Annotated in this window: 53 protein-coding genes and 2 tRNA genes (2 of these 55 running past the window's edge); 19 read left to right on the top strand and 36 right to left on the bottom strand. The window is 71.4% G+C overall.

Annotated elements, in window-relative coordinates; translation table 11 throughout:
- Positions 1-517, top strand: partial view of a S8 family serine peptidase gene (locus ACLJQE_RS27550; RefSeq protein ID WP_410642287.1) — the final stretch only. Its footprint begins 2,717 nt before the window's first position; 517 of the gene's 3,234 nt are visible here — the last part of the coding sequence; its start codon lies off the left edge, out of view; its stop codon occupies positions 515-517.
- Between the two features lie 54 nt (positions 518-571).
- On the opposite strand, the gene ACLJQE_RS27545 is transcribed toward ACLJQE_RS27550, so the two are convergent.
- The gene (locus tag ACLJQE_RS27545; RefSeq protein WP_410642286.1) at positions 572-1,735 is read right to left on the bottom strand and encodes an ROK family protein; all 1,164 of its coding nucleotides are present in this window, start codon (positions 1,733-1,735) and stop codon (positions 572-574) included.
- A 98-nt stretch (positions 1,736-1,833) separates the two neighbouring features.
- Between ACLJQE_RS27545 and xylA the strand changes: the two genes are divergently transcribed.
- Positions 1,834-2,982, top strand: coding sequence for a xylose isomerase (gene xylA, locus ACLJQE_RS27540; protein WP_410642285.1), 1,149 nt, complete (start codon positions 1,834-1,836; stop codon positions 2,980-2,982).
- A 10-nt stretch (positions 2,983-2,992) separates the two neighbouring features.
- On the opposite strand, the gene ACLJQE_RS27535 is transcribed toward xylA, so the two are convergent.
- The 9 genes from ACLJQE_RS27535 to ACLJQE_RS27495 form a co-directional block, all read right to left on the bottom strand.
- Positions 2,993-3,643, bottom strand: coding sequence for a ThuA domain-containing protein (locus tag ACLJQE_RS27535; protein WP_410642284.1), 651 nt, complete (start codon positions 3,641-3,643; stop codon positions 2,993-2,995).
- Positions 3,644-3,654: 11 nt separating this feature from the next.
- A complete protein-coding gene (locus tag ACLJQE_RS27530; RefSeq protein ID WP_410642283.1) occupies positions 3,655-5,025 on the bottom strand; it encodes an alkaline phosphatase family protein in 1,371 nt (456 codons plus the stop codon).
- A gap of 150 nt (positions 5,026-5,175) precedes the next feature.
- Positions 5,176-6,303, bottom strand: coding sequence for a metabolite traffic protein EboE (gene eboE, locus ACLJQE_RS27525; RefSeq protein ID WP_410642282.1), 1,128 nt, complete (start codon positions 6,301-6,303; stop codon positions 5,176-5,178).
- Positions 6,300-7,151 carry a TatD family hydrolase gene (locus tag ACLJQE_RS27520; RefSeq protein WP_410642281.1) on the bottom strand — a complete coding sequence of 284 codons (852 nt, stop codon included), beginning with the start codon at positions 7,149-7,151 and terminating at the stop codon, positions 6,300-6,302. Before ACLJQE_RS27520 ends, eboE begins: the two co-directional genes overlap by 4 nt.
- Positions 7,151-7,696, bottom strand: a complete 546-nt coding sequence (locus tag ACLJQE_RS27515) for an EboA domain-containing protein (RefSeq protein ID WP_410642280.1) — start codon at positions 7,694-7,696, stop codon at positions 7,151-7,153. Before ACLJQE_RS27515 ends, ACLJQE_RS27520 begins: the two co-directional genes overlap by 1 nt.
- Positions 7,693-8,514, bottom strand: a complete 822-nt coding sequence (locus ACLJQE_RS27510; RefSeq protein ID WP_410642279.1) for a sugar phosphate isomerase/epimerase family protein — start codon at positions 8,512-8,514, stop codon at positions 7,693-7,695. Before ACLJQE_RS27510 ends, ACLJQE_RS27515 begins: the two co-directional genes overlap by 4 nt.
- The gene (locus ACLJQE_RS27505; RefSeq protein WP_410642482.1) at positions 8,511-9,338 is read right to left on the bottom strand and encodes an SCO3242 family prenyltransferase; all 828 of its coding nucleotides are present in this window, start codon (positions 9,336-9,338) and stop codon (positions 8,511-8,513) included. The genes ACLJQE_RS27510 and ACLJQE_RS27505 overlap by 4 nt, the downstream gene beginning before the upstream one ends.
- On the bottom strand, positions 9,335-10,456 hold the full coding sequence (locus ACLJQE_RS27500; RefSeq protein ID WP_410642278.1) for an inositol-3-phosphate synthase: 1,122 nt from the start codon (positions 10,454-10,456) through the stop codon (positions 9,335-9,337). Before ACLJQE_RS27500 ends, ACLJQE_RS27505 begins: the two co-directional genes overlap by 4 nt.
- 276 nt (positions 10,457-10,732) lie before the next feature.
- Positions 10,733-11,194, bottom strand: coding sequence for a MarR family winged helix-turn-helix transcriptional regulator (locus ACLJQE_RS27495; RefSeq protein WP_410642277.1), 462 nt, complete (start codon positions 11,192-11,194; stop codon positions 10,733-10,735).
- A 130-nt stretch (positions 11,195-11,324) separates the two neighbouring features.
- Here ACLJQE_RS27495 and ACLJQE_RS27490 point away from each other — a divergent pair, with 130 nt between their 5' ends.
- The gene (locus ACLJQE_RS27490) at positions 11,325-12,509 is read left to right on the top strand and encodes an MFS transporter (RefSeq protein ID WP_410642276.1); all 1,185 of its coding nucleotides are present in this window, start codon (positions 11,325-11,327) and stop codon (positions 12,507-12,509) included.
- A gap of 23 nt (positions 12,510-12,532) precedes the next feature.
- Positions 12,533-13,366 carry an aldo/keto reductase gene (locus tag ACLJQE_RS27485; protein ID WP_410642275.1) on the top strand — a complete coding sequence of 278 codons (834 nt, stop codon included), beginning with the start codon at positions 12,533-12,535 and terminating at the stop codon, positions 13,364-13,366.
- 59 nt (positions 13,367-13,425) lie between these two features.
- Here ACLJQE_RS27485 and ACLJQE_RS27480 read toward each other — a convergent pair whose 3' ends face one another.
- From ACLJQE_RS27480 to ACLJQE_RS27455, 6 genes are all read right to left on the bottom strand, one after another.
- Positions 13,426-13,662, bottom strand: a complete 237-nt coding sequence (locus ACLJQE_RS27480) for a hypothetical protein (RefSeq protein ID WP_410642274.1) — start codon at positions 13,660-13,662, stop codon at positions 13,426-13,428.
- 112 nt (positions 13,663-13,774) lie between these two features.
- A complete protein-coding gene (locus ACLJQE_RS27475; protein ID WP_410642273.1) occupies positions 13,775-14,614 on the bottom strand; it encodes an SAM-dependent methyltransferase in 840 nt (279 codons plus the stop codon).
- A gap of 139 nt (positions 14,615-14,753) precedes the next feature.
- On the bottom strand, positions 14,754-15,857 hold the full coding sequence (locus ACLJQE_RS27470; RefSeq protein ID WP_410642272.1) for a hypothetical protein: 1,104 nt from the start codon (positions 15,855-15,857) through the stop codon (positions 14,754-14,756).
- 63 nt (positions 15,858-15,920) lie between these two features.
- Positions 15,921-16,283, bottom strand: a complete 363-nt coding sequence (locus ACLJQE_RS27465; RefSeq protein ID WP_410642271.1) for a DUF4180 domain-containing protein — start codon at positions 16,281-16,283, stop codon at positions 15,921-15,923.
- Complete coding sequence (locus ACLJQE_RS27460) at positions 16,280-17,134, bottom strand: alpha/beta fold hydrolase (RefSeq protein WP_410642270.1); 855 nt, start codon at positions 17,132-17,134, stop codon at positions 16,280-16,282. The genes ACLJQE_RS27465 and ACLJQE_RS27460 overlap by 4 nt, the downstream gene beginning before the upstream one ends.
- Positions 17,131-17,556, bottom strand: a complete 426-nt coding sequence (locus ACLJQE_RS27455; RefSeq protein WP_410642269.1) for a helix-turn-helix domain-containing protein — start codon at positions 17,554-17,556, stop codon at positions 17,131-17,133. Before ACLJQE_RS27455 ends, ACLJQE_RS27460 begins: the two co-directional genes overlap by 4 nt.
- A gap of 156 nt (positions 17,557-17,712) precedes the next feature.
- Between ACLJQE_RS27455 and ACLJQE_RS27450 the strand changes: the two genes are divergently transcribed.
- Positions 17,713-18,123 carry a hypothetical protein gene (locus ACLJQE_RS27450; protein WP_410642268.1) on the top strand — a complete coding sequence of 137 codons (411 nt, stop codon included), beginning with the start codon at positions 17,713-17,715 and terminating at the stop codon, positions 18,121-18,123.
- Positions 18,124-18,193: 70 nt separating this feature from the next.
- Here the strand turns inward: ACLJQE_RS27450 and ACLJQE_RS27445 are convergent, their stop codons facing one another.
- From ACLJQE_RS27445 to ACLJQE_RS27435, 3 genes are all read right to left on the bottom strand, one after another.
- Positions 18,194-18,358, bottom strand: coding sequence for a hypothetical protein (locus ACLJQE_RS27445; protein WP_410642267.1), 165 nt, complete (start codon positions 18,356-18,358; stop codon positions 18,194-18,196).
- A gap of 128 nt (positions 18,359-18,486) precedes the next feature.
- The gene (locus ACLJQE_RS27440; RefSeq protein WP_410642265.1) at positions 18,487-19,029 is read right to left on the bottom strand and encodes a type 1 glutamine amidotransferase domain-containing protein; all 543 of its coding nucleotides are present in this window, start codon (positions 19,027-19,029) and stop codon (positions 18,487-18,489) included.
- Between the two features lie 89 nt (positions 19,030-19,118).
- Complete coding sequence (locus ACLJQE_RS27435) at positions 19,119-20,729, bottom strand: SpoIIE family protein phosphatase (protein ID WP_410642264.1); 1,611 nt, start codon at positions 20,727-20,729, stop codon at positions 19,119-19,121.
- A 139-nt stretch (positions 20,730-20,868) separates the two neighbouring features.
- Here ACLJQE_RS27435 and ACLJQE_RS27430 point away from each other — a divergent pair, with 139 nt between their 5' ends.
- Complete coding sequence (locus ACLJQE_RS27430; protein WP_410642481.1) at positions 20,869-25,563, top strand: HAMP domain-containing protein; 4,695 nt, start codon at positions 20,869-20,871, stop codon at positions 25,561-25,563.
- On the opposite strand, the gene ACLJQE_RS27425 is transcribed toward ACLJQE_RS27430, so the two are convergent.
- Positions 25,515-25,588, bottom strand: a tRNA-Gly gene (locus ACLJQE_RS27425). The two genes, ACLJQE_RS27430 and ACLJQE_RS27425, sit on opposite strands and share 49 nt — an antisense overlap.
- A gap of 80 nt (positions 25,589-25,668) precedes the next feature.
- On the opposite strand from ACLJQE_RS27425, the gene ACLJQE_RS27420 reads away from it, so the two are divergent.
- Positions 25,669-25,742, top strand: a tRNA-Pro gene (locus tag ACLJQE_RS27420).
- A gap of 290 nt (positions 25,743-26,032) precedes the next feature.
- On the opposite strand, the gene yicI is transcribed toward ACLJQE_RS27420, so the two are convergent.
- Positions 26,033-28,324: an alpha-xylosidase gene (yicI, locus tag ACLJQE_RS27415; RefSeq protein WP_410642263.1), complete on the bottom strand. Its 2,292-nt coding sequence runs from the start codon at positions 28,322-28,324 to the stop codon at positions 26,033-26,035.
- A 208-nt stretch (positions 28,325-28,532) separates the two neighbouring features.
- Here yicI and ACLJQE_RS27410 point away from each other — a divergent pair, with 208 nt between their 5' ends.
- Positions 28,533-29,696: an ROK family protein gene (locus ACLJQE_RS27410; protein WP_410642262.1), complete on the top strand. Its 1,164-nt coding sequence runs from the start codon at positions 28,533-28,535 to the stop codon at positions 29,694-29,696.
- On the opposite strand, the gene ACLJQE_RS27405 is transcribed toward ACLJQE_RS27410, so the two are convergent.
- Positions 29,693-30,592: a nuclear transport factor 2 family protein gene (locus ACLJQE_RS27405; RefSeq protein WP_410642261.1), complete on the bottom strand. Its 900-nt coding sequence runs from the start codon at positions 30,590-30,592 to the stop codon at positions 29,693-29,695. The genes ACLJQE_RS27410 and ACLJQE_RS27405 overlap by 4 nt on opposite strands.
- Positions 30,593-30,816: 224 nt before the next feature.
- Here ACLJQE_RS27405 and ACLJQE_RS27400 point away from each other — a divergent pair, with 224 nt between their 5' ends.
- Both ACLJQE_RS27400 and ACLJQE_RS27395 read left to right on the top strand, forming a co-directional pair.
- Positions 30,817-32,325: an ABC transporter substrate-binding protein gene (locus ACLJQE_RS27400; RefSeq protein WP_410642260.1), complete on the top strand. Its 1,509-nt coding sequence runs from the start codon at positions 30,817-30,819 to the stop codon at positions 32,323-32,325.
- Positions 32,325-34,103 carry an ABC transporter permease subunit gene (locus ACLJQE_RS27395; RefSeq protein WP_410642259.1) on the top strand — a complete coding sequence of 593 codons (1,779 nt, stop codon included), beginning with the start codon at positions 32,325-32,327 and terminating at the stop codon, positions 34,101-34,103. The genes ACLJQE_RS27400 and ACLJQE_RS27395 overlap by 1 nt, the downstream gene beginning before the upstream one ends.
- 9 nt (positions 34,104-34,112) lie before the next feature.
- On the opposite strand, the gene ACLJQE_RS27390 is transcribed toward ACLJQE_RS27395, so the two are convergent.
- Both ACLJQE_RS27390 and ACLJQE_RS27385 read right to left on the bottom strand, forming a co-directional pair.
- Positions 34,113-34,871, bottom strand: a complete 759-nt coding sequence (locus ACLJQE_RS27390; RefSeq protein WP_410642258.1) for an alpha/beta fold hydrolase — start codon at positions 34,869-34,871, stop codon at positions 34,113-34,115.
- On the bottom strand, positions 34,868-35,662 hold the full coding sequence (locus ACLJQE_RS27385) for an NAD(P)H-binding protein (protein ID WP_410642257.1): 795 nt from the start codon (positions 35,660-35,662) through the stop codon (positions 34,868-34,870). The genes ACLJQE_RS27390 and ACLJQE_RS27385 overlap by 4 nt, the downstream gene beginning before the upstream one ends.
- 66 nt (positions 35,663-35,728) lie before the next feature.
- On the opposite strand from ACLJQE_RS27385, the gene ACLJQE_RS27380 reads away from it, so the two are divergent.
- Positions 35,729-36,094, top strand: a complete 366-nt coding sequence (locus ACLJQE_RS27380) for a winged helix-turn-helix transcriptional regulator (RefSeq protein WP_410642256.1) — start codon at positions 35,729-35,731, stop codon at positions 36,092-36,094.
- A gap of 48 nt (positions 36,095-36,142) precedes the next feature.
- Here the strand turns inward: ACLJQE_RS27380 and ACLJQE_RS27375 are convergent, their stop codons facing one another.
- Positions 36,143-36,589: a nuclear transport factor 2 family protein gene (locus ACLJQE_RS27375; protein ID WP_410642255.1), complete on the bottom strand. Its 447-nt coding sequence runs from the start codon at positions 36,587-36,589 to the stop codon at positions 36,143-36,145.
- 5 nt (positions 36,590-36,594) lie between these two features.
- A complete protein-coding gene (locus ACLJQE_RS27370) occupies positions 36,595-37,470 on the bottom strand; it encodes a TIGR03619 family F420-dependent LLM class oxidoreductase (RefSeq protein WP_410642254.1) in 876 nt (291 codons plus the stop codon).
- Between the two features lie 144 nt (positions 37,471-37,614).
- Between ACLJQE_RS27370 and ACLJQE_RS27365 the strand changes: the two genes are divergently transcribed.
- Complete coding sequence (locus ACLJQE_RS27365) at positions 37,615-38,394, top strand: hypothetical protein (RefSeq protein WP_410642253.1); 780 nt, start codon at positions 37,615-37,617, stop codon at positions 38,392-38,394.
- Positions 38,395-38,499: 105 nt separating this feature from the next.
- On the opposite strand, the gene ACLJQE_RS27360 is transcribed toward ACLJQE_RS27365, so the two are convergent.
- A complete protein-coding gene (locus ACLJQE_RS27360; protein ID WP_410642252.1) occupies positions 38,500-39,309 on the bottom strand; it encodes an Fpg/Nei family DNA glycosylase in 810 nt (269 codons plus the stop codon).
- Positions 39,309-39,782, bottom strand: coding sequence for a ribose-5-phosphate isomerase (locus tag ACLJQE_RS27355; RefSeq protein ID WP_410642251.1), 474 nt, complete (start codon positions 39,780-39,782; stop codon positions 39,309-39,311). The genes ACLJQE_RS27360 and ACLJQE_RS27355 overlap by 1 nt, the downstream gene beginning before the upstream one ends.
- A gap of 45 nt (positions 39,783-39,827) precedes the next feature.
- Here ACLJQE_RS27355 and ACLJQE_RS27350 point away from each other — a divergent pair, with 45 nt between their 5' ends.
- Together ACLJQE_RS27350 and ACLJQE_RS27345 are read left to right on the top strand one after the other, a co-directional pair.
- Positions 39,828-40,550 carry a 2-phosphosulfolactate phosphatase gene (locus ACLJQE_RS27350; RefSeq protein ID WP_410642249.1) on the top strand — a complete coding sequence of 241 codons (723 nt, stop codon included), beginning with the start codon at positions 39,828-39,830 and terminating at the stop codon, positions 40,548-40,550.
- Positions 40,547-41,356, top strand: a complete 810-nt coding sequence (locus tag ACLJQE_RS27345; RefSeq protein WP_410642248.1) for an MBL fold metallo-hydrolase — start codon at positions 40,547-40,549, stop codon at positions 41,354-41,356. Before ACLJQE_RS27350 ends, ACLJQE_RS27345 begins: the two co-directional genes overlap by 4 nt.
- A 44-nt stretch (positions 41,357-41,400) precedes the next feature.
- On the opposite strand, the gene ACLJQE_RS27340 is transcribed toward ACLJQE_RS27345, so the two are convergent.
- The gene (locus tag ACLJQE_RS27340; RefSeq protein WP_410642247.1) at positions 41,401-42,021 is read right to left on the bottom strand and encodes a DsbA family protein; all 621 of its coding nucleotides are present in this window, start codon (positions 42,019-42,021) and stop codon (positions 41,401-41,403) included.
- A gap of 153 nt (positions 42,022-42,174) precedes the next feature.
- On the opposite strand from ACLJQE_RS27340, the gene pepN reads away from it, so the two are divergent.
- Entirely contained in the window at positions 42,175-44,742 is a 2,568-nt protein-coding gene (gene pepN / locus ACLJQE_RS27335) for an aminopeptidase N (RefSeq protein ID WP_410642480.1), read from the top strand.
- Between the two features lie 100 nt (positions 44,743-44,842).
- Here pepN and ACLJQE_RS27330 read toward each other — a convergent pair whose 3' ends face one another.
- From ACLJQE_RS27330 to ACLJQE_RS27320, 3 genes are all read right to left on the bottom strand, one after another.
- Positions 44,843-45,628, bottom strand: coding sequence for a hypothetical protein (locus tag ACLJQE_RS27330; RefSeq protein WP_410642479.1), 786 nt, complete (start codon positions 45,626-45,628; stop codon positions 44,843-44,845).
- A gap of 430 nt (positions 45,629-46,058) precedes the next feature.
- On the bottom strand, positions 46,059-46,547 hold the full coding sequence (locus ACLJQE_RS27325) for a DUF5130 family protein (RefSeq protein WP_410642246.1): 489 nt from the start codon (positions 46,545-46,547) through the stop codon (positions 46,059-46,061).
- Positions 46,534-46,788, bottom strand: a complete 255-nt coding sequence (locus tag ACLJQE_RS27320) for a hypothetical protein (protein WP_410642245.1) — start codon at positions 46,786-46,788, stop codon at positions 46,534-46,536. Before ACLJQE_RS27320 ends, ACLJQE_RS27325 begins: the two co-directional genes overlap by 14 nt.
- A 278-nt stretch (positions 46,789-47,066) precedes the next feature.
- Here ACLJQE_RS27320 and ACLJQE_RS27315 point away from each other — a divergent pair, with 278 nt between their 5' ends.
- The gene (locus tag ACLJQE_RS27315; RefSeq protein ID WP_410642243.1) at positions 47,067-47,438 is read left to right on the top strand and encodes a hypothetical protein; all 372 of its coding nucleotides are present in this window, start codon (positions 47,067-47,069) and stop codon (positions 47,436-47,438) included.
- A 128-nt stretch (positions 47,439-47,566) separates the two neighbouring features.
- On the opposite strand, the gene ACLJQE_RS27310 is transcribed toward ACLJQE_RS27315, so the two are convergent.
- Positions 47,567-48,064, bottom strand: a complete 498-nt coding sequence (locus ACLJQE_RS27310) for an HNH endonuclease (RefSeq protein ID WP_410615091.1) — start codon at positions 48,062-48,064, stop codon at positions 47,567-47,569.
- Positions 48,065-48,422: 358 nt separating this feature from the next.
- Here ACLJQE_RS27310 and ACLJQE_RS27305 point away from each other — a divergent pair, with 358 nt between their 5' ends.
- From ACLJQE_RS27305 to ACLJQE_RS27295, 3 genes are all read left to right on the top strand, one after another.
- Complete coding sequence (locus ACLJQE_RS27305) at positions 48,423-49,409, top strand: mechanosensitive ion channel family protein (RefSeq protein ID WP_410642242.1); 987 nt, start codon at positions 48,423-48,425, stop codon at positions 49,407-49,409.
- Positions 49,410-49,518: 109 nt separating this feature from the next.
- On the top strand, positions 49,519-49,902 hold the full coding sequence (locus ACLJQE_RS27300) for a globin (protein WP_410642478.1): 384 nt from the start codon (positions 49,519-49,521) through the stop codon (positions 49,900-49,902).
- Complete coding sequence (locus ACLJQE_RS27295) at positions 49,902-51,449, top strand: glycoside hydrolase family 13 protein (protein ID WP_410642241.1); 1,548 nt, start codon at positions 49,902-49,904, stop codon at positions 51,447-51,449. Before ACLJQE_RS27300 ends, ACLJQE_RS27295 begins: the two co-directional genes overlap by 1 nt.
- 106 nt (positions 51,450-51,555) lie before the next feature.
- Here the strand turns inward: ACLJQE_RS27295 and ACLJQE_RS27290 are convergent, their stop codons facing one another.
- The 3 genes in view from ACLJQE_RS27290 to ACLJQE_RS27280 are tightly spaced (each overlapping or abutting the next) and all read right to left on the bottom strand, a layout consistent with a single transcriptional unit that may run on beyond the window.
- Complete coding sequence (locus ACLJQE_RS27290; protein ID WP_410642240.1) at positions 51,556-52,191, bottom strand: hypothetical protein; 636 nt, start codon at positions 52,189-52,191, stop codon at positions 51,556-51,558.
- A complete protein-coding gene (locus ACLJQE_RS27285) occupies positions 52,184-52,603 on the bottom strand; it encodes an acyl-CoA thioesterase (protein ID WP_410642239.1) in 420 nt (139 codons plus the stop codon). The genes ACLJQE_RS27290 and ACLJQE_RS27285 overlap by 8 nt, the downstream gene beginning before the upstream one ends.
- Positions 52,600-56,084: the 3' portion of an NAD-glutamate dehydrogenase gene (locus tag ACLJQE_RS27280; RefSeq protein WP_410642238.1), read on the bottom strand. Its footprint extends 1,519 nt past the window's final position; 3,485 of the gene's 5,004 nt are visible here — the last part of the coding sequence; its start codon lies off the right edge, out of view; the stop codon is at positions 52,600-52,602. Before ACLJQE_RS27280 ends, ACLJQE_RS27285 begins: the two co-directional genes overlap by 4 nt.

Raw genomic sequence — 56,084 nt, 5'->3', positions numbered from 1 at the left:
GGCCACGCTGGGCAGCGCCAAGACGCAGCGGCCGTCGATCGCCGAGGGTGCGCAGCAGCAGTACCAGATCCCGGTGACGGCGGGCTCGCAGTCGCTGACCGTCACGATCGGCAAGACGTCCGACGTCGGCGCCGACCTGGACCTGGTGCTCTACAACTGCACCACCGGGTCCTGCGTGCAGGCGGCGGTCAGCGCGGACGGTGACTCCGAGGAGTCGGTGACCGTGCCCAACCCGGCCGCGGGCACGTGGGTCGCGCTGGTCGACGGCTACGCGGTGCCGGCGGGCACCACGGAGTTCGACTACCTCGACGTGTTCACCAACCCGGCGTTCGGTTCGGTCACGGTGACCGACGCCAACGCCCTGCGCGCGTCGGGCAGCTCGTGGACGGTGCCGGCGACGGTGACGGCCACCGCCGTCCCGGCCGCGAGCCGGACCCTGCGCGGTCAGCTGACCGTGCAGACCGACACCGGTGTCACGGTCGGCTCCTCGCTGGTGCAGATCAACGCGGTGAGTTAGTTCTCCCATCCGTGAAGGCCGTCCCGAGAGCTTTCGGGGCGGCCTTCACGGCGTTCAGGCCTCTTGGGCCCGGGTCACGAAGGGGGCCGGGTCCGCCAGGACGCGGTGGATGACCCGGCCGGCGGCGCCGAGCGTGGCCGCGTCGCCGCCGAGTCGGGAGGCCGACAGCACCGGGGGCGTGCCGCGCAGCCCGCCGAGGCGGGTCGCCAGCACCTCCGACACCGGCCCGGACAACCACGGGTACAGCTGGGTGAACACCCCGCCGAGCACGATGCGGTCGAGGTCCAGGAGGTTCACCGCCGACGTACACGCGATGCCGAGGGCACGCCCGGCCGCCGCGCACGCCGCCAGCGCCGTGCGGTCGCCGCGCTCCAGTGCTTCCAGCAAGGCCGGCACCGAAGCGGCGTTTCCCGCCGCCAGCAACGCTTCCTGGCCGGCGTAGGTTTCCAGGCACCCGCTGCCGCCGCAGCGGCACCGCGCGCCGTCCGGGGCCACGACCACGTGCCCCAGCTCGCCGGCCAGGCCCGTGGCGCCGGAGTACAGCACGCCGTTGACGACCACGCCGGCGCCGATGCCGATCTCGCCGGAGACGTAGAGGAAGTCGCGTTCGCCGTCGCCGTACCAGAACTCGCCGAGGGCCGCGAGGTTCGCCTCGTTGTCCAGTTCGACCGGGACCGGCAGCCGCAGCAGGTCGGCCGGGCGGACGTCCTGCCAGCCGAGGTTGGGGGCGCTGAACAGCACGCCGTCCCCGACCGGGCCGGACACCGCCAGCACCGCGCCCGCCGCCTCCAGCCCCAGCCGGTGCGCCTCGGCGAGCGCGTCGGTGGCCAGGTCCTGCAGCTCCCCCAGCACCTTCTTCGGCCGCGAGCCGCGGTTGTCGCGTTCGCGGCGGGCGGCGACCCGGACCTCGCCGGTGAGGTCGAGCACGCGCACCGCGAGGTAGTCGACGTTGACCTCCAGGCCCAGCGACGCCACCCGGGCCCCGCTCAGCACGACCGCCACTCCGGGCCGGCCGCGTTCGCCCACCCGTGCCGGGCCGGTTTCCGCGAGCAGGCCCGCCTCCACGAGGTCGCCGACGAGCTTCGAGATCGTGGACTTGGTGAGCCCGGTGACTTCGGCGAGCGCGGCCCGGGTGAGCGGGCCGCCGCGGCTGACCGCGCCCAGCACGACCTCGAGGTTGCGGGCGCGCATCTCTTCGTGCCGCACGGCCTGCGTCATCGTGTCCTCCCGCGAAGCACTGTAACCCGGCCTCTTGACGCCGGGGACCCCCGCAGCGCATATTTAGTCTACAACGTGAACTAAATGAAGGGACAGTCATGAGCGACTACGCTCCCCAGCCGGCCGACAAGTTCACCTTCGGCCTCTGGACCGTCGGCTGGCCCGCGAACGACCCGTTCGGGGTGGCGACGCGGGCGGCGCTGGACCCGGTCGAGAGCGTGCACCGCCTCGCGGAGCTGGGCGCCTACGGCGTGACCTTCCACGACGACGACCTCCTGGCCACCGAGCCGGACCGCGACAAGGCGATCGAGCGCTTCCGCAAGGCACTGGCCGAGACGGGCCTGAAGGTGCCGATGGCGACGACCAACCTGTTCACCCACCCGGTGTTCAAGGACGGCGGCCTGACCAGCAACGACCGCGACGTCCGCCGGTACGCGCTGCGGAAGGTCCGCCGGAACGTCGACCTCGCGGCCGAGCTCGGCGCCGAGACCTACGTCGTCTGGGGCGGCCGCGAAGGCGCCGAGTCCGACGCCGCGAAGGACGTCCGCGCGGCGCTGGACCGCTACAAGGAGGGCCTGGACCTGCTCGCGGACTACGTCGTCGAGAAGGGCTACTCGCTGCGGTTCGCGCTGGAGCCCAAGCCGAACGAGCCGCGCGGCGACATCCTGCTGCCGACGATCGGGCACGCGCTGGGCTTCATCTCGCAGCTCGCGCGGCCGGAGCTGTTCGGGCTCAACCCGGAGGTCGGGCACGAGCAGATGGCCGGGCTGAACTTCGTGCACGGCATCTCGCAGGCGCTGTGGCAGGGCAAGCTGTTCCACATCGACCTCAACGGCCAGCACGGCCCGAAGTACGACCAGGACCTGATCTTCGGCCACGGCGACCTGAAGAGCGCGTTCTTCCTGGTCGACCTGCTGGAGAACGGCGGCTACGACGGCCCGCGGCACTTCGACTACAAGCCGCTGCGCACCGAGGACGCCGCGGACGTGTGGGTCTCGGCGGCGGCGAACATGCGGACGTACCTGATCCTCAAGGAGAAGTCGGCGGCGTTCCGGGCCGACCCGGAGGTCGCCGAGGCACTGGCGGCGTCGCGGGTCCCGGACCTCTCGACGCCGACGCTGGCCCCGGGCGAGACGTTCGACGACGTCCTGAACGACGAGTTCGACCTCGACGCGGCGGCTGCGCGCGGGTACCACTTCACCCGGCTCAACCAGCTCGCCCTGGAGCACCTGCTCGGCGTGCGCTGACCACCGTCCGCTACGCCGCGGGAGTGCTTCCCGCGGCGTAGCGGATCGCGCCCAGGATGAGCGCGCGGAACGCCGGGTCGGCGTACGACTCGCTCGTGTGACCGAGTCCGGTGTAGAACGCCCGGCCGCGACCCTGCGGGTGACACCACGTGATCGGGTGGTCCGCCCCCATCCCGCCTCCGGTGTAGCTGGACTCGTCCAGGGACTGCAGCACGTGCACGCGGCCACGCGGGTTGGCGCGGAAGTCGTACAGCTCGTCGGTGCGGGTCCACACCGGCGGCAGGTGGGCGGTCGCCGGGTGGGTGGCGTCTTCGGTGACGAAGCGGGCCTGCTGGATCGCCGGGTGGGTCTTGAACCAGGCGCCCACCAGCTGCCCGTACCACGGCCAGTCGTACTCCGTGTCGGCTGCCGCGTGGATGCCGACGTAACCGCCACCACCCTCTACATAGGACTCGAACGCCGCCCGCTGCGCCGCGTCCAGTACCGCACCGCTGGTCGACAGGAACACCACCGCGGCACAACCGGCCGTGAAGACCGGCGCCTCCTCGGTGGCCGTGACGTCGAAACCGTGCACCGACCCCAGTTCCCGGATCGCCTCGATCCCCGCCGGGATCGAGTCGTGCCGGTATCCGGCCGTCTTGGAGAACACCAGTACCTGCACGGGGAACCTCTTCACTCGGTGGGAACGGCGGCCGCCAGCAGGAGGTCCTTGACCTCCGTGGCGTGGATCTTCTCGCGCGCGAACGCGGGGTCCGAGCACAGCAGCACGGGGCCGTCCCCGGGCGAGTCCGGGAGCCGGCCGTGGCTGCCGCGCACCGGCGCCGGGTCCAGCGGGACGACCTGCATCGAATAGCGCAGGCCGAGCTTCTTGCGGGCCAGTGCGGCCGCCGCCTTCAGCTTGACCTTCGGATCCTTCGGGTCGAAGAACAGCTCGGCCGGGTCGTACCCCGGCTTGCGGTGGATCTCCACGGTCTTCGCGAAGTCCGGCGCGCGGTCGTCACTCAGCCAGTAGTAGTAGGTGAACCACGCGTCCGGCTCGGCGATCGCGACCAGCTCGCCCGCCCGCTCGTGGTCGACGCCGAGCCCGGCCTGTCCCGCGCGGTCCAGGACGACGTCCACTCCGGACAGCCCGGCGACGAGGTCCCGCACCCGCGGGACGTCGGCCGGATCGGCGACGTAGACGTGCGCGACCTGGTGGTCGGCCACCGCGAACGCCCGGGACGTCCACGGGTCCAGGTACTCCATGCCCGCCTGGACGTACACGTTGAGCAGGCCTTCGCGGCGCAGCGCCCGGTTGACGTCGACCGGACGGCTCGCGTTCGTGATGCCGTACTCCGACAGCGCGACGACGGTGTGCCCGCCCGCGGCCGCGAAGTCCAGCAGGGGGCGCAACGCCGTGTCGATCGCCCGTGCGGCCGCCGCGGCCTGAGGCGCGTCCGGGCCGAAGCGCTGCAGGTCGTAGTCCAGGTGCGGGAGGTAGACCAGCGTGGTGTCCGGGCGGTCCTCGGCCAGCACCTGCCGCGCGGCCGCGATGATCCACTTCGACGACGTGATCGACGCCGTCGGGCCCCAGTAGGTGAACAGCGGGAACTCGCCGAGGGTGCCGACGAGCCGGTCGTGCAGCTGCGGCGGGTGGGTGTAGCAGTCCGGGGACTTCTTGCCGTCGGCGTGGTAGATCGGCCGCGGGGTCACCGTGAGGTCGGTGTCCGCACCCATCGCGTACCACCAGCAGAGGTTCGCGACCCGGTGGCCGGGCTGCGCGCGGCGGGCCGCGTCCCAGAACTTGTCCCCCTGCACGAGCCGGTTGTGCTGGCGCCACAGGAACACTTCGCCGAGTTCGCGGAAGTACCAGCCGTTGCCGACGATCCCGTGCCGCGCCGGGGTGAGCCCGGTGAGGAACGTCGACTGCACCGGGCACGTGACGGCCGGGAACACCGTGTCGAGCTGCGCGGTGAAGCCGGGTTCGGCCATCTTGCGCAGGTTCGGCATGTGCGGGAGCAGCCGCGGCGTGAGCCCGACGACGTCGAGGACGAGCAAGCTCATGCGCACACCTCGCTGACGCTCGGTGCGGCCTGAGCCGAAGGCGCAGTGTTGAATGATTCGTTCGCAGGCTCACTCATGCGCACACCTCGCTGACACTCGGTGCGGCCTGAGCCGAAGGCGCAGTGTTGAATGATTCGTTCGCAGGCTCACTCATGCGCACACCTCTTCCAGGCCGAGCGCGGTCAGTTGTCGCCGGGTCCAGTCCAGCTCGGCCGCGATGCCCGCGACCAGCCCGGCGTCGTCGGCGGGTGCGTCCGGGAGCACCTGCCAGGTGTAGGTCTCGACCTCGACGTGGTCGGTGCGCGCGGCCTCGCCGCCGAAGAGCTCGGCCAGCGTGCCCGCCAGCACCGGCCGGGTCGACGTCAGCGGCGGCGCCGGGTCGGCGTGCAGCGGCACGTGGAAGTGCACCCGCCACGGCGCTTTCCCCGGCAGGCCACCGGCCAGCGCCAGATCGAGGTCGTCGGCGCCGGGCGGGGCGCTTTCGGTGCTCTGGTGCAGGAACCGCGGCTCCACGAAGGACTCCAAAGCGGCCCGCGTCGCCGGATCGGCCGGATCCGCGGCCTCGAGGGCGGCCGACGCCTGGAGCTTGACGACCGCCAGCCCGGCGGCGTCCAGCCGGCCCAGCGCGGCGGCCGGGTCCTCGAAGCCCACCGCGAGGTGGCACGCGTCCAGGCAGACGCCCAGCCATTCATTGTCCACTTCGGACAGCAAGGCCGCGGCCTGCGCGGTGGTCTCGACGACGCAGCCGGGCTCCGGCTCGAACGCCACGCGCACCGGGCGGTCCTGCCCGGCCAGCCCCTTGGCGAGCACGTCGAGCTGCCCGCCGTCGCCCCGCCAGTCCGTGCGCCAGCCGAGCGGCAGTGTCGACACGCTGCCGCGCACCGCGTCGGCCGGCATCAGCTCGGCGAGCAGCCGCGCGAGGTCCAGGGTGTACCGCGTCCGTTCGGGTGTCGCCCAGTCCGGCCGGTAGACCCGGTGCTTGACCACCGGGTCGTGGAAGCCCTGGTACGGGAAGCCGTTGAAGGTGACGACCTCCAGCCCGCGCGCCGCCAGCTCGGCGCGCAGCCTGGCCACCGCGGCGGGGTCGCCGGCCAGCTCGGAAGCCACCGGCCGGGCCAGCCAGAGCCCCAGCCCGAGCCGGTCCACGCCGAGGCGCTCGCGGACCGGCTCGCCGAAGCGGGCCAGCTGGGCCAGCACGCCGTCGAGGTCTTCGGCCTGGTGCACGTTGGTGCAGTAGGCGAGGTGGACGAGGGTGCCGTCGCGGTGCCGGAACCTCACTTGCGTGCTCCCCGCAGGATCGAGTTGCCCGCGAACTCGGCGGCCGCGGTCTCCGATTCCAGCGAAAGCCGCCCGCTCCGGCCGTAGAACTCGACGGGGTTGCGCCACAACACCCGGTCGACGTCGTCCTCGGTGAACCCCGCGGCCAGCATCGCTTCGCCGGTCCGGCGCGTCTTGAGCGGGTCGCTCTTGCCCCAGTCGGCGGCGGAGTTCACCAGCACGCGCTCGGTGCCGTACTCCCGCAGGATCGCGACCATCCGGTCCTCGTCCATCTTCGTGTCCGGGTAGATGGAGAAACCCAGCCAGCAGCCCGATTCCTTCGCCATCGCGACGGTCAGCTCGTTGAGGTGGTCGAGCACGACGCGGTCCGGCGCGATCTCCGACTCCCGGACGACGGCGATGCTCCGCTCGGTCCCGGCCGCCTTGTCGCGGTGCGGGGTGTGGACCAGTGCCGGCAGGTCGTGGGCGATCGCCAGCGCGAGCTGCGCGGCGAACGCCTTGTCCTCGTCGGCGGTCATCGAGTCGTAGCCGATCTCGCCGACCGCGACCACCCCGTCCTTCTCCAGGTACCGCGGCAGCACCTCCAGCACCGGGACGCAGCGCGGGTCGTTGGCCTCCTTCGGGTTGAGCGCGATCGTGCAGTGGTGGGCGATGCCGAACTGGCTCGCGCGGAACGGCTCCCAGCCGACGAGGGAGTCGAAGTAGTCGGTGAAGCTGCCGACGTTCGTGCGCGGCTGGCCCAGCCAGAACGCCGGCTCGACGAGCGCCCGCACCCCGGCGGCGTGCATGGCCGCGTAGTCGTCGGTGGTCCGGGAGCTCATGTGGATGTGGGGATCGAAGATGCGCATCAGCCGTCCTGTTCGTTCAGCAGGGTGCGGAGATCGGCGGGGACTTCGCGGCCCGCCGCGGTGCGTTCGGCGGCGAAGGACCGCAGCATGCGCAGCAGTTCTTCGTCGGTCCGGCGGTCCAGGCCGGCCACGTTCGCCAGCGGAACACCCATGAAGACGCACTTGAGGACGCCGTGGCGGTACGCGGCGTCGTCGAGGTGCGTGGCGGCGTACTCACCCATCGCCGCGGCGACCAGGCGGGTGTCGTTGGTGCGCAGGGCGTCCGCGACCAGCTCGACCCCGGCGTCTCCGATGTCCACGACAGACAGTGCGTGCAGGACGGCGCGTTTCTCCGCGGCGTCGCCGTGGCGGTAGAGCCCCGGCAGTTCCGCCGCGGCGCCGGGGGCCGCTTGCAGGAGCCGGACGCGGGCCACGTCGTCGACCGTCCGGCCGGGGACGTCCGACGGCCCCCGGCCGCAGTGCCGGCCGACGGCGGGGAAGACCGTGCGCAACGCCGTCGCGTCGGCAGCCACCTTGGCCAGTGCGCCTTCCAGCCAGCCGGTCACGCCGCCACCGCCTTCCGCAGGAACTCCAGGGATTCCCGGGCGATCAGCGGGGCCGCGTGGCTGTCCCGCGGCAGTTCGACGGCGACGAGCCCGGCGTACTGCGCCAGTGCGGCCAGCACCGGCGGGAAGTCGATCTCGCCCTTCCCGAACTCCAGGTGCTCGTGCGTGCCGCGGCGCATGTCGTCGATCTGGACGTTGACCAGCCGTGGCAGTGCGCGGCGCACGCAGTCCGGCACGGACGCCGTCTCATTGCACCGGCAGTGCCCGATGTCCAGCGTCAGCCCGAACCGCGCCGGATCGCCGAGCCGGCGCGCCAGCTCGAAGTAGCCGTCGAGGTCCTCGACGAGCATCCCGGGCTCCGGTTCGAACCCGAGCGTGACGTCGTGCTCGTCGGCGGCCTCGAGCACCTCGGCGCAGCCGTCGACCAGGTGCGCCCAGGCGTCCTCGGGAGCGAGGTCCGCGGGCCGGTTGCCGCTCCAGAAGGAGACGGCCTCCGCGCCGAGGTCGGCCCCGATCGCCACCGCCCGGGTCAGGAACTCGACGCGGCGCGCGCGGCCGGGGTCCAGGAACGTCGGCGCGTGCTTGTGCCAGGGGTCCAGCAGGAACCGGGCGCCCGTCTCGATCACCACGGCCAGCCGGAGCCGGTCCAGCTCCGCGGCCAGGGCAGCGACCCGGCGGGCGAGGCCGGGTCCGAAGGGGTCGAGGTGCTGGTGGTCGAGGGTGAGCGCGACGCCGTCGTACCCGAGGTCGGCGAGCACGCGTAGGGCGTCGCCGAGCCGGTGGTTGGCGAAGCCGTTGGTGCCGTACCCGAACCTCATGTCGGCGACACCTTCCGGCTCAGCAACCGCGCGAGCGGGAACGCGGCGGCCACGGCCAGCGCCGGGCGCCACGCGCCGGTCCGCGCGATCAGCCCGGCCTGCAGCGGGATCATGCCGTGGATCCCGGCCCCGACCGCCCGCCGGATCTTACGGGGGGCCGGGTCGCGGACGGCGTCGTACTGCGCTCCGCCGGTGGTCACCGCATACGTCCCGAGCAACGCCGAGGACAGCAGGCCGCCGCGGCCGGCGGCGATCCCCACGACGGCGGTCGCGGCCAGCGCGGCCGCGGGCAGCGCGGGCTTCGCACCGTCCACTTCGGACCTTGACAGCGTTGTTACGGCGTACGTGTGCGCCCCGACGGTCAGCGCCGCGGGCAGCGCGGCTTTCGCCCCGGCCGCTCCGAGCAGGACGTCGAGGGTGCGGGCCGCGGCCATCGCGGCCGGGCCGAGCACGGTGTTCTTGAGCGCGAAGTCGTAGGCCCAGACGGTCGCGGCCAGCGGACCGGCGACGCGCAGCGCCCGCCGTCCCCCGGCAGCCGCGGCGATGCCCAGCCCACCCGCGGTCAGCGCGGTGGCGACGCCGAGCGCGGTCTTCGGGGCGACCCGGCCCGACGGGATCGGCCGTTCGGGCCGTTCGACCGCGTCGAGGCGGCGGTCGGCGTAGTCGTTGAGCGCCATGCCCGCCCAGTAGAGGCAGACCGAAGCACCGGTCAAGGCGAGCGTGCGGCGGCCGAACGGCCAGCCCGCGGCCGCGGCACCGGCGACGGCGTCCCCGGGCACGGTCAGCGCGGCGGGCGCGCGGACGAGTTCGGCGAGCGCCTTCACCGGTGCGCCCACTCACGCAGCGCCGCGTACTGCGACGCCAGGTCGTGCGGGCCGTCGCCGACGGGGTCCTTGAAGAAGAACCCGAACTCGGCGACCGGCCCGGCAACGCCCTCGCGGCAGGCCTTGCCGGTCAGCCGGGCGAGGTCGAGCACCAGCGGCGCGGCGAGCGCCGAGTCGCAGCCCTGCCAGGTGAGCTGCAGCGTCATCCGCGCGCCGAGGAACCCTTCGAACAGCACGTGGTCCCATGCGGTCTTCCAGTCGCCGAGCGCCGGCACGTGGTCGATGTGCACCTCGCCGTCGACCGGGTGGCCCAGGTTCCGGGCCAGTACCTGCTGCTTGGACGCGTTCTTGCTGGCCGCGGCCCCGGGGTCGGCCAGCGTGGCGCCGTCACCACCGCCGAGCAGGTTCGTGCCCGACCAGGCCAGGACGTCCAGCCCGCGCTGGGCGAACATCGGCGCGAGCACCGACCGCAGCAACGTCTCGCCGGTCTTGCCGTCCCGGCCCGCGTACGGCTGCCCGGTGGCGTGGGCCAGTTCGCCGAGCGCGGGCAGGCGCGCCCCGGTGGACGGGGTGAAGTCGACAAAGCCACAACCGGCGCGGAATGCGGCGTAGGCGTAGCGCGCGCTCGCGGGCAGCACGTCTTCGCCCGCGTCCAGCGCGGCTTCGAGAGCGGCCAGGGAAGCGTGGGCCGGGTGCGGGTCGCACGGCGGCTCGGTGGAGGCGACGTTGAGGACGACGACGTGGTCCAGTCCCGTCCGGAACTCGGCCAGGTCCGCGACCACCTGGTCGATGGCCGCGCGACCGGCGCCGGCGGGGGCGGGGCGCAGCCGGGCCTCGGCCGCCACCAGCTCGGCCGCGACCGCGCCGGGCAGCGCCGTCGGCAGCACTCCGGCGGCCACCAGGTGTTCGGCCCGTTTGACCAGCGGCGTGTCCACCAGGTCGTGCCCCCCGAAGACCAGGTCCCCCAGGCCGGGCAGCGCCGCCCCGGCGAAGTCCGGCAGTTCGGTCACGCAGCCGGTGCGCCCGGCGAGTCCCGCCCGCAGGGCGGCCGCCCCGGCGACGGCCGTGGTGGCCACCGATCCGCGGGCGCCGATCAGCCAGACCCCGATCTTCCCCATGGTTCCTCCAGTTCCCCGGTCCAGCCCACGCCGGCCCGACGCGGGTCCACACAGCGAGAGATCACGCGCCGTCCAGAGCTCCGGACGGCGCGGCGGTACTGGGTTTTGGTGCCTGGTAAGAACTTCACGGCCGACGGCATCGGCCCCCCACTTGCACGATACCGGCAGGAGCGCCCAAACCGGTCCGTCCGTGCAGACAACATGGCGGACAGGGCGGCGTTGTCCGGCGGAATCGCCGCGGAAAAGCCGTCAGGCGGAGGAAAGTCCCGGGACCCGTCAGGCCGAAGCGGCCCCGGGGAAGCTGAGCGCGCCGAGCGCCCCGACCAGCGGGGCCAGCTCCGGCCGCGTCTCCGCCTCCGCCAGCGCCTCCGCCAGCGCCGTGTCGTGCGTCGGACGCGCCGCCGTCAGCAACGCCTGCCCCGCCGGCGTCACCTCCGTGTAAATTCCGCGGCGGTCGTCCGCGCACAGGTAGCGGGCCAGCAGCCCGCGGCCCTCGAGCCGCGCCACCAGGCGCGTCGTGGCGGACTGGCTGAGCACCACCGCGTTCGCGAGCTGGTTCATCCGGAGGTGGAAGCCGTCCTGGCGGGCCAGGACGTCCAGGACCGTGTACTCGCTCACCGACAGCTCGTGGTCGCGCTCGAGCGCTCGCTGCAGCCGGTCCTCGATCCGCGCGTGGAGCGCGGCCAGCGTGCGCCAGCCCTGCGCGCGGGCTTCGACGGCGTCGTCGTCCAGTGACACGGTTCACCTCTCCCCGGCTTGCGCACGCAGCCCGCCAAGTCGCAAGCTTGTGCAATATACGGCGTCTGCAACTATCTCGGACGCTTGTAGTTGCCAACGCCACCACTCTACTCCGGGAAGAAGGAAGTCCATGCCCGCCGCTCTGCTCGCACTGGCGATCAGCGCTTTCGGGATCGGCACCACCGAGTTCGTGATCATGGGCCTGCTGCCCGAGGTCGCGGCCGATTTCGGCGTTTCGATCCCGTCCGCAGGCCTGCTCATCTCCGGCTACGCGCTCGGCGTCGTCGTCGGCGCTCCCCTGCTCACCGCGCTCGCCTCACGCGTGCCGCGCAAGACCGTGCTGGTCGCCCTGATGGGCCTGTTCATCGCGGGCAACGTGCTCTCGGCGCTCGCGGGCAGCTACGGCCTGCTGATGACCGGGCGGGTCGTCGCGGCGCTGAGCCACGGCGCGTTCTTCGGCGTCGGCTCGGTCGTCGCCGCGTCGCTGGTCGCCCCGGCCAAGCAGGCCGGCGCCATCGCGCTGATGTTCAGCGGGCTGACCGTGGCGAACGTGCTCGGCGTGCCCGCCGGCACCGCGCTCGGACAGGCTTTCGGCTGGCGCTCGACGTTCTGGGTGGTCAGCGCCCTCGGCGTCGCCGGCGCCATCGGCATCCTCGCCCTCGTGCCGCACCGGGAACCGGCGCCGGGTGCGGGCCTGCGCGGTGAACTGGCCGTGTTCCGCCGCCCGCAGGTGTGGCTCGCGCTGGCGACGACCGCACTCGGCTTCGCCGGGGTGTTCGCGTCCTTCACCTACATCGCCCCGATGATGACCGAGGTCGCGGGCTTCTCCAGCGGCGCCGTCACTTGGCTGCTCGTGCTCTTCGGCGCCGGCCTGTTCGCCGGCAACCTGCTCGGCGGCAAGGCGGCCGACCGCAAGCTGATGCCCAGCCTCTACGTCATCCTCGCCGCACTGGCGCTCGTGCTGGTGGCGTTCGTCTTCACCGCGCACGCGAAGGTGCCCGCGGCGATCACGATCGTGCTGTTCGGTGCGGCCGGCTTCGCCACCGTGCCGCCGCTGCAGGCCCGCGTGATGGCCAAGGCCGAGGGCGCGCCGGCGCTGGCGTCGGCGGCGAACATCGCCGCGTTCAACCTCGGCAACGCCGGCGGTGCGTGGCTCGGCGGCCAGGCCGTCGACGCCGGCCTCGGCTACACCGCCCCCAGCTGGATCGGCGCCGTGCTCGCCGCGGCGGGCCTCGCCGTGGCGCTCGTCTCCGGACTGCTCGACCGCCGGGCCCCGGCTAGTTTCGAAGCCGGGGAACGGGTACTCGCCCGATGAACCACCCACCGAAAGGACCACTCGTGACCAGCGTGCCCGTCATCGAACTCAACAACGGCGTGCGGATGCCGCAGCTCGGCTACGGCGTGTTCCAGGTCCCGGACGACGAGACCGCGACCGCCGTGAAGGCCGCCATCGAAGCGGGCTACCGCAGCATCGACACCGCCGCCGTGTACGGCAACGAAAAGGGCGTCGGCCAGGCGATCGCCGAGTCCGGCATCGCCCGCGACGAACTGTTCGTCACCACCAAGCTGTGGAACGCGGCCCAGGGCTACGACTCGACGCTCGAGGCGTTCGACGAGAGCATGCGCAAGCTCGGCCTGGAGCAGCTGGACCTCTACCTGATCCACTGGCCGACCCCGGCGCGCGACAAGTACCTGGACACCTGGAGGGCGTTCGAGAAGCTCTACACCGACGGCCGGGTCCGCGCGATCGGCGTCTCCAACTTCCAGCCCACGCACCTCGAGCGCCTGCTCGACGTCGCCGAGATCGCCCCCGCCGTCAACCAGGTCGAGCTGCACCCGTACCTGCAGCAGCGCGAACTCCGCGAGTTCGACGCGAAGCAGGGCATCGCGACCGAGGCGTGGAGCCCGCTCGCCAAGGGCGGCAGCCTGCTCGGCGACCCGGTGGTGGCCGAACTGGCGGTGAAGCACAGCCGCACGCCCGCGCAGATCGTGCTGCGCTGGCACCTGCAGCTCGGCAACGTCGTGATCCCCAAGTCGGTCACGCCGTCCCGGATCGCGGAGAACTTTGACCTGTTCGGGTTCACCCTCACGGAGGAGGAAATGGAGTCGCTGACCCCGCTGGACCGCGGCGAGCGCACCGGCCCGGACCCGGACAGCTTCAACGCCGCCTGACCCGGCAAGGCCACCTTGAGGGACGCGGAGCCCTCAAGGTGGCCATCATGGCGCCGTGGTCACCGCGTGACGGCCCACAGCTCCCACGACCAGGTCGTGGGACGGCACTCGAACCGCACGAACCCGCCGGTCTGCACGTACCACTGACCGTCGGCGTAGCACTCGTACTCGTAGCCGGCCCCGTAGCTCCACTGGTACTTCAGGATTTGGCTGTCCCCCGCGCTCGCCGGCTGCGCGAACACGACCGTGGACGCCAGCGCGCCCATGACGGCAGCAGCCGCCGCGATCTTCTTCACCTGTCTGGCCCCCGTTTTCTCTTGGAACACGTGCGGGGACAAACAATCATGAAACGGGCCCGCCTGTCAGCCGAACGAGTGAATTCGACAGGGTGCCGACGGCCCACGCGCCTCACGGCTTGCGGGCGACTCCGCCCAGCGTGAGGAAGTTCAGCTCCCCGAGCGGGTGCAGCCGCGGGCCGTCCGGCCACCATTCGTGCAGGTAGACCAGTCCCGGCCGGAGCAGCTCGGTGCCCTCGAAGAACCCCGCGATCTGCTCGCGGGTGCGGTGGACGCTGCCCAGGCCGGTGCCCTGGAAGCTGGTCTCCAGCAGCCGCGCCAGCTCCTGGCGCGGGGAATCCTCGTCCGGGTCGAAGTGGTGCGTGAGCAGCAGGAACGACCCGGGCGCGAGCGCGTCGACGTACTGGGAAACGATCGACTTCGCGCGGTCGTAGTCGTCGATGTGGTGCACGATCGAGGTGAGGATCAGCGCCACCGGCCGCGTGAAGTCGAGGTACTCCTTGACGACCTCGTCGGCGAGGGTTTCGGCAGGCCGCGTCAGGTCGGCGCCGGTCACGTGGGTCAGGTAGTTCTCCTCGAGCAGCGCCCGGCCGTGCACCTGCACGACCGGGTCGTTGTCGACGTACACCACCTGCGCGTCCGGGTTGTACCGCTGGGCCACCTCGTGGGTGTTTTCCGCCGTCGGCATGCCGGAACCCAGGTCGAGGAACTGGTCGATGCCGCGTTTGCCGGCCAGGAACCGCACCGCGCGCACCAGCCAGTCGCGGTGCTCCTTCGCCATCGCCTGCGCGCCGGGCGCGATGGCCAGCAGCCGCCGCATCGCTTCGCGGTCCACCTCGTAGTGGTCGTGCCCGCCGAGGAGGGCGTCGGACAGCCGGGCCAGGCTCGCCTTGCTGAAATCGAGGGCGGCCGCACCGCCCTCGGTTCCGGACCGCAGGTCGCCAGGCGTCATCGGCTGCTCTCCCACTCTGCGCGTGGTGACGACCCCCTGCCCGGGTTCGCTCACCGTGTCCGGCAACGGACAGTGCTCAGGTTACGACATGGGGTTCACCAAGTGAACCGGACACAAGGGCCTTACCTGCCAGGGAGAACTACCCGAACCGCAGTTCTCGCCAGCTGCGTCCCCCATCCGTGGTCCGGTACACGGCGGAACCGCCTTCGGCGTCCGGCTGCCCGTCGACCACGACGCCGGTGCCGCGGCCGGGGAAGTCGAGATCGGTCAGCGCGAAGCCGCGGTCGGGCAGCTCGAACGTCGTCCAGGTGCGGCCGCCGTCGGCCGTGGTGTGCAGGAACCCGACGCCGCCGCCCACGGCCGCGACCGCCGCGGACGTCGGCGAGGCGGCGGCGAAGCCCTGGTTGATGCCGGCGAACGGCGCCGCGCCGTCGTCGTCGAACCGCGCGCCGAGCTGCGGCGCGTGCCGCAGCAGCCGCTCGGTCGAGCCCGGCCGCGGCGACCCGGGACCGCTGCTGCACAACGCCACGACCTGCCGTTCGCGGACCCCGGCGAGCGAGGCGACCGCTCCCTCCGGGCACGGCGGATCGGCCGGGGTGAACCGGGCGCCGTCGCGGGAGGTCCAGTACTGCTCGGTGCCGTAGTCCGCGCCGAGCGCGATCTGCAGGCCGCCGCCGACGGCCAGGTCGCCGTAGGTGAGGCTGCCGGTGACCGCGAACCCGGGCACCGGCACCAGCACCAGCACCGGCGAGCCGGCGGTCGCCGAGTACAGCCGCGTCGAGCCACGGCCCTCGCCGTAGGTGGTCAGCAGCGCGAAAACGCGGCCGCCGGTTTCGGCGATCTTCGAGAGGTAGTACGGCTCCCGCGCCCCGGCCAGGACGACCGGCTGCCAGGTCTTGCCGCCGTCGCGGGTCGTGCGCACGTGGACGCCGTCGCTGACGTACGCGACCCGGTCGCCGAAGGCCCTCAGCGCGACGTGGTTGTGGTTGTCCGGCAGCGGGACCGGCGGCGCGCCCAGCCGCCGCCAGTGCCGTCCGGCGTCGGTGGTGCCCAGCAGCGCCGGGCACCACGACTTCGCGCACGGCCAGTACCCCAGGACGTAGCCGGTGTCCGGACCGGTCCAGCTGGTCGACGCGGGTTGGAAACCCGGCGGGACCACCGTTCCTGCCGTTGCGGGCGAGGCGAAAGCGGCCAAGAGAGCGAAGACGGACACCAGCAGCGCACAGCGCCGGGGAGTTCTCATGATCACCTGACGCCCCGTGCGGGTCGGGGGTTGCCCACCCGCGCGCCGGTTGCGCCGCCCGGCTCAGCGCCGTGCGGCCAGCCGGGCGTCGAGCTCGGCGAGGTCGGCCACGAACCAGACGTCCTTGCCACGGTTCGATTCCCGCACGACGTCGCGGAACGCGGTGCTCGCTTCGATGTGCCCGCGGACGTCACCCAACAGGACCAGCCGGTAGCCGTACTGGACGACCTTCGAGAAGAAGTGCCCGATGAGCTTCTCGTGCATGTCGAAGAACCGGGCGGGGAACCGTCCGACCGGCACGACGATGACGTCGGCGCCGTGGCCGTAGGTGGCGCCGATCAGGTCGACGGCGTCCTGTTCGGTGTGCAGCTCGGGGCCTTCGGCGGGCTCGAACCACACCCCGGTGCCGTGGCGCCGGTCGATCACGATCGCTTCCCTGCCAGGAATCCGGCGGCGGCGCCGGCCCAGCCGGGCAGGAAGTGCCCGGCGTCTTCGGCCAGCCGGACGTCGGCGTCCGGGAGGGCTTCCCGCAGTTTCGCCGCCGCGTCCCGCTGGTCGAGGAGGACGTCACGGGCCCCGAAGTGCGCCTGCACCGGCATCACCAGTTCACGCAGGCGCTCGACCGGGAACACCGGGATCGCCTCCAGGCGCGGCTTGAAGTGCTCGAACGTGGCGAGGGTGAATTCGCCGACCGCGCGCCACCCCGGGTCGGCGGGGCTGCCCGCGGCGACCATGGCCAGCGACCGGCGCCGACCCCAGCCGCCGAGGAGGCCGTAGAACGCGAACTTGAGCAGCGGCGCGGTCCGGCGCCGTCCGATCCCCGACGGGTTGACCAACGCCAGCGCACCGGCCCGCTCGGGACGGCGGAGCGCGTAGTCCAGGGCCCACCAGCCGCCCAGCGAGGTGCCGAGGAAGGCCGCGCGCGGCAGTTCGAGCTCGTCGAGGACGTCGTCGAGCCACTCGGCGTAGGCCGGCGACCCGAGCGGGGGCCGCGCCCCGACGGTGCGGCCCGGCTCGCCGGGCGCGTCGACGGCGTACACCCGCAGCCGCCCGGCCAGCGTGGCGATGTCGGGCAGCCAGTGCGCGGCCGTGCCGCCGGAACCCTGCAGCGCGACGACCGGTGGCGCGTCCACCGGGCCGGACACCACGGCGAACGTGGCACCGAGCCGGGTGCCCAGCGTGCGCCGCGCGGACGGCACGGGCCAGCGGTCCAAGAGCGTGTCATAGCGTTCGCGGACCGCGCTCGCCCCGGCCGCCGAACGGTAGCCGGCGGTCACGTCAGGTTCTCCGTGATCGAGGCGACCCAGCGCAGCAGGTCGGCCCCCGCGGCCAGGTCGCCGAGCACGATGATCTTCATGGTGGCGCGCTCCCCGTCGTAGATGGTTTCGACGCGCAGGGGCCGCTCACCACCGTCCCGCGGCCCGTTCACCGAGGCCACGACCATGGTCGCGATCCGGTCGGCCGCCGCCCGGTCGACGCCGTCGATCTCGACGACGCCGGACAGCTCCGCGGCCGGGACCGCGGCCCGCTCGGCGACCGGCAGCCCGGTGAAGGCCGCCAGGTCCTCGGCCGTGATCCGGTACTGCTTGCCGATCCGGACCGCCTTCAGCCGCCCGTCCCGCACGTAGTTCCGGACCGTCCGGACGTGCAGGCCGAGCTTCGCGGCCACCTGTTCGACAGAGAAGACGTCCTGCGCCATAACCCTCCTTGCGTTCCTCAAACTACCCTATCACGGGCTTGTTAGGGAACTTTGAGGAGTAAAGGGTTCGCTCACCCGGGTGACGGGTATTTCCGAGTGTTGTTCCTGTTCGCCCAGATACGTCCACATCGGACAGTCGAAAGGACGGCGCCGACGATGCCGTATCCCCCGCCTCCGGAGCCGTACGGATCGCCGTACGAGCCCGCACCCACCGAAGAGATCGTGGAGCGCACCCACCCGCGCATCCGGGCCGTGCGCACGATCAACGCCCTCATCCACCTCGTCTGCGCGGTGTTCGCGCTGGTCCTGGCCGTGCACATCGTGCTGGTGCTGGGCGGGGCGAACTCGGCGAACGGCTTCGCGCACCTGATCTCGGAATGGTCGTCGGGCGTGTCACTCGGCCTGCGAAACCTCTTCACGCCGGACTCGGAGGGGCTGCGGACGTTCCTCAACGACGGCCTCGCCGCCGTCCTCTGGCTCATCATCGGCGCCATCCTGACCGACGCCATCACGCGGATCGGCGTACCCGGCCCGCGGCGCGTCTGGTACCGGCGCAGCTACCGCTGACGCACGAAAGGGCCTCCCCGAACCGGCCGGTTCGGGGAGGCCTTCGTTCGTGTCGGTCAGCTGTGGCCGGTCAGCGTTGCGGCCGTTCGGCACCCGGCTGAACCGGCTCCGGCTCGGACTGGGGCACGGCCTGGTCGGCGGGCTCGCCGCCGCGGGGTGCGGGAACGCCCTCGGCGGCGATCGCGTCGAAGTGTTCACGGCACCAGCGGCCGTGGCGCCTTGCGTGCACAGTCATCGCGTCCACCTCCTCTCCACGGGCGATCCTCGACACACCCCAGCGTGCTCCGCCGAGGTGCCGAAAGCCAACAGATTTAAGCGGGACTTAACACACGATCGGGTGACGGTCCAACGTGGACGGTGGGATCACGCCGCGAACTCCCGCACGACCGCCTGGCAGAAGGCCGGCAGGTCGTCCGGGTTCCGGCTGGAAACCAGTCCGTTGTCCACTACGACCTCTTCGTCGACGACCGTGCCGCCGGCGTTACGGATGTCCGTCCGGATGCTCGGGTACGACGTCAGCGTGCGGCCACGCACGACATCCGCTTCGACGAGCGTCCACGGACCGTGGCAGATGACCCCCACCGGCTTGCCGGCCCGCACGAAGTCGCCGACGAACTTGACCGCGGCGGGGTCCGTGCGCAGGTTGTCGGGGTTCATGGTGCCGCCGGGCAGCAGCAGCGCGTCGAAGTCGCCGATTTCGACGTCGGCGACCTTCCGGTCCACCGAGAACCGGTCACCCTTGTCGATGTCGCCGTTCATCGCCTGGATTTCGCCGGTGTCCAGGGACACCAGCTCAACCGTCGCGCCCTCGTCGAGGACGGCCTGGCGCGGCTTCTCCAGCTCGATCTGTTCGACGCCGTCCGCGGCCAGGATCGCGACCCGGCGTCCTTGCAATGCGTTCGCCATGGGGCTCCTCCGTCGGTCGGAAACTGAGTGCACCGGGGTAATTACCCCCTCTTCACGGCATCAAACAAAGTCCACAAAGGACAGTAGGATCAGTCTCCACATTCGATGGCGAGCACAGCGATATCGTCGTGTGCGGAGCTGCCGAGCCAGTCGCGGACGGCCTGACGCAGCTGTCGCACGACCTCGCGGGCCGGCTCGCCCGCCGCCGCGGCGAGCACGGCGCGCAACCGGTCGTCTCCGAAGAGTTCCGTCTGCTCGTGACGGTTGCGGGCTTCGGTGATGCCGTCGGTGTAGAGGAGGCACACGTCGCCGCGCTCCAGCCGGACCTCGGCCTCGGCGAACCGGGCCTGCGGCGAGATGCCGACCAGCGTGCCCGGCACGGTGACCTCCTCGACCACCCCCGACCGGCGGACGATCAGCGGCGCCGGGTGGCCGCCGGAGGCCAGCGTCAGGCCGACGCCGCCGTCGGACGGCTTGGCCGTGCCGAGCACGAGGGTGGCGAACCGGCTGCTGCCCCCGGCGATGAGCAGCTCGTTGAGCAGCCGCAGCAGCGTGCGGCCGTCGCGTTCGACCATGGCGAGCGCGGTCAGTGCGTGCCGGACCCGGCCGGTCAATGCCGCGGCCTCCGGCCCCTTGCCGCAGACGTCGCCGAGCACCAGGAAGGCGCTGCCGTCGTCGTGGGGCAGGACGTCGAAGAAGTCGCCGCCGACGGCGAGGACCCCGCCCGCCGGCTCGTACCAGGTCTCGAACCGGGCGCCGTCGAGCGCCGGCGGATCGATCGGGCGCAGCGTCGTCTCCAGGCCGCGGGTGGCCTCTTCCTGCCGGGTGTAGCGCTGGACGTTGGCCAGCGCCGTCCCGGCCGCCGCGGCGAACCCGGCCACCGCGCGGGACTGCTCCGCGCCGAACTCGGCGTCGCCGCGCCGGCCCAGCAGCAGGGCGCCGGTGACCTCGGCGCTCACGCTCGGCCCGAGCGAGACGACCGAGACGTCGGTGTGCCCGGCGAACCGGTCGGCGACGACCGAAGGCAGCGTGGCGACCTCGGACACCGGCACGGGCGCCTGCTGCGGCGGCCCGGTGGCGCCGAACGTCGCCGCCAGCACCGGGGCGACCTGGGCCGGCACCCGCCGGATCCGGCCGTGGCCCTGCGCGGCCGGACGCTCGCAGCTCCACCACTCCCACCGGCCGCGGGTGGTCGGCAGCAGCACGAAGACGGTTTCGGCCAGCGCGGACGCGGCCAGCTCGGCAATCACCCTGGCGGTGCCGTGGCGCCCGCGCGCGGCGGCCAGCCGGGGACCGGTCTCGGCCAGGAAGTCGGCCACGCGCCGCGGCGGGACGTCGTCGGCGGGGACGGTCCAGGCGTGCCAGCCGCCGGGCAGGGCGCGGATCCGGGCGGAGCGGCGGTGGCCTGCCACTTCGAGGTGGCCGGCCACCGGTTCTGCGGGGGTCCGGGTGGCGGAGCCCCCGGCCCGGGGCGAAGCCCCGGAAGCCTCGGTGACGGCGCGCAGGTGTGGCTCGGCGTCGCCGGTCATCGCCCGCGCCGCGGGGTTCGCCCAGCGGACCACGCCCGCGGCGTCCTGCAGGAACACCGCGTCGCGGACGTCTTCGAGGACGGCCCGCCCGAAGGCGTCGAAACCCGGCGGCCCGCCGTCACCGGTCATCGGCGGCGGGGCCGCCGAAGCCGGGGCCGGACGTGACACCATGCACGGACCTCCTGCCTCCGGACTGCTGTCGCACGGCTACCGCGTGAGCGGGCGGGCTGGCTCGAAGTGTAGGGCGAAGCATGGCACGCTGGGTCGACGACCATGGCTGGCGCATGCGTGGTGGAGAGGGTCGGCACACATGACAACGGAATCCCAGAGCGAAGCGGCCGCGCTGGAGCGGGTGCTCGTGGCGGTGCGGGATCTCGGGGACGGCAACTTCCGCCGGCGGCTCGTGCCGCACGGCGACGGCATCTCGGCGCAGCTCGCCGTCGCGTTCAACGACATCGCCGAGCGCAACCAGCGGCTGGTCAGCGAGCTGCTGCGGGTCCGCGCGGCCGTCGGGCAGGAAGGCAGGCTCGGCGAGCGGCTCGAAGGCCAGGTCGGCCCCGGCGGCTGGACCACCGCCGTCGACGCCGTGAACGGCCTGGTCGAGGACCTCACCCGGCCGGCGATCGAGCTGGAGCGCGTGCTCGGCGGCGTCGCCGACGGCGACCTGTCCCAGCCGATGACGCTGACCCTCGACGGACGCCCGCTGCGGGGTGCGTACGCCACGCTGGCGAAGACGGTCAACGGCCTCATCGCGCAGCTGTCGCGCTTCGCCGCCGAAGTGACGAGGCTCTCCCGCGAGATCGCGGGTGAGGGACGTCTCGGCGGCCAGGCGGTCGTCCCGGGCGTGTCGGGCACCTGGCGCGACCTGACCGACTCGGTCAACTTCATGGCCGACAACCTCACCGAGCAGGTCCGCAACATCGCCCAGGTCACCACCGCCGTCGCGCGCGGCGACCTGACCCAGAAGATCAACGTCGACGCCCGCGGCGAGATCCTCGAGCTCAAGAACACCATCAACACGATGGTCGACCAGCTCTCGGCGTTCGCCGACGAGGTCACCCGCGTCTCCCGCGAGGTCGGTTCGGACGGCAAGCTCGGCGGCCAGGCCCAGGTGCCGGGCGTCGCCGGCACGTGGCGCGACCTCACCGACTCGGTCAACCTGATGGCCGACAACCTCACCGACCAGGTCCGCGGGATCTCCCAGGTGGCGACCGCGGTGGCCAGCGGCGACCTGACGAAGAAGATCGACGTCGACGCCCGCGGCGAGATCCTGCAGCTGAAGAACACGCTGAACACGATGGTCGACCAGCTCTCGGCGTTCGCCGGCGAAGTCACCCGCGTGGCGCGCGAGGTCGGCAGCGAGGGCAAGCTCGGCGGGCAGGCCGAGGTGCCCGGCGCGGCCGGGACGTGGCGCAGCCTCACCGACTCGGTCAACCAGATGGCCGACAACCTCACCGACCAGGTCCGCAACATTTCGCACGTCACCACGGCCGTGGCGAAGGGCGACCTGACGCAGAAGATCACCGTCGACGCCCGCGGCGAGTTCTTCGAACTCAAGACGACCATGAACACGATGGTCGACCAGCTGTCCGCGTTCGCGGACGAAGTCACCCGAGTGGCGCGCGAGGTCGGCACCGAGGGTCAGCTGGGCGGCCAGGCGCAGGTCCCCGGCGTCGCGGGCACCTGGCGCGACCTCACCGGGTCCGTGAACTTCATGGCGAACAACCTGACCACCCAGGTGCGCAACATCGCCCAGGTCGCCACGGCCGTCGCGCGCGGCGACCTGACCCAGAAGATCGCGGTGGACGCCCGCGGCGAGATCCTGGAACTCAAGAACACGCTGAACACGATGGTCGACCAGCTGTCCGCGTTCGCGGACGAAGTCACCCGAGTGGCGCGCGAAGTCGGCACCGAAGGCAAGCTCGGCGGCCAGGCCGCCGTGCCCGGCGTCGCCGGCACCTGGAAGGACCTGACCGACAACGTCAACTCGATGGCGAACAACCTGACCGACCAGGTCCGGAACATCGCCCAGGTGACGGCGGCGGTGGCGAAGGGCGACCTGACGCAGAAGATCACCGTCGACGCCCGCGGCGAGATCCTCGAGCTCAAGACGACGCTGAACACGATGGTGGACCAGCTGTCCGCGTTCGCGGACGAAGTCACCCGCGTGGCGCGCGAAGTCGGCACCGAAGGCATCCTCGGCGGCCAGGCCCGCGTCCGCGGCGTCGCGGGCACGTGGAAGGACCTCACCGACAACGTCAACGTCATGGCCGACAACCTGACCGACCAGGTGCGCAACATCGCCACGGTGGCGAGCGCGGTGGCCAACGGCGACCTGTCGAAGAAGATCCGCATCGAGGCCCAGGGCGAGGTCGCGGCGCTGGCCGAGACGCTGAACGGCATGGTGGAGACGCTGCGCGCGTTCGCCGACGAGGTCACCCGCGTCGCCCGCGAGGTCGGCACCGAAGGCATCCTCGGTGGTCAGGCCCGCGTCCCGGGTGTCGCCGGGACCTGGAAGGACCTGACGGAGAACGTCAACTTCATGGCGCACAACCTGACCAGCCAGGTGCGCAACATCTCCCAGGTGACCACGGCGGTCGCCAAGGGCGACCTGACCAAGAAGATCGACGTCGACGCCCGCGGCGAGATCCTGGAGCTCAAGACCACGATGAACACGATGGTCGACCAGCTCTCGGCGTTCGCCTCCGAGGTCACGCGCGTGGCGCGCGAGGTCGGCACCGAGGGCAAGCTGGGCGGCCAGGCCGAGGTCGACGGCGTGTCCGGCACCTGGCAGCGGCTCACCGAGAGCGTGAACCAGCTGGCCGGGAACCTGACCACCCAGGTCCGCGCGATCGCCCAGGTGGCCACCGCGGTGACCGCGGGCGACCTGACCCGGCACATCACGGTCGACGCGTCCGGCGAGGTCGCCGACCTCAAGGACAACATCAACCAGATGATCGCGAACCTCAAGCAGACGACGAGGACCAACCGCGAGCAGGACTGGCTGAAGACGAACCTCGCCCAGCTGTCGGGCCGGATGCAGGGGCACCGCGACCTGGTGTCGGTCGCGGCGCTGATCCTGTCCGAGCTGGCCCCCCTGGTCCGGGCCCAGCAAGGTGCGTTCTTCCTGGCCCGCGACGACGACCGCGACGGGACGGTGCTCGAGTGCATCGCCGCGTACGGGCTCGCGCAGTCCCGCGCGGGGCTGCGGTTCGCGATGGGCGAGTCGCTGATCGGCCAGGCCGCCGTCGACCAGCGGACGGTCCTCGTCCACAACGCGCCGCCGGAGTACGCGCTCATCTCGTCCGGGCTCGGCTCGGCCGCGCCGGTGAACCTGATCGTGCTGCCGGTGCTGTTCCAGGGCGAGGTCCTCGGGGTGCTGGAGCTGGCGTCGGTGAACGAGTTCAGCACCGTCCACCAGGACCTGCTGGAGCAGCTCCGGCACACGATCGGCGTCAACGTGAACACGATCCTGTCGAACTCGCGGACCGAGGCGCTGCTCACCGAGTCCCAGCGGCTGGCGCAGGAGCTGCGGGCACGGTCCGAGCAGCTGCAGGCCCAGCAGGGCGAGCTGCGGCGGTCCAACACCGAGCTGGCCGAGAAGGCCGCGCTGCTGGCCCAGCAGAACCGCGACATCGAGGTCAAGAACAGCGAGATCGAGCAGGCGCGTCAGGAGCTCGAGGAGCGCGCCGGGCAGCTGACGGTGGCGTCGCAGTACAAGACCGAGTTCATGGCGAACATGTCGCACGAGCTGCGGACGCCGCTGAACAGCGCGTTGATCCTGGCGAAGCTGCTGTCGGAGAACCCGGAAGGGAACCTGACGGAGAAGCAGATCCAGTTCGGGAAGACCATCTACGCGGCCTGCTCGGACCTGCAGCAGCTGATCAACGACATACTGGACCTGGCGAAGGTCGAGGCGGGCCGGCTGGACATGCAGATGTCCGACATCACGCTGCCGGAGCTGGTGGACTACGTCGAGTCGCTGTGCCGCCCGCTGACCGCGGACAAGGGCCTCGAGTTCGCCGTCCACATCGACCCGCCGGTGCCGGGCAGCGTCCACACCGACGAGCACCGGCTCCAGCAGATCCTGCGCAACCTGCTGTCGAACGCGGCGAAGTTCACCGACGAGGGCAGCGTCCGGCTGCACATCCGGGCGGCGGACCCGGCGGAGGTGGAGCAGGAGGCGCTGCGGAACGCACCGGGCATCATCGCGTTCGCGGTCGAGGACACCGGGATAGGGATCCCGGAGGAGAAGCTGGCGGTCATCTTCGAGGCGTTCCGCCAGGCGGACGGCACGACGAGCCGCAAGTACGGCGGCACGGGTCTCGGGTTGAACATCAGCCAGCAGCTGACGGAGCTGCTGGGCGGCGAGCTGCGCGTGATGAGCGAACCGGGCGTCGGCTCGACGTTCACCCTGTACCTCCCGGTGGCGGCGGCCAACCTGGTGGACCCGGCGGTGACGGCGTTGTCTTCGCCCCGCCTCCCCCCGGTCCCGAGCACGGTCCTGGTGGCGGCCCCGGACGTCACGCCCAAGCGCTTCCACGGCGAGAAGGTCCTCATCGTCGACGACGACCTGCGGAACGTGTTCGCCCTGGCCGCGGTCCTGGAGCAGGCCGGCCTGGACGTGATCTACGCGGAGACGGGCGTGGACGGCATCCGGGCCCTGGAGCGCAACGAGGACACGGCGCTGGTCCTGATGGACGTGATGATGCCGGAGCTCGACGGCAACGCCACGATCGCGGCGATCCGCGCCGAGGCGGCCAACGCGGACCTGCCGGTGATCGCGGTAACGGCCAAGGCCACGGCCGAGGACCGGGCGAGGACGTTGGCCAGCGGCGCGGACGACTACATCACGAAGCCGGTGGACACGGACAAGCTGCTGGACGTGATCGCGGCATCCCTGGAGGCGGACGCCGCATCGACCCGCGACGCCGCCTCTTCGGCCGGCTGGCCTGCTGGAGCGGGTGACGGGAATCGAACCCGCGTAGCTAGTTTGGAAGACTAGGGCTCTACCATTGAGCTACACCCGCGTGCCCCCGGAAGTACCCGGGTGCATCGCTAGCTTAGCGTGACCCGCTAGGCTGATCGCACACCCCCCTGGGGGTGGACCCGGGATGTGGCGCAGCTTGGTAGCGCATCCGCTTTGGGAGCGGAGGGTCGCAGGTTCAAATCCTGTCATCCCGACTCGAAAGGGCTGGGCCTGCGGGTCCAGCCCTTTTCGCGTCGGGCGATCGGGATCGGGAGCCGGCGCAGCGCTACGTGACACTCCCACTCGCGCCTCCGCACGGTCCGCAGCCACGCCGGCGCCGTCCACCCTCTGGCCAGCCGCCCCTCACACCTCCATGCGTCCACGGCCTCGCTGCGTTGCTCGCCCCGCCCCCTTCTCTTTCTCGCCCCCCAAATTGCACTGGACTGCCCACCGGATCGGCGAACTTGACCGCCCTGTTCGGTCCCCGGTCGTCCGGCCTTCGGAATCAGCTCGTGGCGATGGTGAGCCTGACCACGCCTGCTCCGTCCCCCCGCGCCTTGCGTTCACCCGCTTCGAAGCTCCACCGACCTGGAGCGTTCTCGGTGCTCGCCACGAGAGTGCCGCCGTCACGCCGAACGCGGAATGTCGCGCCGGCTCCCGTTCCGCCCGGCACCGTCACCTCACGGTCGTAACCGTCGGGCAGCTCGAAGCAGCGCAGAACGACACCTTCGGACCAGGCGTACTCGGGCCGGTCGGTTCGGGACCCGACCGGGAGGACGGTCCCTGGGCGAACGAGCAGCGGCAGTGAATCGAACGGGTGCGTCTCCCGGACCCAGCGCGGGCCCCGGACGGTGCGCCCGTCCAGGAAAGAAGTCCACGTGCCTTCCGGGACGTAGTACTCGACGGAGCCATCGGCGCTGAACACGGGGGCCACCAGGAGCGCGTCGCCGAGCATGTACTGGGTGTCGGCTTCGTGGCCGCCGCGGTCTTCCGGCAACTCGAGCACCAGCGGCCGCATCACCGGCACGCCGGTGGTGTGCGCTTCCTCGGCGACGCGTCCCAGGTACGGCATGAGCGACATCTTGAGGTGCGCGAACCTGCGCGTGATGTCCACGGCCTCGTCGTCGAAGGCCCAGGGAACCCGGACCGACGTCGAACCGTGCAGGCGCGAATGGCTGGACAGGAGGCCGAACGCGAGCCAGCGCTTGAACACGCCGAGTTCGGGAGTGCCTTCGAAGCCGCCGATGTCGTGCGACCAGTACCCGAAACCGCTCATCGCCAACGACAGCCCACCGCGCAGCGACTCCGCCATGGAGGCGTACGTCGACTCGCTGTCGCCGCCCCAGTGCACGGGCAGCTGCTGGCCGCCGGCCGTCGCCGAACGGGCGAAAACCACGGCTTCGCCGGCGCCGCGGTGCCGCTCCAGCAGGCGGAACACAGCTTCGTTGTAGAGCTGCGTGTAGTAGTTGTGCATCTTCTGGGGATCGGAGCCGTCGTGCCAGACGACATCGGTCGGGATGCGCTCGCCGAAGTCGGTCTTGAAGCAATCCACCCCCTGGCCGAGGAGACGCTCGAGGTGGCTCAGGTACCAGGCGGTGGCGTCCGGGTTGGTGAAGTCGACCAGTCCCATGCCGGCCTGCCACTGGTCCCACTGCCAGGTTCCGCCGTCCGGAGTGCGCACCAGGTAGCCGTTTGCGGCGCCCTCCTCGAACAGGGGTGAACGCTGGCCGACGTACGGGTTGATCCACACGCACACCTTGAGGCCTCGCTCGTGAAGCCGGGCGAGCATGCCCTTCGGATCCGGGAACGTGCGCGGGTCCCATTCGAAGTCGCACCACTGGTACTCGCGCATCCAGAACGAGTCGAAGTGGAACACGCTCACGGGCAGGTCGCGCTCGGCCATCCCGTCGATGAATCCGCCGACGGTGCGCTCGTCGTAGTCCGTGGTGAACGAGGTCGACAACCACAGTCCGAACGACCACGCGGGCACCCGTGCCGGCCGGCCGGTCAGTGCGGTGTAGCGGGTCAGCACCTGCTTGGGCGACGGCCCGGCGATCACGTAGTACTCCAGTGCCTGTCCGGCGACGGAGAACTGCACCCGCGAGTTCACCTCCGAGCCCACCTCGAACGACACGTTCTCCGGGTGCGCCACGAACACGCCGTAGCCCCGGCTCGACAGGTAGAACGGGACGTTCTTGTACGCCTGCTGGCTCGCGGTCCCGCCGTCCTCGTTCCACGTGTCGATCACCTGGCCGTTCTTCACGAAAGCCCCGAAGCGCTCGCCCAACCCGTAGATGCGCTCGCCGGGCCGGATGCTCAGCTGCTCGTGCACCCAGGCACCGGCGGGTACTTCGCCGACGCCTTCGGACGACATGACCCCCACCGCCTTCCGCAGCGACGAGGTCGCGACCTGTCCGTCCTGTTCGAAGTCGACCTGCCAGCTCTTCCCCCGGCGCACCCGGACCACGAGGCCCTGAGCGTCGAGGACGCCGGTGTCCTCGCCGGCGGTGAGGAGAGGGCGGAACCCGTCGGCGCCGGTCAGGTGGAACTGCGGTCCACGGCGGAGCGCCCCGGCGTGGTGCTCCACGCGGACCTTGACCACTCCGGGAGCCGGTGCGGAGTACGTCAGCGTGACCATGGGCCGGCCGATCGTGTTACCCCGATGCTCGACGTGTGCCGTGGGCGCGTAGACCGTCATGGTGCCCGCCTGTTCGTCGACGCGGATGTCGTCGACCTCGGCCGCGTACAGCGCGTCGATGCCCTTGCGGATCAGCCAGTGACCGTCGGTGAACTTCATGCGTGGTCTGCTTCCTCGAAGAAGGCGGAGGGCCGCGACCGAGCCGGAGCACCGATCCCCCTCTCATCGTGGAGTCGCCCGACAATTTAGTCAAGTAGGGAAATTAAATCGCCCCAACAGCATTTCTGCTGCTCAGCGCCCGGGCGAACGCGATACGAGCGCACCCGTCGCCGACGCGCGGCAGCCACGAGGCATCTAGGCTCCCGATGTGGCATCCCAGGCGAGCAGCACTCCCACCGGCACGCGGGCCGGCTGGCCCAGGCTCTACGACGGGCAGCGGCGCGTACTGCTGGCGCTCCTCCTGCACGGCGAGGACTCCCGAAGCAGCCTCGCGGAGTACGTGGGCCTCTCGCGAACGAGCCTGACCCGGATCGCGCGCGAACTCGTGCGCATGGGACTCGTCGTCGAGGGCGAATCGCTCGAGCCGAGTGGCCGGGGAAGACCCGCGGAAATGTTGCACCTCAACGGAAACGCCGCGCACTTCCTCGGCATCAAGCTCACCGGAGACGCGCTGTTCGCCGTCGTGACCGATCTTTCCGGCGCTGTCGTGGACCGCAGGTCAGAGCAGCTGACCGGACGGGGAGTGCACGAGGTCGTGCAGCAGGTCGGCCGGGTTGCGGCCGGCCTGCTGGCCATGACGACGCTTCCGGTCGCCGTCGGCGTGGGCATAGCCGGCGACATCCAATACCGCTCCGGACAAAGCATCCTGCGTGACTCGGGCCACCTGGGCTGGGACGAAGTACCCCTGGCGGAACTCGTCACGGAGGCCACGGGCCTGCCCACGACGGTCAAGAACGACGTGCACGCCCTGACCGCCGCCCACCACTGGTTCGGCGGCGGCATCGCCCGTGACCCCCTGGTGGTGTACGCGATCGGCGCCGGCATCGGTAGCGGCGTCGTGGTCAAGGGGGCACTGGTGGAGGGCCGGCACGGCAGAAGTGGCCGCGTGGGGCACCTGCGCCTGGGCGGAGAGGGACGACCGTGCCTCAACGGCCACGTCGACTGCGTCCACGCCTTCGTCACCATTCCGTCCATCGAGTACAACTCCGGCGTCGAGCGAGGCGAGTACGCCATCGCCCTCGACCGCGCCCGGACCGGGGAAATGCGGTCCCTGCGCGCCTTTCGCGCCGCCGCCTACTCGCTGGGAGCCGCGGTTGCCGAGTCGGTCAACACCGTCGATCCGGAACTCTTGTCCCTGATGGGGGAAGGCCTCGCCATGCTCGACCTGGCCCCCGAAGAGTTCGACCGCGGGCTCGCCGAGTTCCTCGAACGGGTGACTCCCGCGGAGGTCGCCATCGAACGACCCCCGTTCGACTTCAGCCTGTACGCCCGAGGAGCAGCCGTCGCCGCGGAGCGCAAACTGCTCAGTTAGCCGGATGAGGCCAGGCGCGTCACCGACGGCCCCGTGAGCAGCTTGGTGAACAAGGCGGTCATCTCCGCGTCGTCGTAACTCAACGGGAGCGTGTCGAAGTAGTAGCGGACCGTGCCGGGCCCGGTGCCCACGATCACCCCGAAGTCGATCGTCCGTCCTTTCGCCCGCACGGTCCCGCGATACTCCTGGAACTTCGTACGCGGGCCCGACGCCGCCTGATCCGCCGCCAGCCGGACGTCGGTCATCGCGCCCGAAAGCCTGCCGAGATAGGCGAGGTGACACCCCGGGTCCGTCACCGGTGCCGCCAGCCCGGGCCCGGTGAAGGCCGGCCCTGGCCGAGGGCAGTTGTCGGCGACACCGGCGAACAGCTGCCGAAGCGCGTCGTTTTCGATGCGGCGGAACCATTCCGTCCGGTCGTGGTAGCGACGGCCCTCGGTGACCTCGCCGTCCTTGAGCACCACCCGGTAGACGGCCGGGTACCGCACCATCCGGCCGTTGATCACCGCTTCGTTGGCCGCCTCGTAGAAGACGGCGTCGCCGTTCACCACGATCTTCACCGGGGTGAACCGGAAGGTCGGAAAGGCTGCCAGCAGGGTCCGCAGGTTGTTCTCGATGCCGGCCCTGCCGCGCACCGGCGGAGCGCTGCCCGATTCGGCGAGCGTCCCGTCCGCGGCGAAAACGGTGCCGTACAGCCGAACGCGGGCTTCCCGCGCTTCGGGCGTGTCCGAGCGCATCGCCCCGAACTCCGTCTGTTTCGCGAGGAAAGCGCAGGCACTCGGGGACACGTCGCCTTCGACCCGGTCACCCAGCTGCGCCAGGACCGAGCAACCCTCGTTCGTCTCCGCCACCGCCGGTCCGCTTCCCAGCACCGTCACACCGGCCAGAACTGCCGCCACACCAAGGAATCTCTTGACTTTTCGCACCCGCTCACCCTGACAAGGGAAACCGGGCGAAGTCGATTACCCGCCGGGTAATGCCGGCGTGCTCGCCTGCCGTCCTGATTGAGATCTCAATCACCTTGGCTGAGTATGGCAAGCCTTACTTCATATGCTGGCCCGGCCCTGCCCGCGATCTCGAGCCGGACGGGGCTGACCTTTTCTTCCGCAGGACAGGACTGATCGTGCGTTCAACCCCCGGACTCGTCACCGCGCTTGCTCTCGTGCCGTTGCTGGGAGGTTGTTTCGCCACGGGCGGCGCCTCGGACACGAGTCCGGCGGCGGGCCGGCTGCGGGTGGCGCTGGCGGTGCCGCCGGTGCAGGCTCTGTCCCCTTACAGCAACGACGCCACCGCGCTGGGCAAGCTGTCCGTGGCCGAAGGACTCACGGCGCTGGATCGCGACGGTGCCGCGGCGCCCGCGTTGGCGACGTCCTGGTCCCGCCAGGACGCCACGACCTGGGTCTTCCGGTTGCGCAAGGCGAAGTTCCAGGACGGCACCGAATTCACCGCCGCGTCCGTGGTCAACGCGCTCGAGCACGCCGGTGCGGCCAAGAGCAGGCCCCGCGTGCTCAGCGACGTGACGTTGACCGCGAAGGCCGACGACGCCGGCACCGTCACGATCAAGACGAAGACGGCCGACCCGGTGCTCCCGCTCCGGCTCGCCAGCCCCGCGCTGGGCATCTTCTCCCCGAAGGCGTACGCCGCGGACGGCACCGTCAGCCCGGTCGGCACCGGAACCGGCGCCTTCGTGATCACCAAGCTCACCGGGAAGACCCAGGCGACACTCGACCGCTTCGACGGCTACTGGGGCGGCAAGGCGAAGGCCGCCGGCATCGACGTGACCTGGATCGCCGACGGCGCCGCGCGCACCAACGCCCTGCGCGCCCGCGAAGCCGACATCGCCGAATGGATCCCGACCGCCCAGGCACCCCTGCTGGCCCCGGACACCCGGCACGAGGTGTCCTCCGTCCGGGCCGACAGCTTGATCCTCAACACCTCGTCCGGGATCTTCGCCGACCCGGCGCTGCGGGCGGGCGCCCGCAGCGCGGTGGACGCCTCCGCCCTCGTCAGCTCCGTCTTCAGCGGCTATGCCGATCCCGCGAAGGGCCTGTTCGGGCCGGCCATCCCCTGGGCGGCCGGGCGGCGGGTCGAGGTGACCGGCCGGGCGCCGGCCGCCACCAGCGCGGAGATCCGGGCGAAGACGCAGGGCAGGGCGTTGCGCCTGGCCACCTACACCAACCGCGCCGAACTGCCCGAGGCCGCGACCGTCGTGCAGCAGCAGTGGGAACGGGCCGGCTTCACGGTGCAGCAGGACGTGCGCGAGTACACGCAGATGGAGGCCGACCTCCTCGCGGGCAAGTACGACGCGCTGATCCTGTCGCGGGTGACCCTGCTCGACACCGGTGACGCCGTCGCGTACCTCGCGAGCGACTACGTGAGCAACGGCGTCTACAACATCGCCGGCCTCAAGGACCCCGGGGTCGACCGAGCCGTCGCGGCGGCCGCCGCGGAAAGCGACACCGCGCTGCGGCAGCAGGCGGTCATGCAGGCCGAGGCGGCGATCTTGCGCACCGACGCCGTGGTTCCGCTGGTCTTCGAGAAGGTCGTGCAGGGCATCGGCACCAACGTCGAAGGGGTGGCCCTCGACCCGCGCGAGCGCTCGCTGATCACCCTCGACACCCACCTCGGGTAGTGGCGGGCGCAGAGCGGTCCGCCCGGTGGCGCGCGGCCGCGGGCCGGCTCGCCGCCGGAAGCGCCCTGCTGACGGCGGTGGCCTTCCTGCCGTGGCTGTCCGGTACCGACCCCGCACTGACCGTCCTGCGGGCCCGGTCCGCGGACCAGGCCCCGACCGCCGACCAGCTGGCCGCCGTGCGCGCGCAGCTGGGCTTGGACCAGGGCCCGCTCCCCCACCTCGTGCACTGGCTCGGCGGGCTGCCGCGCGGGGACGCGGGCACATCCTGGGTGTCGGGCGCACCCGTCCTGCCCCAGGTCGTGAACGCCTTGGGTGTTTCGGTCACGCTGATGCTCGCCACGCTCGTCGTCACGATCGCGGTGGCCGCGCTGATCAGCGCCCGCACGCTGTACCTCGGGTCGCGGCGGCGGCTTCGCGACCACGGCAGCGGCACGGCGGCCGCCTCGCTCGCCGCGCTGCCGAAGTTCCTGCTCGCTTCGCTGCTCGCCACCGTGTTCGGCGTGTGGCTGGGCTGGTTCCCGCCCGGCGGCTGGACCGGGCCGGCGTCCATGGTGCTGCCCGCCCTCGCTCTCGGCGTGCCCTCGGGAGCGGTGATCGGCGGCCTGCTCGACCACGCCCTGCCCGCCACTTTCGGCGAACCGTGGGTCCGGACGTGGCAGGCCGCCGGGTATCCGCCGGGGCGGCTGGTCCGGCCCGCTCTGCGCCGCGCGCTGGCCGGGGTGCTCCCGCAACTGGTGCCCAGCGTGGTCAGCCTGGTCGGCGGCGCGGTCGCGGTGGAGAAGGTCTTCAACATTCCCGGCCTCGGCCGCCTTGCCCTGGATGCCGCCCTGGCCCAGGACCTCCCGCCGTTGCAGACCGCGACCCTGCTGCTGGCCCTGCTCGGCATCGCCGCCGGCCTGCTCGTCAAGGCCCTGCGCGGTCTGCTGATCGGCCCGGCCCTGCGCGATGGCGGACTGGCCGCCCCGCCCCCACCCGCTCTCGGACGCCGTCGCTCCACCGGCTGGGTGCTCGGCGGCTGTGCGGTCGTCCTGCTCACCGTCGGCGTCGCCGGCCTGCTCCGCGATCCGTCGCAAGTGGACACCGCGGCCCGCCTGCTGCCGCCGTCGGCAGCGCATCCGCTGGGCACGGACGCACTCGGCCGCGACATGCTGGCCCGGCTGGGACACGGCGCACTGCGCACGGCGGGCGTGGCGCTCGCCGTGACGGCGGCGAGCACCGTCATCGGGGTGCTGCTCGGCATGGCCGGTCCGGCGGGCGAGGGGCTGACCGAGGTGCTGTCGACCCTGCCTGCCGTGCTGGCCGGGCTGCTGACGACCGCCGTGACCGGACCGTCGGCGTGGGGCGCGGCGTGCGCGGTGTGCCTGGTCGGCTGGACTCCCTACGCCGCCCAGACCGCGGCTCTGCTCGAACAGGAGCGGGCCACCGGGTACCTGCACGCGTCGATTTCCTTCGGCGCGGGTCCGGTCCACCTGCTGCGCCACCACCTGCTGCCCGCGGTGCTGCCCGCCGTCGTCCGCAACGCGGTCCTGCGCCTGCCGACCACGATCCTGGTCTTGGCCTCCCTCGGGTTCCTCGGCCTTGGCGACCCACCGCCGACCCCGGAGTGGGGCCGTCTCCTCGCGGAGAACCAGCCGTACCTGGAGCTGGCACCGTGGACCACCCTCGGCCCGGCCTGCGCACTCGTCCTGCTGTCCGTGCTCGCCGCGGCCGGTTCGCCCGCGCACTGGACCGCGCGGCGCCAAGCACGCTTCCCTGCCGGTGTCCGGCGCGCCACTTAGCCGTGACGGTTACGTGGTCGAGAGCCAGCTCGACAGCGTCTCCGCCAGGGCCTCCGGCTGGTCCTCCGGAGTGTGGTGCCCCGCCTTTTCCGGGCGCCGCACCACCTCCAGCGCCGCGAACGTCGAAGCGCACCACTCCACCATCGACGGCGTCAGCATCGTGTCGAAGCCCGGCTCGAACGTCACCAGCAGCTTCGGCACCGAAGGCGACGACGCCAGCCAACGGCCGAACGCCTCGATGCGGGCCACCACCTCGGCAGGCTCGCCGCCCAACGGCAACGAACGGGCCCACTGCAGCAGGGGGCGGTGGTGCGTTGTCGCGTACTCCGGCGGGAGGCCCGAAAGGAAGCCTTCGACGGGGAACGCATCCGACGTCTTGATCGCGCGGAACACCTCCGCGCCCGCCGGTGGGAACTCCTCCCACGTCATCGGCTTCACGACCGCTTCGGTGAACGCCAGGCCCCGGACCCGCGCCGGGTGCCGGGATGCCCAGTCCGCCGCCAGTGCTCCGCCCCAGTCGTGGCCGACCAGGATGACGTTGTCCAGCGCGAGGGAATCGAACCACTCGTCCAGGTAACGCGCGTGGTCGTCGAAGGTGTACGCGATGTCCGGCCGCGGGGAATCACCCATGCCGATCAGGTCCGGGGCCAGCCGCCGGCCCGGCAGGGAGGGCATTACGTTGCGCCACAAGTAGGACGACGTCGGGTTGCCGTGCAGGAACACCACCGGCGAACCAGCGCCGGTCGACCGGTAAGCCAGTGTCGTCACTTGAACGCCCCCGCGAACCGGGACGTCCACTCCGCGAACGGGTGCGGCGGGCGGCCCAGCACCCGCTCGATGTCCGGGCTCACCTGCTGCTCCGCCGGCGTCGGTGCGCCCAGGACGTCCAGTGTCACCTCCACGACTTCCGGCGGCATGAAGCCCAGCATGATCGCGCGAGCCTCTTCGCGCGTCTGCGGCACGAAACGCACCGGCTCGCCCACCGCCGAACCGATGGCCGCCGCCTGGCCGCGCGGGGTGATCGGGGCCGGGCCCGTCAGCACGTACGACTTGCCCGCGTGGCCGTCCTCGCGCAACGCCGCGGCCGCCACCGCCGCGATGTCCTCCGGGTCCACCACCGGCAGCGCCACGTCGGCGAACGGCGCCACCACTTCCCGCGACGAACGCACGCTTTCCGCCCACTGCAACGCGTTCGACGCGAACGCTCCCGGGTGGAGCAGCGTCCACTCCAGACCCGAGCGGCGCACCGAGTCGTCCAGGACCGCCGGGTGCCGTCCCGTCACGACCCCCTGGGACGACAGCGCCACCACCCGGCGGACGCCCGCCGTCTTCGCGCGGCCGAGGACCTCGTCCAGCGGTACGAACGCGCCCGGCACCATCAGGAAGACCGCCGACATTCCCGCGAAGTCCAGCGAAGCCAGATCTCCTTGCCGCACCACCACTCCCGGGGGCGCGTCGGTGATCCGGCGGGACACCGCCGTCACCTCTTCGCCCGCCGCCGCCAGCATGCGCACCAGCGGCTGTCCGACATTTCCCGTCGCTCCCGCAACCATGATCATGGGAACGACGGTACATTCGCGGATATAGTAGGTACCTAGAGGAAAGTATTGGCTGGAGGCGCCAAAGTGACCGAGACCACACCCGAGCTGGCCTGTCCCATCGCCCCGGTGGTCGACATCGTCTTCAGCCGGTGGACGACGCCGATCCTGTGGACGCTCAACGAGTTCGGCCGCCAGCGGTTCGTCGAACTCGAACGCCGCATCACCACGATCACCCCGAAGGTGCTCACCCAGCGGCTGCGGCAGCTGGAGCGCGACGGCCTCGTCGTGCGCACCTACCACGCCGAGGTCCCGCCACGGGTCGAGTACGAGATCAGCGAACTCGGCCGCAGCCTCGGTCCGCTGTTCGCGTCACTCGCCGAGTGGTCGGGCAACCTCGGCAAGGTCGAAGCGGCCCGGCAGGCCTACGACGAACGCAGCCCGGCCAGGTAGGTCTCGGCCCACGGCGACACGTCCAGGTAGTCGAGGTTCGCCGGGCCGCTACTCGGTCACCTGCCGCGCGGTCGCCATCGCGCGCTCGGTCTCCCAGAACGCCCGCACCGACCGGATCAGCCCGTCCTCGCCGACGCGGTAGACGAACACCCCGTCGGTGTCGACGCGGTAGCCACCCGGGAGGAACGTCGTGATCGTGCCGACGTTGGCCACCTCGGCGCCGCCCGCGTGGGAGTCGCGGATGGTGAACTCGAAGCGCTCGACGTTGGCGATCGTCTTGTCCCAGAACGCGCTGATCCCCTCGCGGCCGTGGTGCCCCTTGCCCTCCTCGTCGAAGAACGAAGGGCCGACCGGGTCCTCGACCACGGCGTCCGGGGCGAACAGGGCCAGCCAGCCCTCCTTGTCGCCCGCCGTCACCGCCGTCATCGACGCGAACGCCGCGCGCCGCGCGGGCGGCTGCTCCGCCGCCGTGTCCCAGCTGACCTGCACGCCCATGCGAGTCACTCCTCGAACTTCGCGATGATCTCGGTCCCGAACTTGCGGATCGCTTCGAGCTTCGGCCCGACCGGCGCGTCGAACCCGACGCCGTCGAACACCCACGGCATGGTGATGACGTCGGTGACGCCCGCCTCGGCCTGCGCGCGGTAGCCGCCCAGGCCGAAGGCGTCGATGCAGACCGCCTGGTACTCGAACGGGTCGCCGGCGCGGCCCTGCTCGGCCAGCAGCTCCTTGAGCCGGGCGATGGTGTCGCGCAGTTCGTCGAGCTTCATCATCGCCGACGACCAGCCGTCGGCCACCCGCGCGGCGCGCTTCAGCGCGACTTCGGTGTGGCCGCCGATGTAGAACGGCACCCGGCTCGGCGGCACCGGGCTCATCTGGATCTTGTCGAAGTCGTAGAACTCGCCGTGGTACTCGACCATGCCGCCACCGAGGATCAGCCGCAGCACGTCGATGGCTTCGTCGACGCGCTTGCCTCGCCGCTCGAAGGGCACGCCGCAGTACTCGAACTCCTGGGGCAGCCAGCCGACGCCGAGCCCGAGGCCGAACCGCCCGCCCGTGAGCACCGCCGCCGAGCCGACCTGGCGGGCCAGCAGCACCGGGTTGCGCGAGCCGAGCTTGAGCACCGACGTGTAGAAGTGGATCCGGCTGGTCACCGCGCCCATCGACGCGGTGGCGACCAGCGGGTCCACCCAGGGTGTCTCCGCGGTCCAGAACCGGCTGCCGTCGGGGGTGTACGGGTAGTCCGTGTCCACCGTTTCGGCGTAGAAGAGCGAGTCGGGCAGGGCGATGGAGGCGAAGCCGGCCTCCTCGGCGGCCCGGGCGAGCTCGCCCAGCTGATCGAGGGGGTTCATCGCGATCGACAGGGTGAACTTCATGGCCGAACTATAACGTGTTCTAGTTTCTTCGGCCAGGTCCCGCGGTGTGCCGCGTCACCGCCGGGAACCCTCCGCGTAGCGTCCGCGTTGTCCGGATCAAAGGTGGCCACCGGTCACCGAGCCCCGAACTTCTGGGAGTTGTCCATGGGCACCGCGATCTTCCTGATCGTGCTCGTCGTCGTGATCGTCGGTGGCGGCCTCTATTTCTCGCGGCAGCGCGCCGCGGCCCGGCAGCGGGAGCTCGACGACGCCAAGGCCGACGCCCGGCGCCTGCTCGAGCGGCTCGGCGGCCAGGTCCTCAACATCAACGGCACGGACACCGCCTCGCAGCAGGCGATGGCCGACGCCGCCGAGCGCTACAACGCGGCCGGCTCGCAGATGGAGCAGGCGCGCACGATCGAGCAGGCCCGGCTGGTCAAGGAGACCGCCGTCGAGGGCCTCTACTACGTCCGCGCCGCGCGCGTCGCGATGGGCATGGACCCCGGCCCGCAGCTGCCGGAGGAGGCCGAGCGCGAGCGTGCCGGCAAGGTCACCGAGCGCCGCGACGTCGACGTCGAGGGCCAGCACTACGCCGCTTCCCCCGACGCCGGCCAGGACACGCCGTACTACTACCCCGGCGGCCGCGTCGCGGGCCGTCCGGTGCCGCAGGGCTGGTACAGCGAGCCGTGGTGGAAGCCCGCGCTCATCGCCGGCGCCTGGGGCCTCGGCTCGATGTTCCTGTTCAGCGCGATGTTCTCCGGCATGGGCGGCATCGCGAGCGCCGCGGCCTGGGAGAACGGCTACGACGCGGGCCAGCAGGACGCCCTCGAGTCCGGTGACGCGGGCGGCGACGCCGGTGGCGACATGGGCGGAGACGCGGGCGGCGGCTTCGACGGAGGCGGTTTCGACGGCGGAGGCTTCGACGGCGGAGGCTTCGACTTCTGACACCCCGGCCCCAAGCGCCCCAATGTGGCCTTCGGTGCGCTCAACGCACCGAAGGCCACATTGGGTGCGTTCAACGCAACCAAGGCCACCTTGGGGCGCTTGGGCTCAGGCCAGCTGGCACTTCGGGCACCAGTAGAGGTTGCGGCCCACCAGCTCCGAGCGCGCCACCAGCGTCCCGCACACCAGGCACGGCTCGCCGGCGCGGCGGTAGACGTAGACCTCGCCGCCGTGGCGGTCCACCCGGGCCGCGCGGCCCATCGCCTCCGGCAGGTGCTCCGGCCGGACCGTGTCGATGCGGCCGGCGCGGACGCCGTCGCGCATCAGGGTCACCAGGTCGGCCCACATGTCGTCCCACAATTCGCGGTACAGCGCACGCCCCGGCGTCAGGGGCGCGACACCGTGGCGGAACAGCACCTCGGCGCGGTAGACGTTGCCGACGCCGGCGAGCACCGCCTGGTCCATCAGCAGCGCCGCGATCGAGGTCTTCGACCGCGAGATGCGCTCCCACGCCCGTTCGGGCTTGGCGTCGCGGCGCAGCGGGTCGGGGCCGAGCCGGGCCTTGATCGCGTCCACCCGGTCCGGGGAAAGCAGCTCACAGCGGGTGGGCCCGCGCAGGTCCGTCCAATGTGTCCGGCCGGCCAGCCGCAGCCGGACCTGGCCCACCGGCTCGGGCGCGGGCAGCGGGGCCTCGCCGAAGGTGCCGTAGAGCCCCAGGTGGATGTGCACGACGCCGTGCGGGCCGTAGTCGTGGAAGAGGTGCTTGCCGTGCGCCTCGGCGCCGACGAACACCTGACCGTCCAAACGGGACGCTTCGGCGGCGAACCGGCCCTGCGGGCTGCTCACCGCCACCGGGGCGCCGGCGAACCGGCGCTTGTGCAGCCGCGCGAGCCGGTGGAGCGTGTGCCCCTCGGGCATCAGGCCTCCGGCAACGCCGGCGGGGTCCCGGTGCGCTCGTAGTCGAGCAGCTGCTGCACGCGGCGGGCGTGCCGCTCCTCCGGCGAAACCTCGGTCGCCAGGAACGCCTCGACGATCTCGACGGCCTCTTCGGCGGTGTGCATCCGGGCACCGACGCCGATCAGCTGGGCGTGGTTGTGCTCGCGGCACAGCTTGGCGGTCTCGACGCTCCAGGCCAGGCCGGCGCGGGCGCCGGGGACCTTGTTGGCGGCGATCTGCTCGCCGTTGCCGGAGCCGCCGACGACGATGCCGCGGCTGCCCTCGTCGGCCACCACGCGCAGCGCCGCCTCGACGCAGAACGCCGGGTAGTCGTCGGCCGCGTCGTAGACGTGCGGACCGATGTCGGTCACCTCGTGGCCCTGCTTCTCCAGGTGAGCCACCAGGTGGTTCTTCAGCTCGAAACCGGCATGGTCGGATCCCAAGTAGACACGCACGGTCAGGAGTCTGCCACCACGGCCGGTTTCGGGCATGCTCCGGGGGTGGGGATCTGGGAGCAGACCGGCAGCGACGTGCGGCTCGACTGGGGCGCCGAAGGGGTCACCGCGCTCGGCCGCGAATGCGCGGTGCTGGTGGTCGTCGACGTGCTTTCCTTCGGCACCACCACGGACCTCGTGGTCGGCCGCGGCGGCCGGGTGCTGCCGGTCCGCCGGCGTGACGAGCGCGGGGTGGCACAGGCGAGGGCCGCCGGCGCGGTCATCGCGGGCGAGGGCGAATTCACCCTGCGGCCGTCTTCTGTGACGGAAATCCCTCCGGGGACCCTGCTCGCGCTCCCCTCGCCCAACGGCGCGACCCTGTGCGACGCCGCCGCGGCGACCGGGGCGCACGTGCTCGCGGGCTGCCTGCGCAACGCCTCCGCCGTCGCCGCGAAGGCGCACGAGCTCGGCGGGCCGGTCGGGCTCATCGCCGCCGGGGAGCGCTGGGGCGTGAACGTTTTCGGCCAGAGCGAAACGTCCGGCCCGCTGCGGCCGTGCGCCGAGGACCAGATGGGCGCCGGGGCGATCGCCGCCGCACTGGCCGGGCTCGGGCGGTCGCTGTCCGCCGAAGCGGCGCTCGCCGCGCGATCCGTCGACGTCGCGGCCCTGGCAAACTGCGTGTCGGGGCGCGAGCTGATCGAGGCCGGCCACGGCGGCGACGTCGCGCTGGCCGGGCAAATCGACGTGAGCGGCACCGCTCCCGTCCTGACCGAAGGAGTGCTGGGATGACCGGCCGCTGGATCGAGGTCGCCGATGGCGTGCACGCGCGCCGCTACGAGGAGCTGGACCTGACCGTCGGGCTGGTCGTGGGCACCGAGCGCTGCCTGGTCGTCGACACCCGCGGCGACGTCGAACAAGGCGCCGAGCTGGCCGCCGCGGTCCGGGAGCTCACGCCGCTGCCCTGGGCCGTCGCCTGCACGCACGCGCACTTCGACCACACCTGGGGCACCGAGGCGTTCCTGCCCTGCGAGATCTGGGCACACGAGCGCTGCGCCGCCGAGCTGTCCGGGGACACCGAAGCCACCCGCGCTTCGTGGATGGCCCACTACCGCGACGAGGGCAAGCCCGAGATCGCCGAAGCGATCGCGCGCACCACCATCACGGCCCCCGACCACACCTTGACCGGCCGCGTCGAACTCGACCTGGGCGGCCGCACGGCGGTGCTGCTCCACCCCGGCCCCGCGCACACCGGCCACGACGTCGTCGTGCACGTCCCGGACGCGGCCGTCGTCTTCGCCGGTGACGTCGTCGAGCACGCCGAGTCCGGGTTCACCACGGGCTCGTTCAGCGACGAAACCGACCTGACCGCCTGGCCGGACGCGCTCGACGCGATCCTCGCGCTCGAACCACGGGTCGTCGTGCCCGGCCACGGCGAACCGGTCGACGCGGACTTCGTGCGCTACCACCGCGACGGCCTGCACGAGCTGATCACCCTCAAGGCGGGGGTGGGCCGCGGCGAGACGACCGAGGTGGCCGCCGTGGCAGCCTCCCGCTACCCCGGCGACGTCACCCTGGCCGCCCTCGCCACCCCCTGAACGAAAAGGGGCACTTTCACGTGAAAGTGCCCCTTTTCGGAACGTCAGTCGAAGTTCAGTTCGCCCGTCCGGGTGCGCTTGAGCTCGAAGAAGTCCGGGTAGCTCGCCAGTGCCACCGCGCCGTCGAACACCTTCAGCGCGGCTTCGCCACGCGGGATCGAGGACAGGACCGGGCCGAAGAACGCCACGCCGTCGATGTGGATCGTCGGGGTGCCGACGTCCTGGCCGACCGGGTCCATGCCCTCGTGGTGGCTCTTCTTCAGCGCCTCGTCGTACTCGGCTGAGTGCGCGGCGTCCGCCAGCTCGGCCGGCGCGCCGATCGCCGCCAGTGCTTCCTTGATGACCACGTCGTAGTCCTTGACGCCCTGGTTGTGGTAGCGCGTGCCGAACTCGGTGTAGTACTCGCGCAGCACCTCTTCGCCCTTGAGCTGCGACAACGCCACCGCCACGCGCACCGGGCCCCAGCCCTTCGCCAGCAGTTCCTTGTACTGCTCCGGCAGCTCGTCCCGGCCTTCGTTGAGCACCGACAGGCTCATGATCCGGAAGTGCAGGTCCAGGTTGCGGTGCTTCTCCACCTCCAGGATCCAGCGGGAGGTGATCCACGCGAACGGGCAGATCGGGTCGAAGTAGAAATCGACCTTCGTGGGCTGCTCGGCAGCGGTCATCGGGGCACTCCTGAGTCACGTCTCGATGTGGGCGGACCCCCACACAGCGGGCCAACACCGGGAAACGCGGGGTTGTTCCCTTATCGCCCGCCACCCCGTCCCCATGATTGGATGCGGGGAGTTGAAAACCGATACCAACGACCAGAGGTGCCTGTGCCCGCCCCCAACCTGACCCGCGACCAAGCCAAGCTGCGCGCGGATCTGCTCGACGTCACCGGTTACGACATCGAGCTCGATCTGACCGACGGCCACGGCGGACCCGGGGAGAAGACCTTCGCGTCGACGACGACCGTCCGGTTCTCCAGCGCCCGGGCCGGCGAATCGACGTGGGTCGACATCGTCGCCGACCGCGTGCACTCGGCCACCCTGAACGGCGCGGACGTCGACGTCAGCGCGTACGTCGAGGACAAGGGCATCGCGCTGGCCGGGCTGGCCGGGTCCAACGAGCTCACGGTGACCGCCGACTGCCGGTACATGAACACCGGCGAAGGCGTGCACCGGTTCGTCGACCCGGTCGACGACGGCGTCTACCTGTACACGCAGTTCGAGACGGCGGACGCCAAGCGCATGTTCGCCTGCTTCGACCAGCCCGACCTGAAGTCGGTCTACCGGCTCACGGTGATCGCGCCGAAGGACTGGAAGGTCATCTCCAACGCCGTCGTCGAGTCCGCCGAGGAGACGCCGGAAGGCGCCGTCCGCACGGTGTTCAAGGAATCCGAGCGGATCTCGACGTACCTCGTCGCGCTGATCGCCGGCCCGTACGCCGAGTGGCGTGACGAGTACACCGACGACCACAAGACCATCCCGCTCGGCGTCTACTGCCGCGCGTCGCTGGCCGAGCACATGGACGCCGACCGGCTGTTCACCGAGACCAAGCAGGGCTTCGGCTTCTACCACGAGAAGTTCGGCACGCCCTACCCGTTCTCCAAGTACGACCAGCTGTTCGTGCCGGAGTTCAACGCGGGCGCGATGGAGAACGCCGGCGCGGTGACGTTCCTGGAGGACTACGTCTTCCGCAGCCGCGTCACCCGCTACGCCTACGAGCGGCGCGCCGAGACGCTGCTGCACGAGATGGCGCACATGTGGTTCGGCGACCTGGTCACCATGCGCTGGTGGGACGACCTGTGGCTGAACGAGTCGTTCGCGACCTTCGCCAGCGTGCTGGCCCAGGCCGAGGCGACCGAGTACAAGAACGCGTGGACCAGCTTCGCGAACATCGAGAAGTCGTGGGCCTACCGGCAGGACCAGCTGCCCTCGACGCACCCGATCGCGGCCGACATCGTCGACCTGCACGCGGTCGAGGTCAACTTCGACGGCATCACCTACGCCAAGGGCGCGAGCGTGCTCAAGCAGCTCGTCGCCTACGTCGGGCTGGACCACTTCCTCGACGGCCTCAAGGTGTACTTCGGCAAGCACGCCTGGGGCAACGCGACGCTGGCCGACCTGCTGGGCGCGCTGGAGGAGGCGTCCGGCCGCGACCTGTCGTGGTGGAGCGCGCAGTGGCTGGAGACCACCGGGCTGAACTCGCTGAGCCCGCGCTACGAGGTCGGCGCGGACGGGACGTTCACGTCGTTCGCCGTCGTGCAGTCCGGCGCGAAGCCGGGCGCCGGTGAGCTGCGCACGCACCGCGTCGCGGTCGGCGTCTACGACGAGGACTCCACCGGGAAGATCGTCCGGAAGCACCGCGTCGAGCTCGACGTCGACGGCGAGCGCACCGAGGTGCCGGACCTGGTCGGGCAGCCGGCGGGCAAGCTGGTGCTGGTCAACGACGACGACCTGACGTACTGCACGATGCGCCTCGACCCGGCGTCGCTGACCACGCTGATCGACCGCATCGCCGACATCACCGAGCCGCTCCCGCGGACGCTGTGCTGGTCGGCGGCGTGGGAGATGACCCGCGAGGCCGAGCTGAAGGCCCGCGACTTCGTCACGCTGGTGCAGCGCGGTATCCACACCGAGACCGAGGTCGGCGTGGTCCAGCGGCTGCTGCTGCAGGCCCAGACGGCGCTGAACTCGTACGCGGAGCAGGAGTGGGCGGCCTCGACGGGCTGGCCGGCGTTCACCGCGCGGCTGCTGGAGCTGGTCCGCGGCGCCGAGCCGGGTTCGGACCACCAGCTGGCGTTCGTGAACTCGCTGGCCGGGTCGGTGCTCGACGCGGCCACGTTGGCCGTGCTGGCGGGCTGGCTGGACGGTTCGGCACCGCTGTCCGGTCTCACCGTCGACACGGATCTGCGCTGGCGGCTGCTGCACGCGCTGGTCGCGCACGGCGAGGCGGGCGCGGAGGAGATCGACGCGGAGCTGGCCCGCGACAACACCGCGACCGGCCGCCGCCAGGCGGAACGCGCGCGGGCCCTGCGCCCGGCGACGGAGGCCAAGGCCGACGCGTGGCAGCGAGCGGTGTACGACGACGAGCTGCCGAACGCGGTCAGCGACTCGCTCATCTCGGGCTTCTCGCACCCGGGCCAGAAGACCCTGCTCGGGTCGTACGTGGCCAAGTACTTCGAGGTGATCGACGAGGTGTGGCAGCGGCGCTCGAGCGAGCGCGCGCAGCCGATCGCGATCGGGCTGTACCCGTCGTGGGCGGTGGACCCGGGAACGGTGACGGCCTCGGACGAGTGGCTGGCGGGCGACCACCCGCAGGCCCTGCGCCGGCTGGTCTCCGAGGGCCGGGCGGGCATCGTGCGCGCCCTGGCGGCGCGGGACTTCGACGCGCAGTCCTGACCGACAAGCGCCCCAATGTGGCCTTGGTTGCGTTGAACGCACCCAATGTGGCCTTCGGTGCGTTGAACGCACCGAAGGCCACATTGGGGCGCTTGGAACATCAGGGACGGCAGGTGACCGGCGGTCTCGGGCGAGCACAGGCCGCGGCATAGGCGTCGCGGAGTTCGGTGATCACCTTGTCCGGCTCGGTCCGGAGGCGGCTGGGCAAGGTTTGCAGGCAGCCGATCCCGGCAGCCGAGTAGCGCGCATTGCGCGCCAAGGTCGCCGCGTAGAAGTCGCCGCTTTCGTGGAACGTGCGAGAGTCGATCTCCCAGGCGAACGCGACGTCTTCACACCAGGCGTCGGGTTTCGCGATGAAGCCACCGCTGCGGTCGAAAACCTGGACGTTCCATTCCGCTGCGGGCAGACCGGACAGCTTCCAGACCTCCCACGCGTCGGCCTCGGCGACCGACTCGGCGCCGTTCAGGAGCGCTTGCAGGGCTCGACGGGGGATCGCGGAACCGCGCTGGCTCCCCAGCCGCAGTTCACGATCCAGTTGCTCGGCGGAACACCGCCTGCGTTGAACGGCCTCCGCGAGCATCGCCTGGACGACGTCGAAATCGCGAATGCGCCGGGCCCCGTCCAGCACGGCCCGGTCCACGGGCGCGACCGGCAATCCCTCCTTCGTCCAGGCACCCGGCATCCGGGTGGTGCGCTCGACGAGGACGAAGCCCGCGCTGGTGACCTCGCGTTCGTGAGGTACCAGGAGATGGACGTCGCCAGGCTCCGGCGCCTGATGCAATCCGTGGCGCCGCAGTGCCCAAAGGCCGGTGATCATGGCTCCGGGACCACCGCGCAGGAGCCCGGCTCTGAGCCGTTGCTCGGCGGTGGCTTCCGTGGGATGCAGCAAGATCACTCCGGGCAGCAGCCGGCGCCATGGACCACCGGGCAGGCATCTTCGATAGACGCTGCTTCTGGGCATGCCGATCTCTTCCAGGTCGGACACGCGGACGACGTCCGGGTTGTCCGGGTGACCGGCGACGAGTGGGTGCTTGGTCCAGTTTCCTCTCAACATGCGCCCGAGAATGCCCGCCGGGTCCGACAAAACCGGGCCGGACGAGGGCACGAACGGCCCGTTCGCACCCATTCCGGCCGGTAATCCCCCGTTCGTGCGCCGCACCAGCGCCCCAAGGTGGCCTTGGGTGCGTTCAACGCACCGAAGGCCACCTTGGGTGCGTTGAACGCACCGAAGGCCACATTGGGGCGCTTGGGACTGGTGGTGGACACGAACGAGCCCCGCACCTCAGCCGAGGTGCGGGGCTCGTTTCAGGTCCGGGTCAGCGGGGCGCGGGGCCCGCCTGGTCCGAAAGCATCCGCAGCGCGTTCGCCAGGCCGCTGACCAGTCCGCGGACCAGGTCACCTTCCTTGAACGACGCCACCATGCTCGCCACCGCCAGCTTGGCGCCGCGGTCCGGCAGGCGCAGGTGCGCCGCCTTGCCCGTGACGATCTCGATCCTGCGCTCGCCCGGCGAGACCGCGATGAGGACCGAGTTCGACGGGTCCGCCGTGGTCGCGTGCAGCTTCTCCGCCGCCGCGCGGCTGTCCTCGCCCAGCTCGCCGAGGTACAGGCTGAAGTCCAGGCCGGTCTCGCGGCTCGCGAACGTCAGGGCCTCGTCGAGGCGGGCCAGCTGGCGCGTGTTGAACGGCCCGGACGGCGCCGCCGGCTCGTACATCCTCGCCGCGGACACCCGCCCGGTCGCCGTCAGCGCCTCGCCGTAGCCCAGCTCGGATTCGTCGACGCGCTTCGTCAGCTCACCAGTTGCCACGAGCGCCTCCAGCCGCGGTCGGGGCGCCCTCGGGCGCACTGTTCTCGATCCCGGCGTGCCGGTGGCCCGTACCCGCCCCTTCGGGGTTGGCGCTCCACCACATGGCCGGGTACTCCCAGGCCTGGCCGGACCGGTGCCGCGGGGCACCGCTGGACCTGCGCCGGAGCGTCAGCAGCCCGGCGAGGCCGTAGATGGCCAGCGGGATCACGGCGAAGACCACGATCGTCTCGACAACGTTCACGGCGCTGAGCGTATCGGATGACCTTCGCACCCACCGCGCGCGGCGCACTCGACCGTTCGTCGTAAGCCGGATGCCGTCCGCCGCTTGGCTCGCGGCCACTGGAACGTTGGGGCGAAGACCGTCGGGCCGAAAGGTTGCAACTCAACGTACAGGCGGCCGCACCCGCCGCTGTCGTCTTGTCGGGACCTTGAAATCCTCGTAGCTTTTTCACCTGTACGGGCCTTGCGCCCCGCTCCCCAGCCCCAGCAGGTAACGCACCGGTCCCAGGAGGCCCTGCCATGAACAGCGTCCAGACGCCCGCACAGGCGATCACCGAGACCTTCTCGTCACCGAGCGACATCGAATTCGTCCCCGGAACGCGTGTGACGGCGGGCACAAGGGTTACGCGGGGTACACGCGTAACTCGCGGTACACGGGTGACGGCCGGAACCCGCGTCACCATGGGCACCCGGGTGACGGCGGGCACGCGGGTCACCCGCGGGACCCGGGTCACCCGTGGCACTCGCGTCACGATGGGCACGCGTGTGACGGCAGGCACGCGAGTCACCTGCGGCACCCGCGTCACGCGAGGCACGCGTGTCACCCGCGGCACGCGGGTCACCATGGGCACCCGCGTCACCTGCCAGAGCGACTACACGCTCGCTGCCTGACCCCGTACTCCAGGGCCGCGCGCACTACCTGAGCACCTCGCGCAAGCACCCGGCTCGCCCCGGCCGCCGCACAGGCAGCCGGGGCGCCGGCTTGTCCGGGGGTGCTCCGCCACCCGGCCCCGAACGGATCAGGCGGCGGAGCCGAGATACGGCCGCCAGAGCGGGTCGGCCTCCTTGGAGTGGGCGAGCAGGCGCCAGTGCGGGCCGTGCGGGGCCCGTGGGACGATGCGCAGCCGCCAGCCGATCTCCGAGAGCAGCCGGTCCGCCTTGCGGTGGTTGCACTTGGCACAGCAGGCGACGCAGTTGGTCCAGCTGTGGGGGCCACCCCGGCTGCGCGGGACGACGTGGTCGATCGTCTCGGCCCGCCCTCCGCAGTAGGCGCAGCGGTACCGGTCGCGGTGCATGAGCCCCGCCCGGGTCAGCGGGACCTTCGCGCGGTACGGAACGCGCACGTACGTGCTGAGGCGGATCACGGAGGGCACCGGCAGCGAAACCTTCGCCGAATGCAGCTCGGTCCCGCCGGGGTCACCGTGGACCACTTCGGCCTTGCCGCACATCACGAGCACGACCGCACGCCGCAGCGGCAACGCGGTCAGCGGCTCGAACGTGGCGTTGAGCAGGAGCACCCGGCGCCGGCCCCAGGCCGGGGCAGCCGGATCCCGGCCTCTACTACGCTGTCCGGGCGGGCGGGTCACTCCCCCTGGGCGGGTCCCCGGCCCGGCCGGGACGGTTCCGCCGGATGCGGACCCCCCCGGATAGGCACGCAGAACCACCTCTGGCGCCTCGTCGGCCGTGGCTTGGCCGGAGACGCCGCGGGGGCTGGGTTGTCGGTCTGGCACTCGACCACCTCCAGGGGCGTAGGCATAGTCGACCACAGAACAGGCCCCCAGCGCACGTGTGTTACAAGACGTGTCACATCCGCGCGACCCAACATCCACTCGGCGTTGGGGTGCCCGACCCGATCGGAAGGATGAACGAACCCCCGTGCTTCCCCTGCTCCCCGCCGACCCCCCGCCGTGCTTGAAGGACCCCAGCACGTTCTGCGCCCAGGTGTTCAAGGTGACGAACAACGAGTGGCTGGCGGGCTCGGCGAACTGGCTGATCACCAAGCCGGTCAAGATCCTCATGATCATCGTGATCGCGTTCGTGATCCGGATGCTCCTGAGACGGCTGATCAACCGCGTCACCACGCTGCCCAAGACGGGCGGCAAGCTGCCGTCGATGCTGCGCCCGCTGCGCGAGCGCGCCCCGGAGGTGCTCGGTTCCGCCGTCATCGAACGGCGGCGCCAGCGCGCGAAAACCATCGGCTCGGTGCTGAAGTCGCTGTCGACGTTCCTGGTCTACGGCCTGGCGTTCATCCTCGTGCTGGGCGAACTGGGCATCAACCTGGGCCCGATCATCGCCTCGGCGGGCATCATCGGCGTCGCGATCGGGTTCGGTGCGCAGAACCTGGTCAAGGACTTCCTGTCCGGGATCTTCATGATGGTCGAGGACCAGTACGGCGTCGGCGACGTCGTGGACGTCGGCGAAGCGTCCGGCACGGTCGAGTCCGTCGGCCTGCGGATCACGACGCTGCGTGACGTCAAGGGCACGGTCTGGTACGTCCGCAACGGCGAGGTGCTGCGCGTCGGCAACTCGAGCCAGGGCTTCGCGGTGGCGCTCGTCGACGTCCCGCTCAGCTACACCGCCGACGTCGAACGCGCGACGACGGTGCTCTCGGCCGCGGCGTCCAAGGCCACCGAGAGTGACGCGCTGAAGGACAACGTCCTCGAGCCGCCGGAGCTGCTGGGTGTGGAAAGCGTCACACCGGAAGGCCTCCAGCTGCGCCTGACGGTGAAGGTGCGGCCGGGCAAGCAGTGGGCCGTTCAGCGCGCCCTGCGTGCCCAGCTGCTGGCGGCGCTGGAAGAAGCCGGCTTCGAGCCGCCGCTCGGCCGGCTGTTCCCGCCCGCGAGCCCGGCGGCGGGGAAGTAGCGGCCGCGAACGCCATTACGCTGGGGAGCGGGTTCGCGACGAACCGGAACCGAGTGGACCGGCCGTCGGGAACCCGCACCCCAAGGGCAAAATGGAAGGCGTGTCTGCAGTGAGCGAACCGGCGAACCTCTACGAAGCGATCGGCGGCGAACCGACGTTCCGCCGGATCGTCGGGCGCTTCTACGAGGAGGTCGCGCGCGACGAGATCCTCCGCCCCCTCTACCCCGAAGAGGACCTGGGACCCGCCGAGGAGCGGTTCCGGCTGTTCCTCATCCAGTACTGGGGTGGCCCGCACACCTACTCCGACCAGCGCGGGCACCCGCGGCTGCGGATGCGGCACGGGCCGTTCAAGATCGGGCCGCTCGAGCGGGATGCCTGGCTGCGGTGCATCCGGATCGCCGTCGACGAGGAGAACCTCGAGGAGCCCTACCGCGGGCAGCTCTGGGCCTATCTGGAGATGGCCGCGCACAGCATGATGAACAGCTTCGTCTGATGGGGGCGGCCTGGTGGCAGGACGCCGTCTTCTACCAGGTCTACGTGCGCTCGTTCGCCGACTCCGACGGTGACGGCGTCGGGGACCTCGAAGGCATCCACTCCCGGCTCGGTTACCTGGAGCTGCTGGGTGTCGACGCGCTGTGGCTGACGCCGTTCTACCGCTCGCCCATGGCCGACCACGGCTACGACATCGCCGACCCGCGGGACGTCGACCCGATGTTCGGCACCCTCGGCGACTTCGACGTGCTGCTCACCGAGGCGCACAAGCGCGGCATCAAGGTCACCGTCGACGTGGTCCCCAACCACACCAGCAACCAGCACGCCTGGTTCAAGTCGGCGATGGCCGCCGCGCCGGGCAGCCCGGAACGCGACCGGTACGTCTTCCGCGACGGCGTCGGCCCGAAGGGCGAAGACCCGCCGAACAACTGGGTCAGCGCGTTCGGCGGCCCGGCGTGGACCCGCGTGCCCGACGGGCAGTGGTACCTGCACCTGTTCGCGCCGCAGCAGCCGGACCTGAACTGGGCCAACCCCGAGGTCGCCGCCGACCTGGAACGCACGCTGCGGTTCTGGCTCGAACGCGGCGTCGACGGCTTCCGCATCGACGTCGCGCACGGCATGGCCAAGCCGCCCGGCCTGCCGGACATGGACCCGCGCGCCGACGCGCTGGGGCCGAGCCACTACTACGACCCGCGGTGGGACCACGACGGCGTCCACGAGATCCACCAGATGATCCGCAAGGTCCTCGACGAATTCCCGGACGCGATGGCGGTCGGCGAGATCTGGGTGACCGACGAGGAGCGCCTCGCTCGCTACCTGCGGCCCGGCGAACTGCACCTGGCGTTCAACTTCCGCCTCGTGCTGACCCACTTCGACGCCGACGCCATGCGCACGGCCATCCAGCGCTCCCTGGCCGTCCCGGCCCGCACGGGCGCTCCGGCGACCTGGACGCTGGGCAACCACGACGTCTGGCGGCAGGTCAGCCGCTACGGCGGCGGTGCCGCCGGCGTGCGCCGCGCGCGGGCGATGGCGCTGGTCGAGCTGGCGCTGCCGGGCGCGGTGTACCTGTACAACGGCGAAGAGCTGGGGCTGGCGAACGTCGAGCTGGCCCCGGCGGACATGGCCGACCCGCGCGCGAAGACGAGCGGGGCCGAGTACGGGCGGGACGTTTCGCGGGTGCCGTTGCCGTGGGAGGGCGATCTGCCGCCGTTCGGCTTCTCGCGCAACCCGCGCACGTGGCTGCCGATGCCGCCGGAATGGGCCGGGCTGACGGTGGAGAAGCAGATCGAGGACGCGGACTCGACGTTGTCGCTGTACCGCGCCGCGATCGAGCTCCGCAAGACGCACCCGGCGTTCGGCGGCGACGAGCTGGAGTGGTACGGCGCGCCGGCGGGGTGTTTCGCGTTCCGGCGACGCGGCGGCGGGCTGGTGTGCGCGCTGAACACGTCGGCTTCGCCGATCGCGCTGCCGCCGGGTGAAGTGCTGCTGTCCAGCAGCCCGCTCGTGGACGGCAAGCTGCCCGCCGACTCGGCCGCCTGGCTGGTCTGACGGCCCGAGCGCCCCAATGTGGCCTTGGTTGCGTTCAACGCACCGAAGGCCACCTTGGGTGCGTTGAACGCACCGAAGGCCACATTGGGGCGCTTTCGACCGGCTGTCAGAACAGCAGTGGCAGCAGTGCGTGCCGGCGCCGCACGATCGCGCCGTAACGGGCGTCCAGGCGCAGCCAGGAGTCCGTTGCCGTCACGCGGACCACGTCGCCCGGCACGTCCGAATCCACGAAACCCATCCCGGACATCGCGAACAGGCAGCGCATCTGGACCTTGACCTCGACCGCGTCGCCGCTCACCGTCAGGACCGCCTGGTCCATCAGGGACGCCGGTGGGTTGCCGTGCGGGCCGGCGTTGTCCCTGGCCAGCGTCACGCCGCGGTCCGCCAGCTCGGACACCACCCGCGCCGGGAGCTCGTCGATCAGCGGCCAGCGGCCCGGCGGCGGCAGCTCGCCGTGCCACAGCAGGTCGCGGGCCGGGCCCGGGTCCATCCGGGGGCCGCCCGCCACGGTCAGTGCGGCGAGCAGCTCGTTGCCGGACACCGTGACGTCGCCGGGGGTGACGTCGCCGGCCACCGCGCGGGTGGCCAGGCACTCGAACGGCGTCGCCGTCCAGGCCTCGACCACGCCGTCGCCGCGCTGCCGCAGCCGGACGGCCGTCTGGCCGTCCAGCCGGACCGCGCGGGCGACGAACGCCCCGAGGGTCTCCCGGTCGGCCGCATCCGGCACGAACAACTCAGGCATCCGCGAACCCCTGCTTCAGAAACTCCGACTCGGCCGGGGTGAGCCTACGCGGCCGCAGCGCGACCGTGTCGTACGGCGCCAGCACCGTCTCCGCCGTGACCGCCACCGGGTCGTCCTCCGACGGCCCGCCGCGGACCCGGTAGGCGAGGGTGAAGCTCGCCGCGCGCAGCTCGGTCAGGTCGATGTCGATCCGCAGCTGCTGCCCCGACACCACGATCGGCCGCTTGTAGGCCACTTCCAGCCGCACGACGACGATGCCCTTCGGCAGCTGCTCGAGCCCCGCCTCGGCGGCGCCCTTGAACAACAGCGGGATGCGCGCCTCTTCCAGCAGCGTCACCAGCTTCGCGTGGTTGATGTGGCCGTAGACGTCCATGTCCGTCCAGCGCGGGCGGACGTGCGCAACGTAGGTCACCGAACCGTGCTCCGGATCTGGCGGGCCGCCACCGACAGCATCGCCAGGTCGAGCCGCTCCGACTTGGTGATCTCTTCGAGCGCGACGCGTGTCCGCTGCAGCCGGGACGCGTTCGTCTTCTCCCACTGGGCGATCTTGGCGTCACCGGACGAGCCGGGATCGCTGTGCCGCAACGCGTCCAGCGTGATCGCCCGCAGCGAGCCGTAGACGTCGTCGCGCAGCGAAAGCCGGGCGAGCGCGTGCCAGCGGTTGCCGCGTTCGAGCTTGCTGATCTCGGTGAGCATCTGGTCGATGTCCAGGTGCGCCGAGAGCGCGTAGTACAGCTCCGCCGTCTCGGCCGGGCTGTGCGTGGCGTCCACGCCGATCTGCTGCTCGGCGAGCTCGGCCACCTCGGTGACGTCGAGCAGGCCGAAGGTGTGCAGCAGCAGCGACACCCGGCGGGCCAGGCTCTCGGGCACGCGTGCGTCGATCAGCTCGTCCGCGTGCGCCTGCACGGACTCGGCCTCGCGGCCGCGCAGCAGGTCGCCGATCTTCGGGACGAGCTTGCCCAGCACCCGGCCGAAGCGCTTGATCTCCGACAGCGGGGCCAGCGGCTGCGGCCGGTTGGTGAGGAACCAGCGCGCGGCCCGGTCGAGCAGCCGCCGCGTCTCCAGCACCATCTCGTCGGCGACGTCGGTGTGCACGACGTTGTCGAGCGCGTCGATCTCCTTCCACAGGGCGGGGAGGTCGAACACCTGCGTCACCACCGCGTACGCGCGCACCGCGTCCGTCGCGGTCGCGTTCATCTCCTCCATCAGCCGGTAGACGAACGAGATGCCACCGCCGTCGACGACCTCGTTGGCGATCATCGTGGTGATGATCTGGCGGCGCAGCGGGTGTTCGCCGATCGCGTCCGGGAACCGCTCGCGCAGCGGCTTCGGGAAGTACTGGGGCAGCCGGGCGGCGAAGACCTTCGAGTCAGGCAGGTCGCTGGCCAGCAGCTCGTCCTTCAGCTCCAGCTTGACGTGGGCGAGCAGCGTCGCCAGCTCCGGCGAAGTGAGGCCCTTGCCCGCCTTCTCCAGCTCGCGGAACTCCGAGTTGCTCGGCAGCGCTTCGAGCTTCCGGTCGAAAGCCCCCGCGGACACCAGCGCCTGCACCAGCCGCGCGTGCACCGAGACCATCGGCGCGGCGTGCGCCCGGCTGACCCCGAGGACGGCGTTCTGCCGGTAGTTGTCCTTGAGCACCAGCGCGCCGACCTCGTCGGTCATCTCCTCCAGCAGCTCGTTGCGCTGTTCGCGCTCCAGCTTGCCGGTCTGGACGAGGTGGTCGAGCAGGATCTTGATGTTGACTTCGTGGTCGGAGCAGTCGACGCCGGCCGAGTTGTCGAGCGCGTCGGTGTTGATCTTGCCGCCGCCCGAGGCGAATTCGATCCGGCCGAGCTGGGTCAGACCGAGGTTGCCGCCTTCCCCGAAGACCTTGACGCGCAGCTGCTTGCCGTCGACGCGGATGGCGTCGTTGGCCTTGTCGCCGGCCGCCTGGTGGGTTTCGTTCTCCGCCTTGACGTAGGTGCCGATGCCGCCGTTCCACAGCAGCTCGACCGGCGCCAGCAGGATCGCCTGGATCAGGTCCATCGGGGCCAGCGCGGTGACACCGTCCTCGAGGCCGAGCGCCGCGCGGACCTGCGGGCTGATCGGGATCGACTTCGCCGTGCGCGGGTAGATCCCGCCGCCTTCGCTGATCAGTGCGCGGTCGTAGTCGTCCCACGAGCTGCGCGGCAGGTCGAACAGCCGTCGCCGCTCCGCGTAGGTCACTGCGGCATCGGGGTTCGGGTCGAGGAAGACGTGCATGTGGTTGAACGCCGCGACCAGGCGGATGTGCTCGGACAGCAGCATGCCGTTGCCGAAGACGTCACCCATCATGTCGCCGATGCCGACCACGGTGAAGTCCTCGGTCTGGGTGTCCTTGCCCAGCTCGCGGAAGTGCCGCTTGACGCTCTCCCAGGCGCCCTTCGCGGTGATGCCCATGGCCTTGTGGTCGTAGCCGACCGAGCCGCCGGAGGCGAAGGCGTCACCCAGCCAGAAGCCGTACTGCGCGGACATCTCGTTCGCGATGTCGGAGAACTTCGCGGTGCCCTTGTCGGCCGCGACGACCAGGTAGGAGTCGTCGGCGTCGTGCCGGACGACACCGGGTGCGGGGACGGTCTTGCCCTCGATCCGGTTGTCCGTCAGGTCGAGCAGGCCGGAGATGAACATGCGGTAGCAGGCGATGCCCTCGGTGAGCTGGGCGTCGCGGTCGATGCTCGCGTCGCCGCTCGGGGCCGGCGGGCGCTTCACGACGAAGCCGCCCTTCGCGCCGACCGGCACGATCACCGCGTTCTTCACCGCCTGCGCCTTGACCAGGCCGAGGATCTCGGTGCGGAAGTCCTCCCGGCGGTCCGACCAGCGCAGGCCGCCGCGGGCGACCTCGCCGAAACGCAGGTGCACGCCCTCGACGCGCGGCGAGTACACGAAGATCTCGAACTTCGGCCGCGGCTCGGGCAGGTCGGGCACGCCGGCCGGGTCGAGCTTGATCGCCAGGTACGGCCGTGGCTTCCCGTCGGTGCCGGTGACGTGGTAGTTCGTCCGCAGGGTGGCCCGGATGACGGCCATCAGGCGCCGCAGGATCCGGTCTTCGTCGAGGCTGGTGACCTCGTCGATCATCGCGTTCAGCTCGGCGGCCAGCGCTTCGGCCGCGGCCTCGCGGTCGGCGTCGGACAGGTGGAGCGCGAACCGGGCTTCGAACAGGCGCAGGAGCTTGGTCGCGACCTGGGTGTGGTTCAGCAGCGTGTTCTGGATGTAGTCCTGGGAGAACGCGCTGCCGGCCTGGCGCAGGTACCGCGAGTACGCGCGCAGCACGGCGGCCTGGCGCCAGGTGAGCCCGGCCCGCAGGACGAGGCCGTTGAGGCCGTCGACCTCGGCGTCGCCGCGCCAGGCGGCCTCGAAGGCGTCCTGGAAGCGGCCGCGCAGCTCCTCGACGGCGTGCTCGTCGGACTCGTCGAGCATCTTCTGGTCGACGCGCAGGCCGAAGTCGTAGATCCAGCACGCGCCGCCGTCCTCGCGGTGCAGCTCGTACGGCCGCTCGTCGACCACCTCGACGCCCATGGCCTGCAGCACCGGGAGCACCTTCGACAGCGTGACGCCTTCGCCGCGCAGGTAGAGCTTGAAGCGCCGCTCCCCCGGTCCGGAGACGGCGGGCTGGTAGAACGACAGCGCGAGGTCGCCTTCGTCGGTGAGCGAGTCGAGCGCGCGGAGGTCGGCCAGCGCCTCTTCGGCGGTGAAGTCCTCCTTGTAGCCCTCGGGGAAGACCGTTGCGAAGCGCTGGCCCTGCTCCGTGGCCGACTCTTCGCCGACGATCCCGACCGCGACACCGCCGTCGGCGCGCTCACGGCGTTCGTCGAGGACGGCCTCGACCATCCGGTCGTCCCAGGTGCGGACGGCGTCGTTCAGCCGGTCCTGGATCTTGA

Origin of the sequence: Amycolatopsis sp. lyj-346, assembly GCF_046548975.1 — a bacterium.
Classification (GTDB): Bacteria; Actinomycetota; Actinomycetes; order Mycobacteriales; family Pseudonocardiaceae; genus Amycolatopsis.
This window is presented reverse-complemented; position numbering and strand designations above follow the sequence as displayed.

Bases quoted from the DNA above. Each gene is read 5' to 3' on its own strand.
- ACLJQE_RS27545 (WP_410642286.1), bottom strand. From the start codon at position 1,735: ATGACGCAGGCCGTGCGGCACGAAGAGATGCGCGCCCGCAACCTCGAG.
- xylA (WP_410642285.1), top strand. From the start codon at position 1,834: ATGAGCGACTACGCTCCCCAGCCGGCCGACAAGTTCACCTTCGGCCTC.
- ACLJQE_RS27530 (WP_410642283.1), bottom strand. From the start codon at position 5,025: ATGAGCTTGCTCGTCCTCGACGTCGTCGGGCTCACGCCGCGGCTGCTC.
- ACLJQE_RS27520 (WP_410642281.1), bottom strand. From the start codon at position 7,151: ATGCGCATCTTCGATCCCCACATCCACATGAGCTCCCGGACCACCGAC.
- ACLJQE_RS27510 (WP_410642279.1), bottom strand. From the start codon at position 8,514: ATGAGGTTCGGGTACGGCACCAACGGCTTCGCCAACCACCGGCTCGGC.
- ACLJQE_RS27500 (WP_410642278.1), bottom strand. From the start codon at position 10,456: ATGGGGAAGATCGGGGTCTGGCTGATCGGCGCCCGCGGATCGGTGGCC.
- ACLJQE_RS27490 (WP_410642276.1), top strand. From the start codon at position 11,325: ATGCCCGCCGCTCTGCTCGCACTGGCGATCAGCGCTTTCGGGATCGGC.
- ACLJQE_RS27475 (WP_410642273.1), bottom strand. From the start codon at position 14,614: ATGACGCCTGGCGACCTGCGGTCCGGAACCGAGGGCGGTGCGGCCGCC.
- ACLJQE_RS27470 (WP_410642272.1), bottom strand. From the start codon at position 15,857: ATGAGAACTCCCCGGCGCTGTGCGCTGCTGGTGTCCGTCTTCGCTCTC.
- ACLJQE_RS27455 (WP_410642269.1), bottom strand. From the start codon at position 17,556: ATGGCGCAGGACGTCTTCTCTGTCGAACAGGTGGCCGCGAAGCTCGGC.
- ACLJQE_RS27450 (WP_410642268.1), top strand. From the start codon at position 17,713: ATGCCGTATCCCCCGCCTCCGGAGCCGTACGGATCGCCGTACGAGCCC.
- ACLJQE_RS27445 (WP_410642267.1), bottom strand. From the start codon at position 18,358: ATGACTGTGCACGCAAGGCGCCACGGCCGCTGGTGCCGTGAACACTTC.
- ACLJQE_RS27440 (WP_410642265.1), bottom strand. From the start codon at position 19,029: ATGGCGAACGCATTGCAAGGACGCCGGGTCGCGATCCTGGCCGCGGAC.
- ACLJQE_RS27435 (WP_410642264.1), bottom strand. From the start codon at position 20,729: ATGGTGTCACGTCCGGCCCCGGCTTCGGCGGCCCCGCCGCCGATGACC.
- ACLJQE_RS27430 (WP_410642481.1), top strand. From the start codon at position 20,869: ATGACAACGGAATCCCAGAGCGAAGCGGCCGCGCTGGAGCGGGTGCTC.
- yicI (WP_410642263.1), bottom strand. From the start codon at position 28,324: ATGAAGTTCACCGACGGTCACTGGCTGATCCGCAAGGGCATCGACGCG.
- ACLJQE_RS27385 (WP_410642257.1), bottom strand. From the start codon at position 35,662: ATGATCATGGTTGCGGGAGCGACGGGAAATGTCGGACAGCCGCTGGTG.
- ACLJQE_RS27375 (WP_410642255.1), bottom strand. From the start codon at position 36,589: ATGGGCGTGCAGGTCAGCTGGGACACGGCGGCGGAGCAGCCGCCCGCG.
- ACLJQE_RS27370 (WP_410642254.1), bottom strand. From the start codon at position 37,470: ATGAAGTTCACCCTGTCGATCGCGATGAACCCCCTCGATCAGCTGGGC.
- ACLJQE_RS27365 (WP_410642253.1), top strand. From the start codon at position 37,615: ATGGGCACCGCGATCTTCCTGATCGTGCTCGTCGTCGTGATCGTCGGT.
- ACLJQE_RS27360 (WP_410642252.1), bottom strand. From the start codon at position 39,309: ATGCCCGAGGGGCACACGCTCCACCGGCTCGCGCGGCTGCACAAGCGC.
- ACLJQE_RS27345 (WP_410642248.1), top strand. From the start codon at position 40,547: ATGACCGGCCGCTGGATCGAGGTCGCCGATGGCGTGCACGCGCGCCGC.
- ACLJQE_RS27340 (WP_410642247.1), bottom strand. From the start codon at position 42,021: ATGACCGCTGCCGAGCAGCCCACGAAGGTCGATTTCTACTTCGACCCG.
- ACLJQE_RS27315 (WP_410642243.1), top strand. From the start codon at position 47,067: ATGAACAGCGTCCAGACGCCCGCACAGGCGATCACCGAGACCTTCTCG.
- ACLJQE_RS27295 (WP_410642241.1), top strand. From the start codon at position 49,902: ATGGGGGCGGCCTGGTGGCAGGACGCCGTCTTCTACCAGGTCTACGTG.
- ACLJQE_RS27290 (WP_410642240.1), bottom strand. From the start codon at position 52,191: ATGCCTGAGTTGTTCGTGCCGGATGCGGCCGACCGGGAGACCCTCGGG.